We start from the raw sequence: 57671 nt of genomic DNA on the forward strand, positions 1-57671 counted from the left end.
GAATCCAATCAAGCCGATGGCTAAGAACCTTTTCCGCGTATCCATGCCGCACCTCCCTGCAGGTTCATAGAGTCGTAAAAAGCCATAACGGTATGGGACCCCATACCGCATGGCTTCACCAGTATTTAGAATATCACAATGTCCGGCGGACGTGTAGTTATTCCTTGTTTTCCTCGCGGGCCGCGGACGGGTTCATTTTCGCTTTCAGCGCTTCAAGCTGCGCATCCACTTTCAACTGCTTCTCGGCATCCGCCGGGCTGATGTACGTGGAAGGCGAGGTTCCCCGATAGACAACGCCGGCCACTTCGGCTTCCGCTTCCATCTGCATGATCTTCTCTTCCATCCGATGGAAACCAAGCGAAGCATTGCCGCTTTCGATCGTATGCAGGCTGCTGATTTGCGACATTTGCTTTCTGGCCTTCGCCATTTGCGCACGGCTTACCAGCTCGTTCCGTTTGTTACGCAGCTTGTAGAATTCGTCTTTCATCTCGTGCAGTTGCTGTTTGAGTTCGGCTGCCTGAGCTTCCGACTGAGCATGCAGCTCGGCGAATTCCGTTTGCTTTTGATCGTAATGGATTTTCTCTTCCAGCATTTTACGGGCTACTTCTTCCTGACCATTGCGAAGTGCAATTTCGGCTTGAGCTTCACGCTGCGCGGAAATGCGAGCCGCTTCGTCCAGACGCTGCTTCATCCGGCGCTCGTTGGCCATTTGCTTGGCCACCGTCACCTCGGCGTCGCGAATTTCAGCCTCCATATCACGCAGGTACTGGTTGAGCATGACAATCGGGTCTTCCACCTTATCCAGCAAATCGTTTACAGACGCTTTCGTAATATCCTTAATTCTTTTGAATACTCCCATGTTTTACACTTCTCCCTTCTCGTAGTCGGAGAGCTTCTTCCGCAGCTCTTCCAGTTCTTTTTTCATGGCTTTCTTTTCGATATCTTCCATCATGGAATCCAGGTTGGAAGCACCCGGGGCCGCTTGAAAACCGGGTCCCGGAGCGCCCGCGCCATATTGCGGCGGCTGGGTTCCGTAAGTATTTCCGTTTGGAGCTCCGTAGGGCGGGCGGGCACCGAAGCGGGGATCCTCGTAGAAGTCCCGGCGTTTCGGGTCATAACCCGGCTGAGGACCGGCGCCCGGCCATCCGCCGTTATAATACGGATCGTGAGGCGGATACGGCTCCTTGGAGATGACCAAGGTTGCGATACAGTAGATGAATATCGTCATTCCGCCGGTGAAGAAAATGCTGAGAATAGCGATCAGCCGGAGCATGCCGACGTTAATGCCGAAATATTCGCCCAGCCCGCCGATCAAACCGCTAATCCAGCGATCCCGTCTGGAACGGTACAAAGGTCTTCCCATCGATCTTACTCCTCTCCCTGGTTATTCAGCTTCTGCTTCAAGCGGGAGAGCTCCTGTTCCAGAGTCGATTGGATGGCGGAGCCGGCTTGGTTCAAGAATTCCGAACCCGCTCTCCGCAAATCGCGCAGGCTGCGGGCTTCCCATTCCATATCGGACACCCGATCCTCCAAGCGATGGAACATCTTCGGCACGTCCTGCACGCCGTAACCGCTCATCCGCTGGTTCATCCGCTGCTGTAAACGAAGCGTCTCCATTCTTGCGTAGTAGTACTGACGTTTGCTGTAAACGACCTGATATTCGGTCTTCAGTTCATTCAGTTGGGCTTCCAATTCCTGCAGCGATTCCAAGCTTTGCGAGTACAATTCGGTGTATTGCTCAACCTTTTCCTCGTACAGCATCTTCTCCTGCAGGGCCAGCTTCGCCAAGTGCTCCTCGCCCGCTTTCAAGGCGAGCAACGCTTGTTCCTCGCGTTTGTCGCGCATCACCTTGGCCTGATCCACTTGCTGCTTCATCTGCTTCGCGTGGCCGCTGTATTGATGATGCAGCTTCTCGGCTTCGGCGATTTCCTGCCGCGTTTCGATCAAGAACTGGTCGATCAATCTGACCGGGTCCTGGGACTGCTCCAATTTCTCGTTCAAAGTCGCTACCGTAATATCTCGTACCCGACGAAATACGCTCATGACACCCTTCCCTCCTAACCTTTCGGTCCTCATTTCATGTTATTCTGCTTGTATACAATCAAATCAGTAACTCCGTCTTCCTCTTAAGGAAGAGATACCGTATACGATTAATCCGATACCCACCAGCGGAACGATCAGCCAAGCCAGCTTGGAGATCAGAGAAATGACCCCGAAAATCAGCACCAGCCATCCGAAGAAGGCGTTCCCCCGGCGTATCCCGTAATAACCGAGACCGATCATGACGATCGCGATCACCAGTCCGAACAGGCTGCCCAGGAAAGGAGTCAATTTGCCGAGCAGAATCAGGGCGCCCAGGGCAATTAGTACAATAGCGAATACATTCGGTCGATTTGTTCTCATCGATATATCACCGCCTCTCATTTGATCAACCTTATGTCTCTATTCTAGGTGGATTACGGGTTTTCCAAAACGGACCCCGGACGGTTTTTGAACCTAGACCTAAGTCGAGGATGCGCTCGGCCTGAGGGTTCACAGGCCGGAGGGCCTCATATCGAAGATGACGCGGCTTACGAACGGAGCCCGACACCGTGTGTTCACGGAGGTATGGAGCAGTGCAGAAGCCCCTGCCGCCTCGCTGCAAGATGAAGCCACGCGGGCGACGTTTCAACGCGCCATGCCGCTGATCGCCGGCGTGGAGTAGTCGATTCCGCTCCGCCCCGTTGGCGGGAAAGGCATCAAGTAGGCCGCTCCCGGCCTTCCCCGCTTTCCGCTTGGTGGAGGGAGTGGACGGCAGCGGCTCACACGAAATGCAAAAGTGCAGCTCTTTTTCGCCAGTGGGCGCCAATTCGGCCGATCAAATGCAAAAGTGCAGACGATTTTCGGCAAATCGCCTCTTCTCCCAGATTCATCCCCAAATCAAATGCACTTTTGCACTTCACCCGCTATGAAAGCGAAATCTGCGGAAAATCACCTGCACTTCTGCAGTTGGCTTGGCACCGACTGGGAAGGAGCAGACCGCTCCCCCGGATTCGTTCCCGAATGCAGAAAACCATTCCCGTTCTCGAGAAATATCCGTTTCAGTACCGTATTCTCCATATCCTTACCTTATCAAATTTCTGAAATAGGGTAGTAATTTTATACTTTTTTATATGTTGAAAATCATAACCACCCGTCCAACGGGTGGTTTGCTCTTGGGGTATAACCCCCTGTTGCCAAACTGCGCCTAAAGACGCTAGCCTGACAATAAAATTGTTCAGGCTCAGTGTATTTTGTCACCTTCACTTACCAGTTAAACTGGTTTACTTCTTCTTGCCACCGTTACTGCTGAACGGATCTTCATATTCTTTTACACTCAGCTTATCCATCGCCTGGTCGTGTACTTCTTGTTCACGAATATACTTTGCTACGGTAGCTTCATTCAGTCCCACTGTACTCACATAATATCCCTCCGCCCAAAATTTTCGGTTCCCGTATTTATACTTTAATTGGGCATGTTTCTCAAAGATCATGAGGGAACTTTTTCCCTTCAGATATCCCATGAAAGATGACACGGATATCTTTGGTGGAATGGCTACCAACATGTGTACATGATCCGGCATCATATGACCTTCTAGAATCTCCACGCCTTTATACTTACATAGACGTTTGAAAATTTCGATCAAGTCTTTCCTCACTTGATTATAGATTTCTTTCCGTCTATACTTCGGGGTGAACACAATATGGTATTTGCACATCCACTTTGTGTGAGCAAGACTGTAGTTCTTGTTTGCCATCTAAGACCATTCCTTTCATTGAGCCTGAACATCTCAATTTTATCGGGATGGTCTTGTTGGTCAAACCCTCGTTCCCTCCACCCGCATAGCGGGTGGTTTTTTGTTTCGCACGCTTCGCGTACTCAACTGGCTAAAGCCTAAATAAACTGACACCGGTCAGTACCGGTGCCAGTCCATTCCTTTCATTTTGGCGCTGAGCTTTGGCGGTCAAACTCCTTCTTCAGGTCGTCCCGAACGCTTTGCTCCCATAAGGGGACTCCGCTGCGATAAGCAGCCCTGCCGTTCAAATGCCCGGCAACAGGAGCAGTAACAAACACAAACACAATGCCAAGAAGCAGCTTGGCGCTTGCATCGGCATAATCCAAATAAATCAAGAAGTAAAAGAAGGCCGCACCCAGAATAAACAATATACCCAGCGTCGTGCTTTTCGTGGCCGCATGCGAGCGTAAGTAAGTGTCAGGAAGACGCAGAAGTCCAAAGGTGCTAAGTGCACTAAGAAGCGCACCGAGTAGCACGATAATCCCAATCAAAACTTCACCTATTTTCGTGATCTCCATCTTCGAAGACGATCCCCCTTTCGATAAATCTAGCCAATGAGGCCGTACCGATAAATGTAAGAATGCCAATTAGCAAAATGATATCGATATAAGCCTTCGTTTGCTGGAGCATGGAAAAAACAGCGATCATCGCCAGCAAATTGATTCCGATGGAATCCAGACTCATAATCCGATCGGGCAGCGACGGCCCCTTAAGCAACCGAAATAAGCAACCGAAAATGGACAAGGACAGGATAACGAGAGCTAGATACAGAAAAGTCGACATCACTTGCGCGTCACCTCCATAATCGCCCGTTCAAACGAGCCGCGGATCTGATTAACCAGGAGCTCCGCATCTGCTACATCCATGGCATGAATATATAATGTGTTCGTATTCCCCTCCGATGAAACCTCGAGCGTGAGCGTCCCCGGAGTCAGCGTAATTAGGCAGGACAACAACGTGAGCTCCCAGTTGCTCCGTAGCTCGGTTGAATAAGCGAGGATTCCCGGGCGGATGTTCAACCTCGGACGAACGATTTGCCGAATCACCGTAATACTGGAAATAACCAATTCTTTATTAAACAACATCAACAGCTTCAGAATTGCCCAAACCTTTTTCACATAAAAGTCGTTAGGCCATATCCGTCTGAATAAGCCGATTAACACCAGTCCGATCACAAAACCGACCAGAAATCCTGAAGCGGACCAGCTGCTATTCAAGAACATCCAGATGACGGCAATTAGAAGGTTAAGCAATATTTGCAGAAACATACCATCTACTCCTTATTCAAAATATCGGTCGGGCCACTAATTTTACCTCTTTAGTACGGCTTCCACATATAAATCAGGAGTTACGAGGATATGCCCTGCTTGCGATACGAATGTATTGACCGCTTCGGCACCTAGACCGATCCCGACGAGCAGCACAAGCAAGCCGGAGGTAATAGCCAATAAGCCTTTAAAACTCTCCTCGCCGGTTTCGCTGCGCTTTTCTTTCCCAAAAAAAGCCCCGATAAACACTCGAATTAAGGAATATAAAACCAACAGGCTTGAAAGGACCGCTACTGCGGTCAACAGATAATTTCCGGATTCCAGGCCTCCGCGGAGCATCAGCATTTTTCCCGGAAAACCGCTGAGTGGCGGTACTCCGACGAGTGCCAACGTCACGATGAAGAACAACCATCCGAGCAATGGATAACGCTTGATCAGACCGCCCATTTCCCTTAAATCATCCGTCCCGGCCGCTTTGATCAGCATGCCGCCAAGCAGGAACAATAGCGCTTTGGCCAACATATCGTGCAGCAGGTAAAAAATCACCCCATCCATCGAGGCTTTATTTCCGACGGCGATCCCAAAGCCGATAAAACCGATACCCAGGATCACGTTATAGTTAATGATCTTGTGAATATTGGTGTAAGCAACGGCGCCGATTCCGCCGAGAACCATCGTCACCATCGCCATCAAGCCGATCCCGTCACGTATGAGGTCCGGTTGATAGGGGAAGAGGAGCGTTACCGTCCTTACGATGGCATATAACCCTACTTTGGTAAGCAAAGCGGCGAAAACCGCTCTAACCGCGGTAGGAGGCGCACTATACGAACCGGGAAGCCAAAAGAACAGCAGTAGACCTGCCTTCAGCGCGAACACAGTCAATAACATAACGGCAATCACCGTCAAGATCCCCGCTTGTTCGAGCTCCGCAATTCGTACGGACAGGTGAGCCATATTCAGCGTCCCCGTTACGGAGTACAAGTAAGCTACGGCAGCGACGAATAGCGTGGAAGAGACAATATTGATCAAAATATACTTTAGGGTTTCCCGCAGTTGGCGTTTGGTCCCACCGAGTACAATCAGAGCATAGGAGGCGATAAGCATCACTTCAAAACAAACAAACAGATTGAACAAATCCCCTGTCAGAAACGACCCGCAAACGCCCACGATCAAGAACTGAAAGAAGGGATAGAAATAATAGCGCTCCCGATCCTGGCCGATCGTCCGAAAGGCATATAACAAGCAGGCCAAGCTGACAACAGAAGTGGACAGCACTAGCAGAGCAGCGAACATGTCCGCTACAAATATAATCCCGTAGGGTGGAAGCCACCCCCCCATATACAGGGTTTGAATCCCATCAAGATGCACCTGGCGCACGATCAAACAAGATACCACGAGATGGGCCAGCGAACCGACCAAACTTATCCAACGCTGAAGCATAATCCGGTTATGGCCAAAAATCAACGCCACCGCGGTGAGCAAAGGAATGATCAGCGGAAACACAAGCAGATTATTCATCCTCTTCCCCCCTTAGCTCCTCCATATCATCTGTCCCCAGCTTCTGATAGGCCTTATAAGCCAAAACGAGAAAAAACGAAGTAACTCCAAAGCTAATGACGATCGATGTTAATATGAGTGCCTGAGGAACAGGATCAACATAGGATGAAGCGTTCTCCCCGAGAAGTGGAGCCGCTCCGTTTTTCAACCGAGCCATCGTAAGCAGAAGCAGATGAACGCCATGCGTTAGCAAAGACGTCCCCAAGATGATTCGAAGCAGGTTTTTGGATAGGATGAGATACACCCCGACCATAAACAAAATGCCTACGGTCAAAGACATGATCAATTCCATGACTTTTTGTCCCCTCCTATCGATAATATGATCGTCATGGTTACGCCCACTACCGTCAAATAGACACCAAGGTCGAACAAGACAGCCGTTGCCAATTCAACATCGCCCAGAATCGGCAAATGGAAGTGATCAAAGGCGTGAGTCAAGAACGGCACATCAAACAAAAGTGAACCCAGGCCGGTAAGATAGGCGATTAGCAGCCCTATAGCGATCATTTTGCGAAAATCAACCGTAACAATATTGCCCATTGTCCCCTTCCCAAAAGAGAGCGCCAGCAATACCAGTGACGACGCCGTCATCAGTCCGCCTATAAACCCGCCGCCGGGATTGTTGTGTCCGGCCAAGAACAAAAATAGGGAGAAGATCAAGATAAGAAAAACAGTTACCCTAGAAGTTGTTTTAAAAATCACGTCATTGCTTTTGCGGACTGGCCTTGGTTCAAGGTTCCCATACGAAAGCTTAACTCCCGGGTGGTCAGATGCAAGACTAAGACGGATCATTGAAAAGATGGCCAGTGCGGCAATTCCTAATACAGTAATCTCCAGCATTGTATCAAACCCGCGGAAATCCACGAGAATCACGTTAACCACATTATTACCGCCGCCCAATTCATAACTATTCTCCAGGAAATAATCTGCGATCGATGCAAATGGCTTGACGCCCCCCGCACTAAGAGCGATCAGCGTCATCATGACACCAACCCCCAGTGAAATCATAAATCGAGTCAGTTGAAATCTCTGGCTGTTTTTCTCCTTCTTCAGTTTGGGCAAGTGATAGAAACAGAGCAAAAACAACGTTACGGATACGGTCTCGACGATCATTTGAGTTAACGCCAAATCGGGGGCCCGGAAAATGACAAATAGCAACGTCACCATATAACCAACGGCACCCGTCATGATGATTGCGGCAATCCGCGAGGAAGCAAACGGGACGGACAAGGCGGAAATCGCCAGTACGGCCACGATAACCATCTCATACAGGGTTACCGAAGAGTAATTCTCCATATTCAGCGAAAAGCTCTGCGTTGCAATCATGGTCCCCCCAAGAGAGGCGATGAGGAATACAAAAATATACATCAGATAACGCCGGACCGAACCGTTCATGTAACGGTCTGTCAATCGGCGCGACGATCGCTCCATTCCGCTTAATCCCAGGTCATAAACCCGATTTAACGTAAACGAACGCCCCCAAGTCTCTCTGATTGAACGGAACTTTCCATATCCGACATAAAGCAGTACGCCAGCTACGATGACACCGAGGGTCATAAACACTTCCGGCGTCCAACCGTGCCACATGCTGATGTGAACCTCAAAGTGCTCACCGGCTGCAAGCAGTCCTGGATGCACCGCAGCGACTGCAGGAGCGATTAAGGTGTGCGAAAGAAAGTTAGGGTACAAACCAATCGTGACCGCCAATGCAACCAGGATCACGGGAGAAATCAGCATGCCTAGCGGGGCTTCATGCGGTTTTTTCTCAAGCTGGTCCGGTTTGAATTTTCCCGTAAACGTCTTGAATACGAGCACCATGCTGTACCCGAACGTAAATACGCTTCCGATCCAAGCAATGACCGGGAACAGGATGCGGAAAGTTTGAACATTCCAGATATCCAAACTCAAAACGTTCAACATTCCGGTGAAGAACATTTCCTTGCTCAAAAATCCATTAAACGGTGGAATACCTGCCATGGAAAATGCGCCGATTACTGCGATCGTAAACGTAATCGGCATCAGCGACATCAAGCCTCCGAGCCTGCGTATATCGCGGGTACCCGTCTCGTGATCCACAATCCCAACAACCATAAACAATGAGCCCTTAAAGATCGCGTGGTTAATGATGTGAAAAATAGCGGCGGTCGTAGCGGCGGTATATAGCATGCTGTTGCCGGCTACCGCACCGCCCGCTGAACCAACGCCCAGCAAAGACATGATGAGCCCCAATTGACTTATGGTAGAAAAAGCAAGCATCCCTTTTAGATCATGCTGTTTAATCGCTCGAAACGAGGCGAAAATCATCGTGAACAAGCCCACGGCAGACACCAGCCAAAACCATGTGCCGCTCGCCCCAAAAACAGGCGTTAACCGAGCAACCAAATAAATCCCTGCCTTGACCATCGTGGCTGAATGCAAGTAGGCACTGACCGGGGTCGGTGCTTCCATAGCATCCGGTAGCCAGATGTGGAAGGGGAATTGCGCCGACTTTGTGAATGCACCGAGCAGTACGAGGACGAGAGCAAGAACAAATAACGGATGGTCAAAAACCACCCCATGCTGTGCAATGATTCCTCGAATACTAAAGGTTCCCGTCATCACGTAAAGCATAAGGAAGCCGGTCAACATGGCCAGCCCCCCGAATACGGTGATCAGCATCGATTTTAACGCCCCGTAACGCGACCCTTCTCTCACATGCCAGAAAGAGATCAACAGAAACGAAGAGATGCTGGTTAACTCCCAGAAACCATACAAGACCATGAGGTTGTCGGAGATGACCACACCGAGCATGGCCCCCATGAACATAAACAAGAAGATGTAAAAGCGATGAACCGCTTCTTTTTCTTTATCCATATAATAAATGGAATACAACACGACAAGAGCGCCCACACCGGTAATCAATAAAGCGAACAGCAGGGCCAAACCGTCCAGGTAGACCGAAAAATCGATGCCGAGCGACGGCATCCAAATCATCGTGGCAGAATAAGGCTGTCCCTCGCTGATCCCGGGAATATGGGAGAGAAAGTACACAAACAACAAAACCGGCAGCCACAAAACAAACCATCCGGTATGGATACGGCTCATCTTTTTCATGCGGATGAATGGGATTAATGCGGCAGCCAAAAATGGCGCCATGATAACAGCATGAAGCAGCGACAAAAGAATACCCTCCAGTCCTCACAGATGTTCTTGATCTTTAAGTGTTCCCAAATTTCGCTATCAAATTACTTCATTACCGTACCTCCAATATTCCTAAAAATAGATAAAAGGAGCCCCAAGTGGCAGGCTCCTCCGGTTAACCCTTAATTAAATTTTCGCAAATTTCCTGTAATTAATATAACGGCTTTCCATTCCCTTGTAAAGATCTATCCAGAAGAGTTTGTATACCTTCTGCGCTTATAGGGGATCACTTAATTATCGAAAGGAGTGATCCCATGCTAAGGAAAGCGTTCGTTTGCTGCTTCATTTTTCTCATTGTTTTAGCAGCAGGCAATTGGTTGGCGCGTAGTGTTCGGTCTTCGCATGCGGAGTTCAGGGTTCATGAAGCTCCAAATCGTCCGTTTCGCATGCAGGTCGAGCCAGTGTACCCATTTTTTCCAAGAGAATATATACGAATCTCTGAATCGGAACGAATACAACGAGAAATCCTACCCTTTCACTTTGAGAAATAAGGTTGCGTATGCTATCCTTAAATAAGTTACGATGCCTTTTCGGGAGGGATGAGCCATGAAGAAGCATAACCGGTACGTAAGCCTTACAGCCACCGTTTTGCTTGCCTTCTTCATGGCAATTTTCTTTTCTGCATCTTTTCCTTTTCCCTCGCATGCAGAAACCGGGGATAGAGACTTCCACAAGCCGGATTTTCACAAATCCTATAAAGTCCCGTCACGACTACACAAGATTTCATCGCACGGCAAACGGTTTGCGGACAGAATGACCCCTCTCCCGGATCCGGTCTACGCATGGGTCTGCCTTATGCTGTATATTACCCAGGTGCGTTTTCGTCCATTTTATGGTTGGCTTTTAAAGAAGCTGCTGCTGTTGCCGCTAAAATTCACCAGCAAGTTTGTGGCGCATCACGTGGCTTGCTCCGTTTTTGACGAACCGGTGCGATCTTACAGACCCAACATGCTAACATGAACCTATTTATATTGGAGGCTAGAACAGATGAACCTCAAAGAAGACCATTTGCCGGGAATCGGAAAAAAATTCTCATTTGAAACGCGAAGCGGAGATCACTTAACCATCATCCTCTATGATGACGGAAGACGCGAGATTCATCATGCTGAACGAGATCATCCGGAGAATAGCATCTCTAAGGTGACTCTGGACGAGGATGAAGCCAAATACGTATCCGCGGTTGTTGGAGGCGTAACTTATAAACCGACCGCATTGGACAATATCGAAGTGGCGCTCGGCGATTTGGCGATCGAATGGTACAAACTTGATCCAAATTATAAGGCGATCGGAAAAACGATCGGGGATTTGCGGATTCGTCAACGTTCAGGAGCGACGATTATAGCGGTCATCGAGAAAAACCATACCAAACATATCAATCCTGGGCCGAATTTGTTGCTAACGGCCGACGCCATAGTAGTCGTACTTGGCGAACGGCTCCATCAACAGCAAATCAGGCAAATCCTGTTGAGTGGAAAATAGGAAAACCGCCTGCCCCTGATTATGGGTTTCCGTTAAAGGAGGGGTCGGTTTGAAACACCAAATAAGAGTCCGTACCTCCCAGCGTTTCCGTGGCGGCAGCAGGCGGTTTCTTCCGCCGTTGGGCCGTGCTGCCGGCATTATTGCCGGCGCATTGCTGGCTTCCGTCGGCTTGGAGTTGTTCCTGATGCCCCACAGCATCGTTGTCGGAGGAATGACCGGTTTATCCGCATTGCTGGCGTTAAAGACGGAAATGCGGCTTGGATTGTTCCTGTTCTTGCTGAACCTGCCGTTATTATTTCTCTACCGCAAAAATATACATTGGTCCTACGGGATCTTCACCGTGATCGGGGTATTGGTATTTTCACTGGGGACGCTTGTGCTCCATCCATACTCCTCCCTAATCGGCGAGCCGCTGCTGGCGGCGCTGATCGGGGGAACGTCCCTGGGACTCGGGCTTGGCTTAGCCTTACGTTTTGGAGGGGCGCTGGACATTGCGGAGAAAGCGGTGAGACAATTCCAATATGGCAGACTGTCCCCGGAACGGGTTCTGCTGCTGCTGAACTGCCTGATCTTGATCGGTGCGGGCTTTCATTTCGGCTTTCTGCAGGCCCTCTATTCGGTCATCGCCTATCTGTCCGCCTTCGAAGCCGTCAAGCTTCCGGTACAAGGCGGCCTCTTCACCCAAACGGTGCGGATTAAGAGCCGGCATTGCCCCGACATCCAGAGGGAGCTGCTGCGGTATCTGAACCGTTCGGCCGTCTACCGACAGGAGCCTGGGGAGGCCGGGAACGGGATGGGCATTCTGGAATGCCGATGCCACCGGCTGGAAAGGTCCCGCTTGATTTCCGTCGTGCAGCAATGCGACCGCGAAAGCGAAATCACGGTTCATTCAAGGAAATAACCGAGCGAGCCCAGGGTTAAGTTAAGCCTTGCGGCTCGTTTGATTTAGGGGACTTTTTTTAGCTCCCCGGCACCGTTCTGAAATCCGCCGGTTCAAATAACCGGGAAGATCCGACTGCCGCAGCTCACCGCTGGATTCTCGCGGGTAACGCTGCGCCGGGGCAGGACCGCAAGAAGGAAAGGATGCGGCACCAGCTTCCCGGGGATTGACGCAAAGCGGCCGGATGGAATAGGTGAATATTCCCCTTTCCATCCGGTTTTTTTGCTTGTAGGTAGGGCAGTGGCGTGATGTAGGTACTGAAATACCGTGAGCATGGCGAAAGACTGAAGCAAACATAAATTCGGAAGAAATCGAAAGAAAATGGCCAAGCTAATTGGAAATCCTCCACTTCAATCTGACCCATTTAGACGATCGGCAGATACTAAGTGGATTTTCTACACCTAAATTGTGGGGATTTGTTCGAAAACCGCTATAAATGGGCAAAATAAGTGGAGGATTTCCAACTAATTCCCTCGAAATTTCACTTTTTGCTCGAAATAGATGTGCTTTTTCCACTTCCTCTTGCCTCCCATGCCATGTGATGGGACGCTACTTCCCTCCTCCACCCTACCTCATGCCATGCCCCCAGTCCTCTCACTCTATCCACACTATTTTTTACACGCTATTTTCGAACGTTATTTTCCGGATCGTTTCTACTATTGATGCCATCGACCAAGCGGAAGGGGTGCTGTACGACTTCTCGTACAACATTCCGGCATGAAGCCGTTCGCCGGGCAGGCCTTACTTTAAAATTCCTCGTAAACCGCCGGATCCTGGTTTCTTAACCGTCCGTCCGGGCGGGTTAATCCGGAGATCCGGCCCATTTCTCCTTCGTCCAGCGTAAAGTCGAAGATCGAGAGGTTCTCCAACTGGCGAACGGCGGAGGCCGATTTCGGGATGGACACGGCCCCCAACTGATAATGCCAGCGCAGAATAATCTGGGACACCGTCTTCCCGCAATGGTCGGCGATTTGCCGGATGGCCTCGTGATTCAAGACGTCGTTGCCGTGGGCCAGCGGGCTCCATGACTCCGTAACAATTCCGTTCGCTTCGTGGTATTTGCGCAGCTCGGCTTGATTAAAGAACGGATGCAGCTCAATCTGGTTTACGCTTGGCGCCACACCGGTTTCCCGAACCAGCCGGTCCAGGTGGTCGGGCAAGAAATTGCTGACCCCGATCGAGCGGACGAGCCCCCATTTTTTCGCGTCGATCAACGCCTGCCAAGCCTCGACATAATGCCCCTGAATCGGATTGGGCCAATGGATCAGATACAGATCGTAGAAATCCAACCGCGCCCGATAAAGCGATTCCTGAATCGCCTTCACCGCTTTGTCGTACGTGTGGTAGCGCCCGGGGAGCTTGGACGCGATGACGAGCTCTTCTCTCGGTACTGCGGAACGCCTTACGGCTTCGCCGACGGTCCCTTCGTTCTCATAGTTATACGCGGAATCGAGCAGGCGGTAGCCCGACCGGATGGCGTTGACGATCGACTGCACGCCTTCGCTGCCGCGAAGCCCGTAGGTGCCCAAGCCGACCACGGGCAGCTTCACGCCGTCGTTCAGCGTAATTTCCGGAATAATTTGACCCAACATGAACACTCCTTTCGGATAGGTACTCTCAGGTTATCATATCCCGTCCCGAATTTCATATCGAGGGGGAGAGGCCGGTAGAACGGTATACGAAAAAACGAACAGAAATCGCCAAAAGCGGTGATTTCTGCGCAATGTGTATGAATTATCGTACAGATCAAGGAGAGCTGAATCTGAATTACACGATATCATCGAAATAACTGCGTAGATGCAGTTATTTCCTCACATCCTGATCTAAACGGCTAAATAGCAGCGTAGATGCAGTTATTTTTCATGATTTTGAGAAAATCGGCCTTTTCCTTGGGAATACCTGCATTCTCGCAGCTATTTCAGGAAAAACCCGACAATCGGCGAAAATAGCTGCACTCCTGCAGTTATTAATCTGTCAGCTTTCCGGACGGGACGAACCGTGATACGGGCGAGCTTTATCCGTTAAGACTGTCGGATCGTTAAGCTAAGCTCGGCCCAACCCGCGATCCTTCAATAGCTGGATAAACAAGCCGCCAACCACGGTTCGGTGCTGGAATCCGATCTGCGCCGACGTCTTCGTGTCGTACCAATCCGTGAACGGTACGCGGTCCCGCGTTTCGTTCAGGAAATCCCAGAGCGGTTCGATGATCCGCCGGAAATCGTCGCGACGTTCCGCCAGCGCTCCGGCCCATACCAACCAATCGGCCTTCGTGTACGCCGCCCGATTGTCCAGCGGTGTCCCGTACCGCTCCTGCTTCTCCAGATACCAGTCGACCTCGCGGCGGATCATCTCCTCCCCGAACAAACCGGTCCCGAAGATGCCATCCCAGACTAGGTTGTATTTTAAGCTCCAGGTACCCGGCTGACCGAAGGCCAACACGGTATGGCTGCCGTCGCTCGGATCGGCGGCCAGCCCTTCCCACTTGCGGGCCATGTCCGAAGCGGCCCGGCGATAACGCTCCGCCTGCTCCTCTTCGCCCAGCATCCCGCATAACAGTCCGTAGCTGGCAACGCCCATGACCGCTTTCGCCGACAGGTTGGCGTTACGGGCCAAATGCCCGGCAAAATCGTCGGTGCACAGCTGATGCTCCGGATCGAGCCCATGCTCCACTAAGTAATCGGCCCACCTTGCGAGCAACCCGCGATGCTCCCGCACGAAGTCGATGTTCCCGTCCGCTTGCGTGACCGCGGCCGCCATAACAAGCATGTTGCCGCATTCCTCCACCGGCATCTGTGCCTCCAACTTGTTATCGCCGTAAACTTGACCGTTGGCGAGCGGGTATTGGCCGACATCATGCGGCGCAAATTCGAACGTCCAGGCGTCGCTGGCGGCGTATTTGAAGATCGGCCGCATCATGCCGCGAACCAGCTCGGGCTGGTACAGCAGGAACATCGGGATCGACGGGTAGCTCACATCCACCGTGGCCATACAGCCGTTGCTGAAGCACTCCTTCGACATGAACAACACCTGCCCGTCGGGATCGCGGACCAGTTTATGCGCCGCCATCGCCTGCCGGTACGACAGGGACAGGATATCGGCGTATTTCTCCCCGCCGGCACGGTTCGCGTCTTCGCGCAGCTTCGCATCAAACGCGTCGCAGCGCGCCATAAGGTCCCGGTGGTCCCGGAACGCTTCATCCAGCAGAGCCGGGAAGGTTTTTCCGTCCTTTTTCCAATACGCCTCCAGCGGCCGGCCAAAATACTCGATGGCGTACACGTCGTCATAAGCCAGCACGATCAATTGGGATTTCTCGTCCGTTCCGGCTACTTCTCCGACCTCCCACACGCAAGCCATGACCAGCTCGGCATCCCGAACCGGCAGCGGCGGAGCGATCGGCGCCGTACCTTCGCTCGGCCGGATTTCGCCTTCCCGGACGAACTGCTTGCGGACCTGTGCCCGATCCAGATAAGTCCGCACGTCCGGCGCCTGCTTGACGGCCAGCATGAAGGTGCCCCAATCGATGCGCCGGTCGTCGCCCGAGGCATGGAGCGGATTCTGCTCGGCATGGCGGACCTGCAGCACGGCAAGGTCTCCCTGCACCTCTTGCTGCCAGACGATCGCCTGGTCGGTCTCGTTCACGCACCACTCCCCGGTTGCGTCCGCATAGAGCCGCACCTGGTGAGGCTGCCCGTCAAGGGATCGCACGCGAAAAGAGACATAGGATACCGGCCGCGATAGCAGCTCCAGATCGTCCGGCAGCAGCGGACTCGTGAAAGTCACGTCCAGCCCAACGCCCCCCGCCTCGAACCGGTAGCGGGTGGAGAGCGGCGTAACTTCGAGTCCGGTTTGGTTCATCGCCTCCGGCTCCGTATAGTAGCGCTCTGGATTGGGCTCGACGCGCCCGGCAAACCGCCAGGTCACGCCGTCGATGCGAATCAGGCCGGTGAACGCCTGCCTACGGCCGGTCCAATGGCGGGTGAAGTCGTCGGTCAGACGATCCGCCATTGACCAGACGCTGAAATAAGGATCGATGGTTACCAAAGGTACTGCGGGTGGACGTAATTTCGTATTCATCGGTTATCTGCCTCCCATGCGGATCTCGCGATCCTATCGTTATTCCTTCGTTACCTACTTCGTCACCGTGATGCGAGTTCCCCCGTCTCCATGCTCGTAGCGGATCAGCAGGGTGCGCGACTTCGCATCCCATTCGAATGGGAGCGGCGCGGCACTAGCCGGAGCGAAGCGATCCCCCTTGCCGGGGGCGACCACGCCCGTCACCACTGCGGGTCTTGCTTCGCAGCGGATCCGCGCCACGGCTTGCAGCGGGCGGGGCCCCTTGGCGGTAAACGAGATGTCGCGTTCATCCTCACGGAAATCCTCGATCCGCGAGGAGGCGGCGATCACGCCGGTGTCGGAACCAAGGCGGCCGGGCCCGGCGTATGCCAAGTCATAAAGCAAGGCTTGGCGGCCCGGTTGGACGATGATCCGTTCTCTGACGGGCAAGCCGGCCTCAAGCAGGTCGACGAATAAGCCTTCCAGCTCGAGCGGCGTTTCGCTGACCGACTCGGTCATGACGGAGGCGATCACGTACGGACCGCGGCGAAGGCGGAAATGGTTCCGCGGTTCCCAGCGGAGCGCGTCCGCCGCCGCAACCGGCTCTCGCGAAAGGGCGTGAGGGGCTGCCTGCGGCGTGGAGCGGCCCGCATTCGCCGAGCCCTCCTCGCTTCCCAGCAGCTCCATCGCTTCCCGTACCGCGGTACGGAATCGTTCCGCCGCTTCCGCGCTCTGCGCGATCCGCTCCGGCCGCATCGGCAAGAAGCCGACCAGGCCAGCGCCAACCCGGGTGAGGCCTCCCGTCTCTACCGTCCCCGCCTCGGCCCCGCACGGTAACCCGAGACATTCGAACAGATGGGCCCGCGGCGAAACGTAGCGCCGCCGTCCCTGATTCCACCACTCCCGGACCCCATGATACGGATCGCTATCGTCCCCGACGTAAATGAGCGCCCCGCCTTCCCGCACCCATTGGGCCAAGGAACCGTGCAAATCCGGCGATTCCGGCTTCATGAATTCATAGCTTAAGACCAGCACGCGGTAATCGTCCAAATATCCGGGGAACCGCCGAACGTTATCGAGCTGCACCGGCCGGACCGGCAGCCCGTGCTTGACGAGCGGCAGCGTCAGCCCGTAAAAAGCCGAGAAATTCAGCAGCTCCACCGCCTCATCATCCGTCAGCTTCACCTCGTTCGTCCCGTCGTATTTCATCATGAAGCCGGACGTCACCGTCCCGATCCGCTTCCGCTGGAACATCGCCGAGTCGGCCAGGAGCACGCCGGTAACGGCGGCATTGCCGTACATCCGGACCTCCTCCTGCTCCAGGTTCCCCAACGTATGCATCACGTTCAGCAGCATCGTCGCGTATTCGGCCGGAATCCCCTCTTTGCCGCTGCCGTCCTCGGACGGATACCGTCCCTCGAAGATCCGCCGGGGCCAGGGGGCCACCTCATAACGGGAAACCGCCGGATGCAGCAGCGAGGCGATCAGCGTCTTGACGTAGTTCTCGCGGTAATCGGCCCACGTCCGCTTCGGATCGTCTTCGATCGGATCGTGCAGGAACCACATGCGGCGCTGCGTCCCGCGCACCAGCTCCTGCATGATCCCGTATTCCAGGAACGCCGTCTCGAACGTCCGCTCCGCGCGTTTGCCTTCGTATACGTTGGCCGTGCGCGACGTCCCGGTCCAAATTTGGGCGATGTAGCCGTCAACCGTCGGCACGTCGAGCAGCCGGGATTCCGGACTGACGATCCGCCATTGGGTGTAGTTGATCAAGCTGTGCGTCGGCACGAAAAAACGCAGGGGCCGGTTGTATTTAACCAGCGAATATTCCTTTAACGCCGAGCAAATCCGGTCCAGACAGCGCGTATACAGGTAGGCCTTCAGCTTGGAGGCGCGGTATTGCGCGTCCTCCGAGGCATGGGGCGGCTGCCATGGCTCGTTGTAGTAATTTTGCCACTCGCGCCGGAACGCTTCGGAGTAGCCGCCCTCCACCCAAAATTCCGGTTCCTCCAGATGAATGGCTTCCACGCCAGCATCGACAGCCGGACGAATCCGTTCCACCAGAAAATCGGCATAACTGACAGTGGGCACCATATAGGGAATATCCTCCGAGGTCCCGTGGATAATCGTCTCGCCGTCCTGATATTTCTGGGCTTCGTCCCAATGGGAGCGGCCGTCCGTATGTCCGTTCAGATAGTCCTGATAACCGCCCCAGGACACCCCGGTCATCAGATGCACATGGTAGCCCCGCTCCGCCCATTCGCGGATGCGCCGGGGCATCGATTCGCCGATGCCGTACACCATCACAAAATCCGCCTGCACATCGTAAGAAGCGCCAAAACCGCTGCCTTCCTGAAATCCGGTTCGCTCTTCCGCCCTTGCTCTTCCCGTCATGCTGAAGCCCTCCCCTAAAACCTAGAAGTTTGATTGAAGCCGACATCCAGACCACTTCAAGCCAACATCAAGCCAACACAACACTAGGCCAACACTAGGTCAACTGTATGCGAATCGTTTTGATCTCAAACGGTGTAAAACATAAGCGGACCCGATCCGTATCTTCCGCCAACAGCCTCATGGGTTCCTCCAGCAAGTTCGCCTCTTCGATGGTCCGGCAAGCCGGCCCGAAGCAAAGCTCGCTATCCGCCCCGGCTCCGGCCGTCTCGTACAGCCGCACGATAAGATGATCGCTGTCCTCGGCTTTCTTGACGGCTTCCACCATCACGTTCGGATGGTCGAGCGATACGAGGGGCTCCGAGGGTAAAGGACTGCCGTCAGCCGCCCCGCCGCCCTGGTCTTCCGCAGGGATCGACTGCGCCGAAGCGAGCGGAATATTTAGTTCATACCCTTTGCGGTACACGCCCGCCTGGATAAAGTCGCCGGCATGCGGATACAAGGCGTAGGTGAAGCGGTGCTCCGCCCGATCGGCCTGCGGATCCGGATACCCTGGGCTGCGCAGCAGATTCAGGTCCAGCACGCCGCGTTCCGCGCGGTGCCCGTATTTGCTGTCGTTCAGCAACGCCACCCCGTAATCCGGCTGCGACAGGTCGAGATAATGGTGGGCGCAGATTTCGTCCCGGGCAAACTCGATCGCGTTGTTCCGGGTTGTCGGCCGCTTTAATACGCCAAACTGAATTTCACAGTTCACCTGGTCGCTGACGACGGACACCGGAAAAGCGACCCGCAGCATTTTCCCCGTCTCCCGCCAATCCGCTTCCGTATCGAAGCGCAGCAGACCATCGCCTTGCAGCAGACGGATCGTTTGCTTCAACGTCGACTCTCCGTAGCGGTAAACCTGCTCGACGACCGCCTGCGGCCCCGACACGTAAGCGCGCCGGCTTTCCAGCGTCAGCGTTCCGGCGATCGTGTCGCGATAGTCGCGCGGAAAGTCCCAGGCATCGCCATCGTCATGGTAGACCGTAAATACGTTAGCCTCCGCCCCCGTCCGGATCGCTTCCCGTCCGGCGGCTTTGTCGTACAACGACACGATGCTGCCGTTCTCGGCAAACCGAACCTCCAGACGTTCGTTCTCCAGCCGGAGCTCCTCGGCGATCAACACTCTTTCCGGCACCAGCGTCTCTACCGAAGCCCGCTTCAGCTCGCGCCAGCCCATTGCCGGCACATGCACATACTGCCAGTTGCCGCCGATGTCCACCCATTCCCGCCGGTCCCACGGCAAGGAATTAAACAGGACGGTCTCGCCGGCGGCAACGCCGAAGCGCCCGGCCGCACGCCCGTAAGCTTCGGCGGTCATCGCCCGGACATCGCCAAGCAGCTTGGCGTAGCGTTCCAGCGACTCGTCGTACACGCGCGTGATCGAAGATCCCGGCAAAATATCATGGAATTGGTACAACAGCACTTCCTTCCAAATCTCCTCCAGCCGGGCGGTCGGGTATCCCGCCGGGCTATCCCCGAGCGCGAGCTGCAGCGAAGCGGCGAATTCCAGCTCGCGCAGCGCTTTTTCCAGCTTGCGGTTATACCATTTGTTGCGCGCCTGCGTGGTCAACGTCCCCTGATGCTTCTCGAGATACAGCTCGCCGCGGTAGGTTTGGAAACGGGAAGCCTCCTGCTCCAACCGCTCGAAGAAGGTGATCGACGGCTCCTGGACGACCGGCGGCAATCCCAGCAGGTTGTGCTCCCGTTCGAGCCGCTCCAGGTGTTCTTCCCCGGGGCCGCCGCCGCCGTCGCCGATCCCGAACAGCATCAGCGCATGCTCCGAAACGTTGCGGTCGAGGTAGGCCTGCTCGATTTTGGCCAGCGACCGCGGAGCTGCCGGGCTGTTGTAGGTATCCTCCGGCGGCAGGTGCGTCAGCACCTTCGTGCCGTCGATGCCTTCCCAGAGGAAGCTGTGGTGCGGATGCGTGTTGTAGGTGCTCCATGAGAGCTTCTGCGTCATCATATAGTCGACACCGGACTTCTTGAGCAACTGCGGCAAGCTGCCCGTATAACCGAACACGTCCGGCAGCCATAACACCTTCATGTCTTTGCCGAACTCCTCCCGGAAAAACCGCTTGCCGTACAGGATCTGCCGCACCAACGCCTCGCCGCCGGAGATATTCGTATCCGGTTCGACCCACATCGCGCCTTGCGCTTCCCAGCGGCCCTCGCGAATGCGTTCCTTCACTTCGGCATATAGCTGCGGATAATACTCCTTCATCCACTGATACAATTGCGGCTGGCTGGCGCCGAACACGTAATTCGGATACTTCTCCATGTTCCGCAGCGCCGTCGAGAAGGTACGGGCCCCTTTGCGGATCGTCTCGCGGATCGGCCACAGCCAGGCCAAATCGATGTGCGCATGCCCGATGGCGCTGACCGTCAGGACGGAATCGCCGCCTTTTTTCTGCAGTTCGCGGGCCACCCGCGCTTTCGCCAACCGCACCGACTCGTCATTGACCTCCGCCAGCAGATGAGCCGCCTCGTAGACGGACTGCAGGACCTGAGCTTTTCTGGCGCTCGTATCCGGCAGCTGCTCGGCCAGCTCGATCAACACCTCCAGGTCGTAGGCCAGTTGCCGGGCTTCCTCGCGGCAAACGGCAATTGCCGCTTCCTTCAGCGTGCCGCTGCGATAGCGGCCAAACAAGTCATTGCATCCGCCGTCTCCCCAGAGATCGATGGTCTCCCCGCCCCGGACGGCGGCGCTGACGTCCACCACCCGCTTGCCGGGCCGCCCCAGGCTGTAATCGAACTCGGAGCTCACATTCGTTAAGCCTTGACGCGGGGAGCCCGCTTCGTCCACAAGGCACAGTTCTCCGTTAATGTCGATCAGCAGAACGATTTTTTGGCCGGCGGCCGTGTCCGGTACGGTTCCTTGAAAATGAAACCAGGCGCAATCCCACAGCTCTCCCCATTTATCCCCGGGCTGAAGCCGGGCGTGCCGGCCGCTCCTCCGTTCGGCATAAGGGACCGGCTCCTTCGTCACCCAAGCTTCCACCTCAAGCCCGGCGATCGGGCGGTAAATGTACTCCTGCAATTTGGCAAGCCTTTGCTTCGCCTTTTGGGTCATGATGTGATTGGATTCATAAGGCATGCTGCATCACTCTTTCAATGTAGTTTACTTCTTCGTAATGGCCTCCGCTCTCTTTTGCGCATCGTCCAAAATGGTCTTGATGTCCTCTTTGGTCATCAGCGCTTTGGTAACGGCTTCGCCGAAGATTTGCCAAATCTTCGAATCTTCCTTGGCAAACGTCGGCAACCCCTGCACATTGCCGGCCATTGCCAGATAGTGCTGGTACATTTCCGGATGCGCGGCCTTATAAGCGTCGGTCTCGGCGACCGTTTTCAATACCGGCGACCGGACGCCCGTGTCGGCGATCAGCTGCTGGACTTCTTCGCTGTACATCGTGCGGATGTACTCGAAAGCGGCTTCCTTGTTTTTCGCATCCTTCGGCACCGCATGGAACGCTGCGCCGATCGTGATATTGCCGGCTTTGCCGTTCGAGGGCAGCGGAATTTGCGACATCCCGTACTCGATGCCGATTTGCGAGCTTTCGATCGCGCGCCACGGCCCGTCGATCAGATAAGCGATTTGTTCTTTTTTGAAGGCGTCGAAATACGTTCCTTCATTCGTGTTCGCCATCAATCCGGCAGGATGGTTCGTGTTGAGCTCTTTCAGGAACTGCACCGTTTCCACGTTGGCGTCGGAGTTGAAGACAGGCTGGCCTTGATCGTCGGCGAAGCCTCCGCCATTGACTACTAGTAGTGTACCATACCGTAAGTACCCGCCGGCATTCGGCCCGGCGTATACCCCGCCGCCGTAGAATTTCCCGCCGCCGGCTTCGGTTACCTTCTGCACGTTAACCAACAGTTCGTCCCAGGTCGCCGGCGCCTTATCGGGGTCAAGACCTGCCTCCTGCACCAGCTTCTTGTTCCAGAACAAGCTGCTGACGCCGGGCTGCGAGGCAAAACCGTAAATCTTGCCGTCATACTCCATCGGCTTCCAGGCGGCCGGCGCTACATTGTCGCGAATTTCCTGCGCCATGTCGTCCGGGAACGGCTCAAGCAATCCTTGCTGGGCGAACCCGGGCATTTGCGTTTCCCCGACGATGATGTCGGGTACGTTTTTGGCCAGGAATCCCGCCGTTTGCTTCTGGATCAGCGGCTCGCCCCAGCCCCAGTCTTCGGTTTTGACCGTAATGTTTTTGCTTTGCAATTGCTCGTTCATGATCGATTGATAATAGTACGGGAATACGCCCGCTTTTTGCAGCGGCTGACCGGGCGTATAATTGAAGTCCTCCTCCGTGATCCGCGGGTCCAACGTCTCATCGGCGATCATCTGCTGCTTCTTCTTCTCCAGCAGATCGCCAAGAACCCCGACGCCAACCGCCACGGCTCCCTCGTTCAGCACGGTAATGGTCGCGCCTTCCGTCGACGACTTCCCGTCATTGCCGGACGGCTGATTCTGGCTGGTTCCCGGGTCATTGGCGGCCGGATGATCGCCGGCAGTATTTCCTCCCCCCGATCCGCAAGCGGCTAACAAGGTAATGAGCAGCAGTGATAAAAACATGACGTGCATTTTTTTCAACAACATGCTTGAACCCCTCCAAAAATCTGTTTTTTTCATTCCGAGTGTTCATCAAGTTAAGTTTTCAGCACTGATGTTTATCCTTCCGATCCGGACGAACCCCGCACCGTTTCTGCCCTACCCTTTGATGCCCGTGTTGGCTAAGCCCTGCACAATGTACTTCTGGAAGAAGGCAAAGATCAGCAGCGCCGGAATCGTAATCCCTAGGCTTAACGTAATGATCATTGGATAATTGATCACTGCGCCGGGGCTGGCTCCAACGGAAGAAATCCGCGTGATGGCGGCCGGAAGCGTTTGCAAATTGTCGTTAGTCGTATAGAAGAACGGGGTGATAAAATCGTTCCACGTCCCCAGTGCCGTCGTGATCGCGATAAACGCCATGATCGGCAACTGCAGCGGGAACAGGATCCGGAAGATCAACCGAATCGTCCCGGCCCCGTCCACAATGGCGGCTTCGTCGATTTCCAGCGGCACCTTCTCCAGCGACTGCTTCACGAGAAACGTTCCCATAATGTTGATGCTGGGGCCGCCGATCAAGTAGACCCACCAGGAGTTGAGAATTCCGGTCCCGCCGGTGAATACGTGATTGCCCCCGGCGAACGGAAAGCGAGCGAATTCAAGGTACGTCGGAATAATGGCCAGCGTGCCGGGAATCATTTGCGTGGCAAGCAGGATCAGAAAGAGTGTGTCCCGTCCCTTAAACCGCAGCCGCGCGAACACGTATCCGGCCAAAAATGAGGTCAAAATCGCCCAAAACGTATTGTAGGCCGTACGAATAAGCGAGTTTTTCATATACGTGGCCACTGCCGTGTCCGCGGACCCGGCGATCAGCGCCTTGAAGTTCTCCAGCGTCGGCGCTTTGGGGATCGGGAGTATGCCCAGCACCGTCGAGGAGAATTCCGTCTTGGTAAAAAAACCGGCAAGCACCATGAAAATCAACGGGTACAGCAAGATGAGCCCAACGCCAAGCAACACGAGATGTCCCAGCAAATGAACGGGCTTAAACTGCTTACTAACTTTGGCGCTTAGTGGACTGGGCATGCGGGAGCGCCTCCTTTCTCGCAGGTTTGACGGGTTTCAGCGGAATGGTCGTCTGTCTGTCGGATTTCGTGGACCAGTTATAGTACAGCACGGTCACGACGATGACGATCAAGGCCATAATGAGCGAAGAAGCGCCGGCCATCCCCAAATTAAAGTCCCAGAAACCATCGCGGTAAATGCGGAACACCAGCACCTCGGTTTGCCCGTAAGGTCCGCCGTTGGTGATGAACAGCACCTGCTCGTAAATCTGGATCGCCGCGATCAGATTCGTGATGACGATATAGGTCGCGATCGGTTTTAACCCCGGCAACGTGACGTATCGCAGCTTATTCCATCGCCCCGCACCGTCGATTTCCGCCGCCTCGTACAAGGATAAATCCACGGATTGCAGACCGGCCAGCCAAATTAACGCCGCCCCGCCCACCCCTTTCCAGACGGAGTAGACCACGATCCAGAAGATGCCCCATCCGACGGAGTACTGCCATACGATGGGTTCCTTGCCCATAGCCTTCAATAAGTTGTTAATGACTCCATTGTTTGAATCCAGAAAAATGTTGAATACCTGCGTTGTCGCGACCGTCGCTGTAATGGCGGGAATATACCAAATCGAACGGTAAAAGCCTTTGCCGAACAGCGGCATGTTCATCAGCAGCGCGGCAAAGAAACCGGCCCCGAGCGTAATGACCGTGACCAGTCCGCCCAGCCAAATCGATCTCCACAACGCATCCGTGTACACCGGGTTTTGAAAGAAGCTGATAAAGTTATCGAACCAGATGAAGTTGGGCGTATCCGCCAGCCCCACCCATTCGAAGAAACCCAACACGAACCCGAACATCGTGGGAAAACCCGAAACCACAAGCCAAACCAGAAACATCGGTACTAGGATAACGGCGGCGATCCAAGCATCTTTGTGCCTTCCAAACCTGCGCTGCAGCGGTATTTTCCGCTCCCGTAATCCCGCATTTTCCATCGTCCAACCAACCCTCCTTACTGTGAAGTGCACTGATAAAGCAATGGTTGTTAACTGCTAATCCATTTGTAATATTAACTATATTCCTATATGTCATTTATGTCAAGATATTGGATATATCATTTATCGCTATTTTTTTGCAAAAAAAGACACCCGCTTACAAGCAAAGCGGATGTCCTGTCGATCGTTTCAATCTACATGGTCCGTTTTCGGAGCGGTCCGGTCGATTGGCTTTCGATCAATTTCGGCTCGAGGATCACTTTGGTATATCCCGGTTCCTTGGCGTCGGGCTTTTGGAAGATGTCCAGCAGGATGCGGGCGGCCGCTTCCCCCATCTCCACCTCCGATTGGGAGATATGCGAGAAGTAACCCCATTCATGCAGCCCCGGCGAAGGATCGTCGAACGTGAGGATCGAGACGTCCTCCGGCACCTTGAGTCCCAATTCCTTGCAAATCGAATAAATGTGCAGGCCCAGTCGCCCGTTTAAAGTAATATAAGCGGTGGCGATCTGGTTCTTGATGAACCGATACAACGGATGCTTCTTGTCGATTTCGCGGTAATCCACATTGAAGTCGGTTAAGATCAGCGCCGGATTAATCATCGCTTCCTTCTGCTTGAGCGCCTCCATGTATCCGTTGATCCGTTCTTCCACCGTGATCGTGGGCAGCGGCGAATCGGAGCAGATCGCGATCTCGCGGTGCCCCAGGCCCCACAAATAATCGACGGCGAGCTGTCCGCCGATCAAACCGTCGCTGCGCGACAAGTTCGTAGCCACTCCGGGCAAATACCTGTCGATCAGGACAAACGGGTAGCCGCGCATCTTGAGGGACAGAATTTCCTCGTTGTACGTTTCCGCGTCGCACGGGAAAATAATCAACCCGGCCGCCCCTTTGCGGATCAAGTCGTTGATCGCTTCCTTCTCCCGATCTATGGAATTGTACGTCAACACGATCTGGAGGCTGTAAGAACTGTCGGCGATAATATTATTGATTCCTTGAAGCAGCCGGATGGCAAAATAATCGACCAGCATCGGCATCACCAGCCCGATTGTGGTACGTCCCGGAGCCTGGGATGCAAATTCGCCGCCTCCCGGCAGAGGCTCGCCAGAACCGGCGCTATACGGTGCGGCGTTGTTCGCCAAGCCCCCCGGGTTTCCGTCAAGCGTCGTCCAAGACGCAGCGTCCGGCGGCGGCGAGCCTTGATGATGGCGATGCAGCAGTTCGCCGATCTCTTCGCTGACGAAGCTGCCCCTCCCGGGGATCCGGTAGATCCAACCGTCCTTCGCCAGTTGCATCAGCGCGTTGGCTACCGTAATCCGGCTGACGTCGAACTGTTCCATCAACTCTTTTTCCGAGGGAATCTTATCGTTCTCCCGCAACCTGCCCTGGAGGATCATATCCTTGAAGTACTGTTGAATCTGCATATATAACGGTTTTCGTTCGTTTTGCATAAGACTTCTCCTATCTTCATACTCTCCATATATTTACACTATATCATTTATAGCATTTAGTCAATCTATTTCATGTCTTGCTCTTGCTTGATAATCATTATTGGATATATTAAACATATTATACAGGCTATATCGTTTATTCTTGTACGAATCGGGCAATAAAGGAGGGAGTTAGCGCCTGGCTTTAATTTGGGAGTTCAAATCCAACGATGGCCCTAAATTCGAGGATACGAGATGAATGAGCTTGATTTGAAGAATCACCCGATCATCGCCGGACCGTCCGGGGCCGGATATTTCTATCCGGCGGATTACTTAGTGGACGAACCATAATCCGTGATCGTAAACTTGATATCGAAGGTGACTGGCGTTTGGCTGAAAACGTCGTCCCAATGATCCTTCACCTTTTTCCAGTATTTAGGTTGAACGATGCTCAACCGATTGCCGAAACCTGCCACATCGGCTTTATATTTCGTCTGCATTTTATGCATTACCGTCTCGAGCATTTGGTTCAGCCTTTTTTCGAAGATCCTCTCTACCTTCTCCAAAAATTCGGTTTTGGACGGATCTTCCCGGACATCCCAATTTTCGATCAACCGCCCTTCCGATTCGATGTTTACATGAAACGAAAGCCGATCTTCCCGAATCCGGGGGGTTATTTTGGTTTTTACTTCTTCAATCTCATAGGTGATCGGTTCGTTTCGCCAATCGTAGCTTTTGATGGCCCCGCCTTCGACATCGCCTTTAATCCAGGCAATGCTCTCCACGTCCGTTTGATCCAGCGAACCGATCCATCTGCCGGTTTCCCCCTTGATAATCCCCGCTCCCGAAAATTTCGTCTCGTTATCGCCAGCGGCAACCTCCTGCAGGAGAAAGCTCTGCTTGGAGCCCAGCATCTCATCCAGCTCGGTCAGAGTAACCTCCTTCATGATTTTGCCGGTTCTAAAGCGGCCGCGGAGCATGTCCCTCAGCCTGAAGGCTGGGGTTTCTCCAGGATGCGCCGTTTCCAGCGTGTTCCGCGCTGGCCCTCTGCTCAAAAGCAGGATGCAACTGGGGCGTATATCGTTATCGCGAAGCACGAAATCCGTCAGTTTATCGATACTTTGCTTTCGAGCCAGTTCGGTGGATACGATGAGTACCTTCAAATGGTGGCCGATGACCGCCCGTTCCCGCCGAAGCGAATACTGCCGCATGATTTCAAGCAAGGAATCCCCCGTTTCCGACGTATTCAGAAATTCGATCGCCTTTCCTTTATCCGATTGTTGATTGTCGCCTGCCGTTCTCATCGGAACGATCTGGATGGTTGCCGTAATCAGATTTCGTTTGGGATAGTCCCCTCCTCGTTTCTCCAGCTCCCGTTCAACGGACGTCGGCTCCCCCTCGTCCAAAGCTAATCCGACATACATGCTTAAATCTTCGATTTCCTTACTGCTCCAACAGCCCGTTTGCACCGCAAGCAATCCGGCAGCAAAGAACAGGAGCAAAATACGGTGTCTACGCATGCTGTTTGAGTCCTTTCTTCCGAATGAGATAAATGACGGATAACGGCACCGTCACCAAGATGAACAAAAAAACGCCGATGTTTCCGACGGCGCCGCCAAGCGCAAATACGTCGTTCATGGTTTTGGGGATCAGGGCAACGATAAAAACCACCGGCATTAACGCAAATAGCGCGGCAGGAAATTTGATGCGAAAAATCTTCGATACGCCCAAGGTCGTGGTAAAAAAATAGATGGTGAAATTGCAAAACATCTGCATCATCCAGATCACCAAAAACGGAAACTCCAAACGCTCAAAAAATAAACCGGTGACTTCAAAGCTTCGCAAAAGATCAAGCGTCGGCCAGGTGCTTCTTAATACGGCGTCGACCGACATGCTTCCGATCACGATCACGGTGGTGCAAAAATACAGCATAAACGGAATGCTTATTCCGGCCAATATCGCTTTGACCGCTTGCTTGGGATGCTGCATATGGCCAACCAAAAACAGGACGACTTCACTGCCCGTAAAGATGAGCAGCGACGATTTCAAGCCTTTGAACACGGGAGGCAAGCCTTCGCCGAGGAAAGGGCGCAAATGGTTGATATCAAACATCCTCATACTGAAAACCAGGCTGAGCAGCAGGATCAAGATGCTCACGGGGAAAATGATTTGAAACAAGCGGGCAATGCAGTTGATGCCTCCGGATGTCAAATAGGCTGCCGTCCAGATGAATGGAATAATAACGGCCCATATAGGTGTGCCCTCCAGCAAAAAAAAGATGTTGACCTCCGCCAAGGCGCGGATCTCAAATCCGGCCAACACCAGAAAATAAAAAATCAGCAGCAGAGACATGACGCTGCCCGGCACCTTCCCGGCAATTTTGGAGGAGAACTCAAAGATCGTGCTCTCCGGAAATTGCTGGCTCAATTTGACCATGAGCAGCACCGCAAGCATCACGACGCCGCCGCCCAGCAAGATGGACAGCCAGGCATCCGGGGTTTGCGTTTGTTCGGCAACGTCCCGGGGCAGCGTCAGAATACCGGCCCCAAGGACGCTGTCGGTTATAAAGATGACCGCTTGCGTTGAGGTGATTTTGTCGTTAGTGCGGATAAACAATTGAGCCCCTCCCGGGTTTCCAGTTTAGGATCTGCGTTGTTTGCGAATCGGCTTCAGCATTTCGGGCCTGCGTTTCATTAGCGTCAGAGGCGCACGGACGAACAAGTCCTTCCAGTCGCGGATGCGGATCGGCGAGATGGGTGTGACATAAGGCACCCCGAAGCTTTCCAGCTTGGTCAGATGGCTGCAAATCAGCAGAAAGAACAGGATCGTTCCGAATATTCCCAGCGCTGCGGCAAAAAACATCCCTATGAACCGCAACATACGCAACGTAATCCCTGCGCTGTACATCGGGATCGAAAAAGAGGCGATAGCGGTTACCGAAACGACAATGACCAGAAACGTGCTGACAATGCCTGCCTGTACGGCCGCCTCCCCGATGATCAGGCCGCCGACGATGCCCATCGCGGAGCCGATCGGCCTGGGCAGCCGGACCCCCGCTTCCCGCAAAATCTCGATCGAGATTTCCAGAATCAAAATTTCGATAAACGCCGGAAACGGAACCCGTTGACGTGCCTCGATAATCGTGATGGCCAGTTCGGTCGGAATCAACCCGGGATGAAAAGAAATAAATGATATATACATGGAAGGGATCATCAGGGACATAAACGCGGCGACAAAACGCAGCATCCGCAATAACGAACCGGCCATCCAGCGTTCATAATAGTCTTCCGGAGATTGCAGCAGCATGCTGAAGGTCACCGGAACGATCAGCGCAAACGGCGTCCCGTCCAGGAGGAGCGCGATTCTCCCTTCCATCAGGGCGCTCATGACCCGATCCGGCCGTTCGGTATTTTGCACCTGTTGAAAAGGACTGAGCATGTCGTCTTCGATGAGTTGTTCCACATAACCGGATTCGGCGACATAATCCAGGTTGATTTTGGCGATCCGCTTCTCCACCTCCTGCAGCAAATCAGGATTTACAATGTTTTTCATATAAACGATCGCCAGGTCTTTTTTTACGGTGCTGCCGACGACGTATTTTTTGATTTCCAGCTGTTCCGTACGGCCCTGGCGCCGGAGCATCGACGTATTTTCGCTCAACACTTCGGTGAACCCCAGCCTTGGACCGCGCAGCAGCGCTTCCGAGGCGGGCTCCATAATGGATCTGGTTTTCCCGTGAGGCGCATCCACCAGCAGCGCATGCGGCATGCCCTCAACCAGCAAAGCCGTATATCCCGCCAGGATCGCCTCATTGAGATGGGCGGTTCCGGAGACTTCGGTCATTTCGGTAACCGGCAGCATTTTTTGCTTCAAGTACGAGGCAAGCTCCTCCGCGGAAGGACGTTTGGCCGCTTGCTCCGCATCGCAGGCGGCGTTAGGCATCAGCACCTGCATGACCTGGGTATCGATCAATTGTTTCTCTGGCATGCCGTCGATATAAATCAGAGCCGCACGCGCGCCCAACTCCGCAATTGCATACTCCCGAAAATGGACGTCGTCATTGCCGCCGATCGCTTGTTTCACGGCTCCAAGATCCGCTTCATAGTCGCCGGACAAGGGCGGGCCGGAGTTTTCCCGAGTTGCTTGCGGATCATCGGCGGAAGCCCCTCCATTCCTATTGCCGGAATGTCTTTGTCCATCCGTAATGACCGAGCGAAGCCGGCGGTGCAAGAAATAGACGGCTATAGGTATCAGCAAAGTGAACCCCGCCAGCATGAAGGTCGTCCAGTCAGGGGTATAAGCTGCAATTTTAGACCACACGAAAACCATTCCCTAAAATGTATTGTTTTTAATCTCTCCCAAAATTTGAAATTAGATGCGAAACAGCCCTTTCGCTTCGCATGAACCGTGAAGCGAAAGGGCTGTTTTCATTTATCATTTACCGGGCCTTAACCGGGAGAATCGGTGATGATTTGCCGTTCGATTCCGAATTTATCGAAGACCTGACCAGTAGCCATCGCTGAAAATCACTTTGGAGCAAGAGCGAACTGCGCTTCCTTCACTTCGAATCGAAACCAGTGAAACGGTCCCGTTCGCAGGTTCCAGCAAATCTCACCTTGCGAAGGAATGAGTATCCCCTGAAAGGGTTTGTAGGTTCCCATACGAACCTCCCACTCCTCCAAAGTGCAGGTTCCTCCAGCTTCTTTATATCGTTGTGCCACAAAACGAACGGGCTCGCCCGTTTTTTGAAAATAAAAGGTGCCTGACGCGTTGATGCCTCCATAGGAGATATTGGCTCGCGCCATATCGTCATCGATCGCTTCCCAAGCAATATACGGCGACAAAGCCGCTGTGGGATACCAGACCATTTCAGCCAGATAGCGTACCAGCGATCCCTGGTCAATCTCGCGGCCATGGGCATGCCCCACTTTAAACACGCCCATAAGCTTGATGAGCATATCGGCTCGACCGTTCAGGTACAAGTCTCTGCCATAAATCGCAACCCCCGGGGCCGCCCGAATTCTCGCCTTCCAGATGAAAGATGGCTGGTCAAGCAAGGAGTACTGCTTGGCGCTGAACGGCATCCATCCTCCCTCGGGCTTCGTGCGCAGCATCCCTTCCTGCCTAATCCTAACGGATCGAATCGGCTTCCCTGTATCCAATGAACGAGTGAGACGCAACCACCTCAACACCGGCGGCGGCAACTGCTGCAACCTATCTTCATGGATTTGGATAACGGGCTCATGAGAGCATACTTGCAGGAGGAGAGACGTTTCCTTTTTTACGCTTCGCCGAAAAGTGAAATTTTTAACAAACGCAGCGATGAGTAATCCTGATCCGACTATGACAATCATGACTAAAGTCTGAAGCCCATGCATGCGCCGCCTCCTCTACGATTTATCAGTGAAACAAAGTGGCTGCTCACAATATTTGCTCATACAACTCAGCCAGCCGTTACGTATTGGCTTCATCCTCGCACTCAATTTCCGTAAGCAACCGATATTGGATCGAAGCGCATCCCCGCTCAAGCAAAACTTTGGTCAAATCCTCCTTAAACAGACGGGCCTGCTCGATCAGGTTCGAACTCATTTTCGTTTCCTGCTAAATTGTCTGTAAATCAAGTACGGAACAGGAGTGAACAGCAAGATAAAGTATTTGCTTCCATACCACCCCGCCTCCCCTTCGAAATCAAAGTGAAACGGAATTTGACTTGGCAGAAACAAGGTGGCGATGCACAACACCAGAAACGTCCCCAATAATAAACCCATCGATATTTTCGTCTGCTTGTTCATTTGATTTCCTCCTTGACTAAGGTATTTGGGCTCGATTTCGCTCTTGACGCCTGCACACCATGATCATCCCTTGAATTGCCGCGGCAGAGAGGAGCGAAACGGACACCGCAATGCCGGCCAGGATGAGCTTCTCATTCCAGTTGTTCGAAAGAGCGAAGTTTAACCAAAGAGAATAGAGCCCGATGACCAGTGCATTCAGCAGAATCGCGAGGATGACGTTGATATTTTGCTTGACCGCTTCCGAACGATTCACCCAGTCCAGCTTCGGATGCAGGACGTCGATCAGCACGCCTAAAGCAGACCAGGCTAAACAAAATAACAAGCCGATGATCCCAATGATCAGGATTTGGTGCAGCCGATAACCGAAATAGAGCATGAAAATAAAGCAGTTAAGCAATAGTCCGATCCCGCTTGCAACCGTGGCGAAGGCGGTCTTAGTCAAAATTTGCTTCTCGTAAGGAAGCGGAATCAGGCGGCATAACCAAAAATGACTGCCCTCTCTTGATACGCTGCTGGAGGCGACCACATTAAATCCGGATGTGATGACCACAATCGCCAATGCCAGGACGGTCGCCATAAAAGAAAACCGCTCCTGAACAACCATACTCCTGATCCCTTCAAGTTCACTTCCCGAAGCGCTGAATCGAAAAGCCAAAGGCAGCAGGAACGGGGGGAGAACAACGCCAAACATCCCGTTCAGCACGTAGATCGGTTCACGGAAGAACAGCCTCCATTCCTTGTAAAAGCAACTGAGGAGCGGGTGTCGCTTAGCAAACATTCTCTGCGGATTTTTTGCCGGCTTGGTGCGCCCTTCCTGGACGAACAACGTCAGACCATCCGGGAACAAGCGGCGTCCCATGTGCCAAAACAGATATAAAGCAGCCCCCGACAGACCAAAGTAAAGCAAGAACATCAGCCCATAATGATGGGCCTCCAGGCGACTTAGCAGTGCCAAACCGTTTTCCGGTGTTGTTCCGCCAAGCAGGCGCCCCGTCATCCATCCTGTGAACGCCAGCAGCAACAGATAGCCGGCCGCCGCCATCCACCCCGGATTCTTCTTCCAGACCGCGGACCACTTCAAGGCCAACAAAGCAATCCCGCCCAGAACGGTAAGCGGCATAATCGGACTGAGCAAAATAAGGACGAAGGCCGCCGCCAGAAGCCCTGCCGAAAAATGATCCAACGCATAGAGGATGAACGGAGGAACAAGCAATAGGAAGGCAAGCACATATCCGAGCAGAATCGCCACCAGCAGTTTGCTGAAGAGCAAGACCTCGGACCTGAGAGGTAAATAAAATAAGCCGATACTGTCTCTTGAGAAACAAAACAGATGCAGGATAAAAAAAGAACCCACCAGTAACAAAAAAACATTAAACATCCAGAACACGGCACCCCCAAAAAGGGGTTCCATTCCCATGTCCTGAAAATACCGATACAGATTACCGATGCTCCGGGTATAGAAGGACATTAATAATCCACCGATGGACGTAACGATCATCAGGAACACCATTGTATCCACATTCAGCCGATCCTTTTTCAGTCTGTGCCGGAAGCGCAGGAAGCTGAAGTTGATAAGCACAATCGCCTTCGTCAGCCTCCGGACTTGGTCAAGCGTGCTGATGTTTCACCACCTCCAGATAAAGCTGCTCCAACGACTTTTCGCCTTCGGCACGGTTCTTTACAGCGGCCGTGTGCCGGCATTCCCCTTGATGAATAATGGCAATGGTGTCGCAAAGCTGCTCACAGATCTCCAAAAGATGAGAGGAGAATATTACCGTGCATCCCTTCTCCCGATGTTCGCGAATCCGCCGCTTTAACACAGAGGAGGCTTCAATATCCAGCCCGGTCATCGGCTCATCCAAAATCCACAGCGGCGGATCATGAACAAGAGAAGCCATGATCGAGAACTTCTGCCGCGTTCCATGCGAATAGCTTTTGATCGGACGGTTCAAGTACGTTTTTACCTGAAATTCCTCAATAAGCGGTTCGTAGACAGCGACTCTTCTTGCCGCACTTACCTCGTACATATCGGCCATGAAATTCAGAAACTCCTGCCCGGTCAAGCTATCATAGATCGAATGACTGTCCGAGACATAGCCTACACCCTTTTTATACTCGACAGGATCATCCGCTAACGTCCGCCCCTGAATCGAGATCATGCCTTTGTCCGCTCTCAACAAGCCCAAGATCAATTGAATCGTCGTCGTTTTCCCCGCCCCATTGGGTCCTAACAAGCCGCAAATGCTCCCGGCGGCTACTTCCAAGGACAGGTTGTTGATGATTGGCTCCGCTTGTCTGTCATACCGAAAAAGGACATCCTTTACTTTGAGCACACGACATCACCGCCTAAAATAAATCAATACTATTAAGATGAAGAACGTGCTTCCAGCTTCACGATGTTCGATATGAATTGGTCAATCAGGGCTGTGAAGTGCCGGAGATCATCAGCCGAGAAACCGTCGAACAAATCGTGTAAGAAGGCCAACTCCCGATCTTCTCTCCCCGCAAAATACTCCTGACATCTCGCAGTAAGGCTGATTCGTTTGAAACGGCGATCGGAGTTATCGATGGAAATTTGAACAAAGCCCTTTTTATCAAGACTCCGGACCATTTGCATGACGTTCTGGTGAGAGACGCCTATGATGCCGGCAATTTCTTTCACAGAGAGTATGTGCGGCTGACTTTTGTACATAATGGCAACCAACAGCCACTGCTTCACCGTTACTTCGGGATCCAGCCGATCCCCCAGCACCTGCAGTCGATTGGCGATAATGAATAGCGATGCGAAAATCTTCCCTTTATGCTCATCCACAGTCATCACTCCTGCTGGTAGATGCCAAGTAAATAGGTAATATATTATATATCTAGCATGAGGATATTCCCCCTGTCAAGGATATATGCTTTATTCCGGATGATCACTGCGAGGCAGTTGAACGGTAACCGACGTACCTTGACCTACTTTGCTTTTGACATCAAGGGTTCCTTGATGCGCCGTGACGATCTGCTTCACAATTGCCATTCCCAGTCCGGTGCTGCCCACGGGGGTATCCGTTGAAGTCCCCCGATAATACCTGTCGAACAGGCGGGCGACGCTTTGTTCATCCATTCCCTTTCCATTGTCCGCAATCCGTATTTGGACATGAGAGTCAGTGCCTTGGACGTGCACCGTTACGGCTGTCCCTGCCGGGTTGTGAACAACCGCATTGACTAACAGGTTTGACAAGGCTCTGCCCAGCAACCCGGCATCTCCCCGCACATAAAGGGGTTCTCCCTCTCCCTGTATTTCAAAGTGATTTGTCGCGGAAAGAGGCATATTCACCGCTTCCGCAACCGTTCTGCGAAGGAACTCCGTCAACTCGATCGTTTGCGAAGACAGCTTGAACAAAGCGGACCGATCCATCCGGAAAGCAATGCCAAGGTCGTGAATCAGTTCTTCCATATAGGCGGACTTATCCCGAATCAATTGCAAAAACTCTTTCTTCTCATCCGGGCTCCATTCATGTTCATCCGATAAAAGCATGTCCGTATAACCGGAGATATAAGATAAAGGGGTCTTCAGGTCATGGGTGACACCTGCCGCCCAATCCTGTCTCAATTGTTCAAATTCCTGCCGTTTACGTTCATTTTCCTGCAAGGTCAGGGAAAGGGATTCAAGATTGGCGTATACCTCGCGGTACAGGCGGCCGGAAAAGGAGCGGAAGCGTTTTGGGTTAACGGGAACCAAATATTCGCCGTTTGACAACCTCTTGATTTTCACCAATATATCCGCCATCGGCCGGGCTACATAATAGCCGTAGAATAAACAATACAACAAGTAAACCGCCATGATGATGCCCGTTGTCAGGTTGACGACAAAGAGTTTCTCCGGTTGCTTCAGCACGACAATATAGAAAACCGCCGGCAACGAGCAGGCGAAGAACAGCAAGAGTTGATGTACGATAAAATTCAATGTAAAGCGGACGATCAATTTACCATTCGCAAAATTCACTTTCATCCCCAGTCCCCCTGTTTGGGAGGGACAAACTTGTAGCCAATCCCCCTTAGCGTAACGATCAAAGCGGGTTGTTTGGCGTCTTGCTCGATTTTTTTGCGCAGGCGCATGATATGAATGGCAACCGTCTTCTCGTCTCCCATGCTGTCATAGCCCCATACGTGCTCATACAACTGCCCTGCAGTAAATACCTGGTTGGGATGGTCGGCCAGGAACCGCAGAAGCTCGAATTCTTTGGCCGGGCATGGAATCTCCTCTCCATTCACCCATAATTGAGCGGCTTTCTTATCGATCACGACGCGACCCACACGATAAATCTCCGTTGTCTGCGCAATGGCCTGATACTGTTCCAGTCTCCGAAACTGCACATGGATACGCGCGGCTACTTCCAAGGGATTAAAGGGCTTCGTAATATAGTCGTCCCCCCCGATCCCAAGGCCGGTCAATTTATCCAAATCGCTTGAACGGGCCGTAAGAAACAGGATGGGGGCGACAGTAAATTGACGGATTTTTTGGCACAGATGGAATCCGTCCGTATCGGGCAGCATAACATCCAATACAATCAGATCATATGGATGACGGCTTATCTTTTCCAAGGCTTCCTGGCCCGTAAAGGCGCTGCCGATGAAGGTATACCCTTCCTTGTGCAGAATGGTTTCCAGCATTTTGACAATGCCGGGTTCGTCGTCAATAATGAGTATTTTTTTTGAGCGCACCCTGCCTTCCTCCTATCTGGATCGGGATCCCCTCTATTATCTAACAAAACGGATGGCCGGAACCACTAAATCGATACATCGCGTTTCTTGAATACGATCCAGCTTAGCAGGGTCAGTGCGAAGATGTATCCAATCAACACGGCAATGGAAAAGTTCAGCGTCATTTCCGGTCTGGCCGGAAGCTGGAAAATGTACAGGCTGATGTCGCTGTTGGCAAAAGGAAGATACTTCAACCATTCGATCCTGGCTGTCGCTTCAATCATGGAATTGCCCACGATCATAAGAAACAGCGAGATACCGAGCGCCAAGGCGCTGTTGCGCAGCACCGTCGATACCGCGAAAGCGAGGGTGACATAACCCATGACCGGAAAAATGCTTAAACCGTACATTTTGATGACCTGCAACCAAACGCTCTGCTCCACAACTTGACCCTGCCGGTTCAAAAATAAATCCGTCGTGCGAATGCTGCCTAATCCATACAACAAAGCATTCGCAGCATAGCCGCATGCCACCAACAACACCAGCATAACGACAGCAACCAGAGATACCGCGATATATTTGGAAAACAGAATTTTCGTTCGGCTATGCGGACGAATCAACAACAGCTTCATCGTTCCGGTTGTATATTCCCCGGCTACCGCATCCGCGGCAAGGATGATTGCAAACACGATCACCATTTCGATCAAGCCGGAAGAAGTGAGCAAAGCGGACCACGGATTATTGGAGGGTACAGGGAAGTCGTTTTCTAGGCGATGCTTCGCTATCTTTAGCTTGTTTTCAGCATCGGCGCGCAGCGTAGGAGACAGCTCCGTAATTTTCAAACGTTCTTCATACTGCCGGACGAGCCGTGTTGTTTCTCCCCGCCAATCTTGGGGATCCGTGGTGTTGATTTTACCTAAGATCGCAGAACCTATCGTGACGGCAAAAAGGAACAATAGAAGAATCCAGGTCAATTTCCGGCAGGATATTTTCATGGTTTCGTTGGCAATCAATCCGATCATTTCTTCTCCTCCGTGATCTCCAAAAATTGTTCTTCCAAGGTCCGCTCTTGCACTTGAATGCTGTATACCTGAACGCCCGCTTGCATAAGGAGCTTATTGACGGCCGGTACTTCGTCTTTGTTCAACGGAATCAACAATTGCCCCGGCTGTTTCGCGGGCAGGGCTGCCTTGTCCAAGGTGGCAATCCATCGCTGGGCTTGTTCAACTTGAGAAGGTTCAACGGTAATGCATACATGAGAACATCCGCTATTACGAACGAAGTCTCTTATGCTTTGAATACGGACCAGCTTTCCATTGTGCATAACGCCTACTCGGTCACACATCAATTCCATTTCGGAAAGCAAATGGCTTGATACGAACACGGCGACCCCTTCTTCACGAGCAAGTCTTATCAAGTCGTTGCGCAACTCGTGAATTCCTGCGGGGTCCAGCCCGTTGGTCGGTTCATCCAAAATGAGCAGCGAAGGGCGGTGCAGAAGGGCTTGGGCAATCCCCAGCCTTTGCCTCATGCCAAGGGAATAGGTTTTTACTTTGTCATGAATTCTGCCTTTTAATCCAACGATTTCTGCCATTTCTTCAATGCGGGCTTGGGCAACGCCGGGGATCATCCGCGCGTAATGCTTCAAATTTTGATACCCCGTCAAATATTTGTATAAGTCCGGATTCTCGACAATAGCGCCTACATGCCGAATGGCCTTGTTGAAATCCCTGGTTATGCTGTGTCCCTTAATGAAAATATCGCCCCGGCTGATCTTGATTAGTCCCACCATCATGCGAATGGTGGTCGTTTTTCCCGCTCCGTTGGGGCCCAAGAAACCGAATATCTCTCCGGGCGGAATATCGAACGACAGATCGTCGACGATCGTTTTTCTTCCGATTTTTTTCGTGGCATGTTGGAACTGTACGACTGGCAATGGATTCATAGGTTCCTTTCCTTTCTATCGGGCTTAAAATGCCTTTCCGGCAATTCCAAGCCGATTATAGAAAGCGAAAGTAAACGGACGGTAAACGGGGAACAAACCTGCCGCAAACTTTGGCGCGGGTCATTGTGAGGGGAGTCGAAGCTGGTTCGAAGCTTACCATTGGGGCGGCGACAACCGGAGAGTTTTCCCAGCCCTTTGCGGTTTAATGAAAATGACGAGGCAAGGTAAACCTTGCCCCGTCAACTTATAACGATGATCTGGAAGTGCCTCTTAATTAAAGCTTAAGTTGAACATCCGAAAGCGCCCAGCCTTCGATGACCCTTGCCCCGATCGGATCAGGGTTGTCCTTAAAATGGACGAACTCCATCGTCATCTGTTCGATTTTCTCGCCAGTCTGCTTATTTGTGGTGTGAACTTTATAGCGTATTGCCGCCCAATCGTTTACAATGAGCATATTGTGAAATTCTCCTAATTCCATATCAAAAACTTCAAACAGTTTCCCCATGGCATCTTTATATTGCTGAAGAGTCCATCTCTGACCATAAACGTTATAATAGGCGTCCGGTTCATACAAGGTATTGCACCATTCCAGCCAGTTATCGTAGCCGCCATTCCAGTTTTTAAATCCGTTTTCAAGACGTTCTTTAATTTTATCTTGAAAATTCATACGGACATCTCCTTTCTTAATTGCCCTTAGGTATAACGTAATTAACGCGATATTCACAGAGGCATCGACAGACCGGCCTCTTTAAGCGTCCGAGCGAGTGCTTCCATGTACAGAGCGGCATTATCATCAAAGGGGCCATGCACGCCGATTGCGACATCGAGAAAGGCATTGTAATCCTCACTGACATGAGTTTCCCAGTGCTTGATCTCTCCCTTGTCGTTCGTCTTAACGAAACCATAGGAGAAAAAGCTCATTTCTATACCGTCTTTCGTATGCCCGGAGAATAAGGTTTTCATTACAAAGCCATTGTCGGATGGCCAGCATTCGAACTCTATTGGCCCCCAGTCAGGAAATTTGAGTGAATAGGCTTTGGCTTCCATGGTAGCGGAATTGGTAACGGAAATTGGATGTGTGCGTAAGTGTATAAGTCCTTTGCCAAAATAAGGCGACCAGTAGGTAGCGTCATCTGCAAATGTCCATTCTTCATAAGTCGCACCGTCTTTTACCGCTTTTTTGTCGTAGGCGCTATGATAGCTTTCAGCCATTCTACGATGCAAAGCAATTCGTTCCTCGAGAGTTAAATGGGTACTCATTTTGCCAACCTACCTTTCCAATTATTTGGTTTTCTGTTATTACTAAACTGTGATGTCAGTATAAATTCTTGAAGTAAACTCAACGTAAACAATAGAAGTAACATTATTTTATTGCTTAGAAGGAAGGTGCACCGTAAACGTGCTGCCTTCATTAATCGTGCTTTTTACTTCAATTTTGCCGTCGCATAAGTCTACAATCCTTTGGGCGATAGAAAGACCCAATCCCAGCCCTTTGTTGGAGCGAGAGGAATCACCTTGATAATATCTGACAAAGATACGAGTCTTTTCTTCTTCGCTCATACCTTTACCTGTATCGGATATTGCAACTATAATGAATTCATTTTCTTTCTTCAGCGTAACTTTAATTTCGCCGTGTTCCGGAGTAAATTTGATTGCATTCGATAGGAGATTGATCCAAACATGCCACATCAGATTGAAATTCCCATCATATATGGCCGGTTCTAACTCGGCTGAAAAATCAATTCCTTTTCTGTCCCATTCTTTGGAGAGTAGAATTGCGCATTGCTTAATCTGCTCGTCAAGCGAATAGGGCTTTTTATCAACTATAAACTGCTGGGATTCCAGTTTTGACAGCAGCAGAATATTACTGGACATGGCTGCAAGCCGTTCGGATTCGTCGGCGATGATGTGCAGATACTTCTGCTTGTCCTCCTCCGGAATGTTTTCGTCGAGCAGAAGTTCGGCAAAGCCGTTGATGGATGTAATAGGCGTTTTAAATTCGTGTGAGAAGTTATTAATGAATTCGCTGTGCACGATCTGTACACTTTGTAATTCTGCGCTCATTTTGTTGAAATTAATATACACGTCTTTCAATGTCCCTGCTTTTTCCGGGTCGAGGCGGATACCAAACTTCCCGTCCGCGATTTGATTAATTCCCTCGGTTAGTCTGGAAACAAATTGGTAGACCATTTTTGAACTGACATAAGATATTGCCCCGACAACTACACCTATTGGAAAAAACATGCCAATTGCGCGTATTGCATCATAATGCTTGTCTCCTCTGACAATATAATTGTCAACAAAATCGACCAAGGCATATATACACACAGATGAGATCATGACAATCAATGTTGGTATAATGATCCACCTGTTCATATTCAAGTTGGATTTTATCTTTTTACCTGACATCGTTCATACTCCCTATAATCTCCGCTTTATATCCCAGTCCCTTGATCGTAATGATTTTAAATTGATCGATATCCTGAAATTTGCTTCGCAGCCTGCTGATATGTGTCTTTACAGTATCTTCTCCGCTTTCGGAATCATAGCCCCAAATTTCATCAAGCAATTGATTTTTGGTGAAGATTTGACCGGGATAAGAGAGCAGCCGGTAGAGCAAGTCAAATTCTTTTTTAGGCAATTTAGTCGCTTGGTTTCCGTTCATTAAGACATACGTGGATGAATCCAGAACCACATTGCCAAGCGTAATTTTATTTTCGCTGGCAATGTGCGCACGTCGCAACAAGGCCTCAATCCGCCAAAGCAATTCCTCATAGTTTACTGGTTTTGTCATATAATCATCCGCTCCTGACGAAAAACCGATGCGTTTATCATCAAAAGACTGCTTGACAGTCAGCATTAAAACAGGCATTGTAAACCCATTCTTACGAATGGTTTGTACCAAACGGAAGCCGTCCATGCGCGGCATCATAATGTCAGCAATAAGCAGGTCAATTCTCTGAGATTCAATAATATCCAGAGCCTCCTGCCCGTCATTTGTGCAGACGACAGTATAATGTGGTTTTAGTCTTGCCTTAACGAGCAGTTGAATGTTTTTGTCATCTTCTGCAATCAGTATCGTAACCATGCGAACCCCTCCTAATACAAGATTATACCAGGATTGTTTGATTAAGGGATTGCCTGAAAGGGCATGTGTAAAAACTGCCCATTGGGACGATATTAGAAATTCCTTCATTGGGTAGGCTAAAGAGAAAATCCGAATAGGAAGAGAGGGGGCTGAAAATGGAGGGCGTACAGGCAGTTGCCGATGCCATCAATATAAGCGGCGGAACTGCCCTGGCCATAAAATCTAGCGTAGCGAATCCTAATTTACAGCTTGATCTAGCAGCGTTTGCGCTTCGGATTCTACGGTTGCTACTGCTTCATCAAGGGATTTTTGCCCTTTTTCCACAAGTTCCAGTTCTCGACTTAAGATCGCCGCAAAATCGTTGAAAAATGGATCAGGTAGCTTGTACCAATCGTCACTATGCCTTAGCCATTTTGATCTCAACTGATAGAACGGCTCCAAATCGGTTCCTTCATAGTCAGTCATATATCCTGATCGACTTAATAACCATTGCTGACCTAACAACAATTCATTGGATTGTGAGCTAACGCGAGCATAATCTTCACCGCACACATACTGAATAAATTCCCAGGCGGCATCTGGATTGGCGGATGCCTTATTAATGGCGAATATATCGCCTGGCGTTACAGCATAAGTGGATGCAGGATCAAGGGGATCAACGGGTCCGGCGGCAATACCGAGTTCAAAGGGGACATTATCTTTCAAATCATGCTTGAAATGATCAATAACTACCAGCGACAGTACGGATCCCATGTGCATTGCAGAACGTCCCATGAGAAACCGTTGGCTATCATAAAACTCCTCTTTCGTTCCATCGGTGAATAATTCATCCATGGAGTTAAAGATAGCTCCCGATTGGTCTGCCTCGATAGCGGTCCGAATCAATTTCTTCCACGCATCTGTATCAATGGTCATCTGCATCGTATTGGTATTCACGATTGACAATCCTTCTGCCCGGCTCATCTTGTCAATTAATGTTACTAAATCCATAGGGGCTTCATACACCTCCCCACCGGTATATCCATAAATTCGCGTCCGTTTATCTCCTTCCGTAGGAAAACGGCGGGCAAGCTCAATGATGTCGTACCAACTCATTCCATCGGATGGGAACTCTACACCATATCTCTTGAACAGATCTTTATTGTAAAATAAAGCACTGCCCTTGAACGTTGGGGCAAGGCCATACAACCTGCCATCGCCAATTTCCCTAAGTTGATCGACAAGACCGGGAACGAACCCATCCAGATTATAGTGATCTCTAGTACTAAGCGAATCAAGTTCGGTAAGCATCCCATCATTAATATGACTCTCAAACTCGGGAGCATCCAAAATAAAAATATCCGGCTGTTCTTCACGAATAAACTGCGCATACGCCTCTTCCTTCGTCTTGTCCCCCATATCCTTGTAAATGTCCGCATCACCGAGAACTTCCAATTGGATATGATCATGAAGCGCGGTGAACAAATCTCCATATTGCCGGCGGAATAATTCCGGATCCTGATGATAGAGGACCTTAAGCGCTGTCGTCTCTTGATTCTCCTTCGGTTCGGCCGGACCCTTAGATTCAGTTGCACAACCTGCCACTAACAGGCAACTAACAACAAACACCGTTACTACTTGCAGCCATGATCTGTTCATCATCGACTCCTCTCTCTGCTCAACATGCAGCATCGTCACTTAAAAGGCACTGTCTTGAATACATCCCATTGGATGGTCATATAGGTGGTCATGTCATCTTCCGGCTCTGAACTCCCGTTTTCTTCATGAACTTTCCCGGCACGGACTGCTTCATCAAGGGCAGCTTGCGCATCGCGTTGAATCGTCTGCAGCGCGTCTTCGAGGGATTTTCGCGATTCCTCTACTTGGGTCCATTCACGATATGTAATTTCCTCATATTTTTCTTTAAATTTATCCGTAATAATGCTACTTCCAGGATCATCATAGTAATTACTCAACGGCACGGAGGTTAAGTGATAGAACCCTTCCAGGTTAATCCCATAATAATCGCTTGATTGCCCCATGCGTGAGGGTATTCCGTTATCCGGTCTTCTCGCCAATTTGCCGGCAACCTTGTCCCCTTGCATAAACTTCAACAATTCCCATGCGGCATCTACATTGGAGGAATTGGCACGAATCGCATATACATAGTCATTATTCAAATTCAGATCTCTGGTTATTTCCCGGTTGGACGGATCCACCGGACCAACCACCATCCCTACTTTAAACGGTTTAACTCCTGATTTACCGCTTTTAATATAGTCAAGTACACTATAGGCCCAGCTAGGTTCATCATCGAGCAACATCGCTTGACGGCCTTTAGCAAAAAGTTGCTGTCCAGCGAAATCTTCATCCGCGTTAAATCCTCCCTTGTGGAGGGTATTCGTTGATAATGCCGCTTGAGCTTGTTCGTACGCTTGCTTCCAACCTTCTGTATCCATTGTAACTTGCATTGTATCAAGGTTAACTGCCTTTAATCCCATAGATAAACCGATCCGCGTACCTAGCTCACCCAGAGGGTTTTCTTGGTTTAACCCAAAACACGTGAATCCGCCGTATATTCTGGACTGCTCATCTCCATCGGTAGGAAATCGTGCTGCTAAGTCGAGCAGCTCTTGCCAAGTCATCCCGTCGTGTGGCGGCTCAATTCCATATTGCTCGAACAGGTCGATATTGTAAAAGATGACTTGTCGCTGGAACGTAGGCGCAAAACCATACAACTTTCCACCGCCTTGTTCCCGGAGAAAACGGGTGATTGAAGGATAAATCGTATCAACATCGTAATGATCCCGCGCCGCCAGCGGTTCAAGATCCAACAGGAACCCTGATGCCGATAACCGATGATAATCATCAATACTTAGGTAAAGAACATCCAGTTGTTCTTGTTCGATAGACTGCTCAAGAGCCTGCACATCGTTCGAAGCCGTCTTTTCAAGTTCCACACTTCCGGGCTTAACAAACTGAAGCTGAATCGCACCGTTCTTGGCTTTGAACTCATCACCGTAAAGAGCATTAAATTCTTGTTTGTCGTAAGTCATCACCTTCAACTTCGAAGTGTCAGGCGCCGGCAAGCTTGTACAACCTGCCAACCCAATCATAAGTAAACCTATAAGCAGCATGGATGTTAACTTGAACTTGCACAAATGGAATCCCCCTTTTTGAAAACTGATTCTACTTTCCGATAAGTCCTTGCCCGTTTATACCATCATTTTCTGTAAAGCTTTCACATAACGCGATCTCGCAATGATAAAGTAGACGGTCTGGGCGGCCAGAAAAGCCAGTGCTGCTGTAAAAGTAGCCGTATAGACATAGATATGCGAGATCCTCATATATCCCAGTACAGACTTCAAAACCACAAGCGATTGTATCGCGGATATCGGAATCGGAATAAAAAAGAGAAAAGCAATTTGCATCGTAGCCGCCGCGCTCATTTCTCTAATGCTCAATCCGATCTTGGACAGGGCATGGTACGTTCGGCTGTCGGCGGATAGCTCCGTATAAAGCTTGAAGTACAAAAAGCTGGCCGTCGAAATCGAGAAGATCAGGGCGATAAAAATCCCGATAAAGCTGAACACGGAGGTCGTATCTTTCGTGCTCCGGTATTGGTCGGAACGAACCGTCAAAAAATTATTGAGACAGTCTGCGACGCAGCCGTTCTTTTGCTGCTGATTCCATGCGTACAGCTCTTTGCCGATCTTGGATTGCTCATCTTGCAGCGAGGGAAGCTGTGTCCAGGATGGTACATGATAGAGATACGTCGGTCTGCTGGAAAAATCAGTTGTTAATTGGGTAAAGAAGGCATCTTCAACAATGAGCATAACCCCTGCATTACTAACGCCTCCCAGCTGGGGGATGCTGATTTCTTGCACAATCGTAATGCTGGACTCGGTTCCCTCAAACTTTAAGGGCTCCCTTGGTAAACGTTTTGCGTCCGGATAAACCGCCACAGCCCTTTGCCAAGGCGGATTCTCCAACGGCTCTACCTCCAGCAAAGCCGCCAGTTCATTAAACTGGCTTGCCCGGACAAACTCTACATCGCTACCTGTTGTTGGGTCGTGGGCATAATTCTGCAGCATAGCGCCAATCGAATCGATCCGATACCGCTCAAAAGCGATACCCGATTCCTGCATGGACCGCTCAATCGTGGCCAGCCCCGCATCGATCCCCTCTGGTTGATAAACGTCATACCTGAAAGCAAATTTATTGTTCAAAAACTGCTGCTTGCTGTCTTGATCAACGGCCAGTACGAAGCCTGCGCTTATGCAAGCGATCGAAGTAACAACCGTCACCAGAAACAGCATTCTGGCATGATCCTTCAGCTTATGGCTGATCTCGGAAATCCACAGCAAATTAGTGCCGCGCCATACACGCTTTCGATTTCGTTTGAGCAAACGAAGGAGGAGAATCGACAGCTGGGAGTAAAAGAGATAGGTGCTGGAAATGCCGGAAAAAGCGGCGAGCATCAGAACTTTCGGAGATAGCGTGTCCTTGCTAAGGACCACAAGACCAACAGTCATCAAAGTCACGCCCAATATGGAAAGCCAAATCGAAACCTTCGGCTCCCGCTTCGGCCGGCTGCCGCCCTCCAAAAGCTCCAGCACCCGGTTTTTGCGAATAAACAGCAGCGTAAATAACGATATCGCCATAAATAAAGCAACAAAGCAGCTCGCCGTCAGTACGATTGCCCTCACGGGCCAATAAAAAGCCAGCTCGTTCATATCGATGATTTTTGTACTTAACAGCAAAAACAGCTTGGCCAACAGCAGCCCGCCGGCGATTCCGGTGACAATGGAAACGGTGCCGATGATCATATTTTCCAAAAAAATCAGGCCATTAATTTGTCCCGGCTGTGCGCCCAGTATCATTAAAATCCCAAGCTCCTTATTGCGGGACTTCAAAAAAGCGCTGATCGAGTAGAGCACAAAAAAGATCGCAAAAATAAACACCACGTACGCGGCAACCTGCATGCAGATTAACGTCATTTTGCCCATCGGCGCCCGCTGAATTTCAGGATGATAAATGAAAACGGCATATGTAAAAAAAATCATCACCATAAATGAGCTGCTCAATAAGTAAGCCTTGTATGCACGGCCGTTGCGCTTGACATTATTAAAAGCGAACTGAGGAAAATTCACTCATCCTTCCCTCCCTTCACTCTTAATGTACCTGATCAACGGCTTGGAAACTATCGATTTACCTTAATTGCAGCTTACATTATGGTTAAGTTTATGTTCGCCTTTGCGTTCGGTAGCTTGTTCATGACCCGATATGACGAACGGGTGAGAACGATAATAGAACGCCAAAATGAACTTGACTTTGACACTAGTGTCATGCTTTATGATGTAATCAATAATTAAAGTAAAGGAGATGGAGCTTTGAAAATAAGTCAAATCGCTAAAGTGACCGGGATCAGCCCTCGATCCTTACGGCATTATGAGAAAAAAGGGTTGATAACTGTTTCTCGCCGCGACAATAATTATCGCGAGTTTGATGATTCGATTATCGAAACTATTAATACGATCCAACTATATCTTAGAAAAGCAAATATACTTAATGAAAGCAAACCGGGATGATGTACTGTAGAGGAGGATGAACAATGACAATTTTAGTAACAGGAGCAACAGGGAATGTCGGTCGTCATATAGTCAACCAACTTCTTGAGGCTGGCCAGCATGTACGCGCACTCACGCGCAACCCGTCAAGCGCAAAGCTGCCCGAAGGGGTGGAGGTAGTGTATGGCGACCTTACTGAGCCAAAGACTTTAGCGCCTGCGCTGAACGGCGTTACGGGTATACACTTGATCACCTTCAATAGTGACGGATACACCCCTCTGCAAACCGGACCTGAGATTGTTGAATTGGCTCAAAAGGCAGGGGTTCGGCGAGTCTCGGTTTTATGGAATGGCGAGAATGGACCCGTGGAGAGAGCCGTAGAAGCTAGCAACCTCGAATGGACCTTACTCCAGCCTGTTGAGTTTATGTCCAATGCGCTTGGGTGGGCAGAGTCTATTCGCATGGAAGGTGTTGTGCGGGAGCCATATGGTAACTCGCCCAGCGCTATGATTCACGTTGCCGACATCGCTGATGTAGCGGCAGCCGCATTAACCGGTGACGGTCACGCCGGAAAAACCTACACGCTGACTGGCCCAGAAGTACTGACAGTGTTCGATAAGGTTCGGATTATCGGTGCAACGATCGGCAGGGATATCCAGTTTATCGAGCTCAGCGAAGATCAGGCACGCGAACGAATGAAGGAGCAGGGAGCTCCAGAAGACGCCATCGATTTCGTCCTGGGGTGGTATGCCAACCCTCCAAAATCTGCTTATACCGTGGCTCCGATCGTCGAGCAGGTCACTGGTCACCCAGCTCGAACCTTCGCCCAATGGGTCTCAGAGAACGTACAATATTTTAAAAACCACAATTGAGACGATCCCAAGGAACAACTAAAGATTGAGCTAAAGGTTACGTTAGTTACAAAAAACAGCAGCAGTCTAGGACTATATTGTCACGTCCATGACTGCTGCTATTCGGTTTCAAGGGGGCCCTCTTAGCCTTTTCCATTGTGAAAACAATCGCAATCCGGTTTTCCCAAGCTGCTGCAATCTTTTGTGTTTGAATGCCGGGCTAAACATTTCTCCGATCGAACTATCGAGTTTTATGAAGAAAATAGGATCATGATGCAGAAGACTTTCGAAGAACAAAACCAGGACTGATTGTTATTCTAGCCATCATTTCAGCCATCTTCTCCTTAAATAAACAAAAAGCATCGACATTTCCATCATAGGTGAATGGTAAATAAAACTCCAAATAAAGGAAAGCCCGAGCGTTGAATGCGTTCGGGCTCCTCCGGCATTCTAAACTCTTGAAGAAGATTCGAGCTGCTCTGAATGCTGGCTCCGATAATCGATTAGCAGTTGCTGCATCTTATCCACCGTGCCATCCGGATGAGGAACATGAATGGAGACGGTCAAATTCGAATCGTTCAAGTAATGAAACGAAACCAGATCAAAATTCAAGATCCCGAGATTCGGACAATGCAGCGTCTTAGGTGCATCCATCGCATCGAGAACCTCATGGGAATCCCAAAATTCTCGAAACTCCCTGCTAGCCTGTGAAAGCAACTCGAACTGTTTGGACCACCAAGGATCGTCGACGTGACGCGCATACCCGGCATGGAAACGAGCAACGATTCGTCTGGCATGCAGTTCCCATTGGTCTCCCTTTAGATAGCGAAAACGGGGAGAGGTAAACGTCATCCAAACCAGATTCCGCTCCCTCTCCGACATCACCGTGAGATTCCCATTTAATGCGCAGTAGGCTTCATTCCAGGCAATGATGTTCATACGCGCATCCATGACATTCGCAGGGGAGAGGTTCTGGCTATCCAAGAAACGTTGAAGCTCCGGCGTTACCTTAGACGGTTGCTTCATACCGGTCAAGGGAAATTGCTTACGGGCAAGATGGTACAGATGCCTGCGTTCCGACTCATCTAACCGAAGCACCTTCGCGATTCGATCAAGGACCTCGGCGGATACGTTGATATGACGTCCTTGCTCCAAATAGGTGTACCAATCCAGCCCCACGTCTGCCAGCAGAGCTACCTCGCTGCGGCGAAGTCCGGGGGTTCGTCTGCGTCCGGAATCCGGCACGCCTGCTTGTTCTGGGCTTATACGTTCACGGCGTGAACGCAAAAAACGGGACAATTCCTCATAACGGTCCAATCTGTTCGCCATAATCTCTACATGCCTCCTATCTATACATGAACGTAGGATTCCCAATCCTACGATAACTAGATCTCTTCCTAGCCTCTTCGGGTCCATATAGACTAGTTTATGACCGACAATTTCGTGAAATGGATGAAAGAGCTCTCCCCATTGAAGCAGCTCCAAAGTCCAAAATAAACCGAAGCCTAGGAGGGAGTAAAATGTTTGAGCATATCGTGCTATTAAAATTCAAACCCGATGTTTCTATTGAAGTAACAGAAAGTGCCATAAAGCGCGCATATGACTTTAAAGGAAACATTCCGGGGATCGCGGAGCTTAGCGCCGGGATTAACGTTACGGAGGAAATAGAGCATATGCACGGGTTTACGCTCGGAATCAGAGTCACTTTCGAGGATCAACAGGCTTGCCGGGATTATATTCAGCACCCCCTGCATCAAGGATTATTGCAATCTATTGGCCCGTTTGTGGAAGGAATTGTCGTTATGGATTACCCGTTTGCTTCATGATCTTCCCTGACCCTGCATCATATTGCCGCTCCGTTCCCCTGTCGGGAAACGAGCGGCTTTCTCTTGACCTTACAAAAAGTTACTTACTTTAATTAAATTCCTTCTTAACAAAGTCAATAAGCTTGGACTTCAAGGCATCACCGTGCTCTCCCCTATGGTACATATCTGTTCCGTGATAACCACTCTCATCCACAATTAGCTCTTTATCCGTTGCTCCGGATGCTTGATATAATTTGCGCACTTCTTGTTCAATTGAGCCTCCATAATCGCCAGGTGAAAAAACAAACATGGACGGTGCTTTAATCTTCTCCACGCTCGGAATGGCATCAAGGGGCCCACATTGTGCAGGAGAAGAAAGAATAATCAGCCCCTCGATAGGCAGCGCCTGACGAACGCCTGCAATGATTGCTGTACTACCGCCACATGATGCTCCCGCCAAAAACACTCTTTTTGCACCCCATCGTTCAAGTTCACTTAAGGCAGCATCAGCATCACGATCTATATTCTGATTATCCTCCGGAAAATTCTGCGAAGCACCATGATTACGATATTCAGGAATAACCACCAGATACCCGCTGTCAGCCAGTTCAGTTCCCATGTCAAGAAAAGAGCAAATGCTATAGCCTTGCTCGTGTGCAAGCAGGACTCCTTTATCTCCGCTGCCAAGCACAAGTGCAGACAGATACACCCCATCACTGGTTGTTAAGGTAGTTGCTTTATCGCGCAGCTCATCCGGAACACAACTATTCACAAGATGCCCGTTAGAAGACTTCACCGACTGATCCGGCCACGCAGGATCATATTCAACCGGTTTGTTCGGGGGGATGTTCTTCACCTCGACAACTGGTGTTTCAGGTACAGCATTTTCTACAGGTTTCGTATCTTGAGGTTGATGAGATAGGGATTGATTTTCATTTGAAGATATCGGCATTGGGGTGGTGCATCCTGTAATCGTGACTAATAAAATGAGCAATCCAAATACCATTTTTGTTCCTTTAGAAAATACGTTCATTGATCTTCTACACCTCCAACTATTACTGAAATTATAAGTGATGATTGAGCTCACCTACAAATCGGTTTCGTGCTGAACCTATCCCAAACACAAATAGGAAGACAGAAGCACTCAGCAATATCAGGAGTGGCAGGGTCCAGTTCTTCGTTATGTCATGCAAAAAACCAATGAGGGACTTTCTTGATTGGATTCGGCATTTTTTCCTCCTGAATGTCATCTCATGATGAAGATGCGTTCTCTTTCGACGATACCTTCTTATCGTTCATTGAAATTTAGTAGACTTGTACAACCTCTTTAATATCATCAATTTCCTCAAGAATGGCGCGTTCAATAGCGGCCTTTAATGTGATCGTCGCACTTGGGCAACCGTGGCAGGCTCCCAAAAATCTTAATTTGGCTACACCGTTCTCAACCTCGACCAACTCTGCGTCTCCCCCGTCACGCAATAAGAAAGGACGTAGTTTGAGAAGCACTTCCGAAACTTCATCGAATAAAATTCTATTCTCCTCCATGATGCCACCCTCCTCTCATTGTTTTAACAACAGTCAATTTAGGCCCTGTTTCGTTCCGGATGTTCTGATTGATCCTTTGCCTTTTTTATTAGAGAGGCCTCTTGATCTGAAAGTTCCATTAAAATCTTATAAATGGGATCCGTAGGTATCATCACACCACAACTGGCACTCAGTCCTAGGAGCATATTCAGATAGAATTGAATTTTCTTTTTCTCGCGAGTAATTTGCTCTAATTCTGAGATGTCCGAGTTATTTTTCTTCATTAAAACACACCCCATGCCTCCTAATAAGTAAAACGCTTGATGGGTGAAAGGAATAAATCAACCGATGCTTCCTTCCATCTCAAATTGAATGAGCCGATTCATTTCAACGGCATATTCCATCGGCAGTTCTTTGGTAAACGGCTCAATGAAGCCCATGACAATCATTTGTGTGGCCTCTTGCTCCGTAAGCCCGCGGCTCATTAAGTAAAAGAGTTGCTCCTCGGACACTTTGGATACGGTTGCCTCGTGCTCCAAAGTAATCTGATCGTTTTTAATTTCATTGTACGGAATGGTATCTGAGGTTGAGAGATTGTCCAGAATCAACGTATCGCACTTAATATTGGACTTGGACCCTGCGGAATCGCGGCTGAAGCTGGACAACCCCCGGTAGTTGACTTTGCCGCCCTGTTTGCTGATAGACTTGGATATGATCGTAGAGGTTGTCTCGGGAGCAAGGTGAATGACCTTCGCGCCGGCATCCTGATGCTGATCTTTACCGGCTACGGCAATGGAAAGGATGGAACCCTTGGCTCCTCTTCCTTTCAAGATTACTGCCGGATACTTCATCGTTACCTTGGAGCCGATGTTGCCGTCCACCCATTCCATTGTGGCGTTTTCTTCTGCCACAGCCCTTTGGGTTACCAAGTTGTAGATATTAGGAGCCCAATTCTGAATGGTCGTGTAGCGGACACGGGAATCTTTCCGGCAAATAATTTCGATAACGCCGCTATGCAAAGAGCTGGTACTATAAATAGGTGCTGTACATCCTTCAACGTAATGGACGAAGCTCCCCTCTTCGGCAATAATTAAGGTCCGCTCGAATTGGCCCATATTTTCGGAATTGATACGGAAATACCCTTGTATCGGAACCTCACACTGAACGCCCTTCGGGATGTATACAAAGCTGCCGCCTGACCAAACCGCACTGTTAAGCGCCGCAAATTTATTGTCGGCGGGCGGGATGATCGTCCCGAAATATTGCTTGAACACTTCAGGATATTGCTTTAAGGCCGTATCCGTATCAAGGAAAATAACCCCCTGCTCCTCCAGCTCCTTCCGCATACTGTGATAGATGACTTCGGACTCGTATTGAGCGGATACGCCTGCCAGGAACTTTTGCTCCGCTTCAGGAATCCCCAGCTTATCAAAGGTGGCTTTGATCTCGGAAGGAACCTCCTCCCAGGTCTTCCCCTGTCTTTCAGAAGGACGAACGTAATATTGGATGTCGTCCAGATTTAGCCCAGTTAAATCCGCTCCCCACCCAGGCATCGGCATTTTGTAGAATTGTTTCAAAGCTTTCAGCCGAAAATCGAGCATCCATTCCGGTTCTTCCTTGATTCGGGATATTTCCCGGACAATCTCTTCAGTCAAGCCTTTTCCGGATTGAAAAATAGACTGGTGCCCGTCGCGAAACCCGTATTTATATTCGCCCATATCCGGCGCTTTTTTAGCCATTCGTAACACTCCTTCTAACTTTCCAGGACTTATTTGATGTGCTAGGATCTGCCGAGCTTGCTCTCCACCAAATCTTGCAGACGACCGCGAACTGCCTCCAGCGGAATTTCCGAAATGACCGGAGCGAGGAATCCGAAAATAACAAGATATTCGGCTTCGCTCCGTGATATCCCGCGCGACATCAGATAATAGATTTGCTCCGCATTGACCTGCCCCACGGATGCAGCATGGCCGGCGGTTACATCATCCTCATCCGTGTCGGATACCGAACCATTGCCTTGAAGCAAAGTCTTGGTATCGCTGGCGGTATAACCCTTGTTCATTTCGCCGATAATCCATTCCACAACCCCATCGGCAAGAACGACCGCCCGCCGCTCGGTGAAATCCGTTGTTGCTGCAGCAAGCTGATGAACCGAAGCGACTTGCACCTTAGAACCCGCTCCCGCAAACACTTCAACCGCACCGTTATGCAAAACCTTGACATCATCCCCGCTCGACAAACAATGATCCACATAAGTGACCTTGCTGTTGCTCCCCGCCACAATTAAGACGTGAGGGGCGAAACGCACCCCGCTTGTATCGTTAAGAAAGATCGCTTGAATCGGCGCTTCAACCTCGACACCGTCCGGGACATATAGGAAAACGCCGCCACTCCAGAAGGCGCTGTGTGCAGCAGATAAACGATGCTCTTCCGGCTTCACGGCCTGATAGAGATAACGTTGAACCAACTCCTCATGCTCTTTTGCCGCAGTATGCAGGTCCGTTAAAATGACTCCCTGGGCGGCTAAGCTCTCGGATAATTCCGTATACACTACATCCGAATTGAACTGAACGATCAGTCCGCCTTTCACTGGAGAACCAACCAAACCTCGAACAATCTCCGGCGCATCTTCCAAACTTGACCACGGATTCTCCGCTTTGTAATCTCCAGTTTCGTAGATACCCCATTTCTCAAGTTTCGTTTTCTCCACTTTAGGCAGTTCCAGCGCCTCTGCCAGTTTGAGTGCCTGAATCCGACGTTCAAGCAGCCAATGAGGCTCCCCTATAGCACTTGACCAAGTGCGTAAAGCGTTCGCATTCATTAAATTTATGGCTGGTGTCCCCACTTGCTTTTCCTCCTCAGCTTTTAAACTTCTTCTGCGACCATCTCATCCGTAATCCCAAGCTCCTCTTTTACCCAGTCGTACCCTTCAGCCTCCAAACGGTGGGCAAGCTCCGGGCCGCCGGATTTGACAATCCGGCCTTGCATCATGACATGCACAAAATCCGGGGTAATATAATTCAACAGGCGTTGATAGTGGGTGATGATTAAAAAACCTCGATCCGGGCTGCGCATCTCATTTACACCATTCGCCACAATACGCAGGGCATCAATATCAAGCCCGGAATCCACTTCGTCCAGAATCACAAACTTGGGTTCAAGCAGCATCATTTGCAAAATTTCATTCCGCTTTTTTTCGCCGCCGGAGAATCCCTCATTCAAATAACGATGCGCGAATTCCGGATTCATCTCCAGCCCTTTCATTTTGCTCTCCATTTCACGGATAAAACGGATTAGGGAGATCTCATCGCCTTCTTCACGCCGTGCATTGATGGCGCTTCTGAGAAAGTCCGAGTTCGTTACGCCGGCAATTTCACTAGGGTATTGCATCGCGAGAAACAAGCCCGCCCGGGCACGCTCATCCACCTCCATCTCCAGAAGGTCTTCATTGTCCAATGTCACCTTGCCGTCCGTAACTTCGTATTTGGGATGGCCCATTAAGGCCGAAGCCAACGTGCTTTTTCCCGTCCCATTAGGCCCCATGATCGCATGAATCTCGCCGCCATGAATCTCCAGTGTGAGCCCTTTTAAAATCTCTTTCCCTTCAATCTTGGATCCTAAATCCTCAATCTTTAAGGTCGTCATTCTCCCTAACTTCCCTTCCGTAGAGTTGTTCGGCGCGCGCCAGCAAATCACTCATAAATTTTCCGATCGTCTGTAACTCCGTCTCAGAATAGGATTCGATAAATCGGTAGAACCCCTCTTCTTTCTCTTGATGCAGCTTTTTATGCAAATGATAAACACGTCTACCTTTATCCGTTAAGCTAAAATAAATCTCCTTCCGATTGTTGTTCCGTTGACTTTTCATAATAAAGTCCGTTTCCAGCAGCTTTGAACAAATATTAGTAATGCTTGCTTTGGACAAATCCATTTTCTTCACAATTCCGGTATGGTTTATAGGTTCATAATCACCAATGCAATCGATAACGTGCACACTTGTAATATTGTTTGAAAGCATGTCGATTTGGTGCTCTTTGGCTTGTTGCCGAAACAGGTCAATTTCATGTTCCGTATATAACTCGTTCAGATGCAGCATTTTTATATACTGCTCGTAAAGATGACCCTTAAAGTCATTTTGAAACTCCAATTTCGCAATCCCCCTCTCTTGTTGTTAGCAGACCAAGTTCAGTGACCGCACCAGACTGCGATCCTTTTTTGTTCAGTACTGAACAAAATCAATCTTAGCATAACCGATAATGATAATCAATATCAATTGAAATTAAAAATTTATGTCCTCAGGACGGAAGGCGATCCGGATGAGGGGATGTCGTTCTATCTGATTTGGCCCCTAGAGTGTCCTATCCCAAATTACAGATAAAGGATTGGGCAGCATCATGCCGATCAATGATCATATCCATCGAGTCTTGATGATCGATATGGAGAGACGTAACATCTCTAAGGATGAGACCGTTACATTGGAAGAGTTTCGTTCATCGCTCATCCGTACGACCAGAAGCGATCTGGGATTGAACGATGTGAAGTGGATGTCCCGTTTCGGAAATGCGACGCGGCAAGCCGGACGCTATCGGAATGGTCGCTTGTTCTTGGCGGGAGATTCGGCGCACATTCATTTTCCCGCTGGTGGACAGGGAATGAACGTCGGCTTACAGGAAGCGATGAACTTAGGCTGGAAGCTTGCAGGAGCAATCAAAGGCTGGGCCACGGACTGGCTATTGGACAGTCATGCCGAACGTTTTCCATGGAATACGGCCTTGCTACGGAATACCGAGGTCCAGACCCTGCTTCTGGACGTGACTCCTCCCATCACGGAACTGCGAAGCATGCTGGCTAATCTGATTCAAATACCGGAGGCTAATTATCAAATCGCTGCACAGATTTCCGCCCTGGATGTACATTATGCACCCGACGCCGAAGCACCTTCCCATCCCTTGAACGGGAAACGATTCAAGGATCTCCGCTTAAAGCTGAAAGATGGACAATGGATGAACTCCTATCCGCTTCTGAACAAAGGTACTTTTCTCCTGTTACATCTCCATTCTGATGAACAGAATAGCGGTCAATGGGAAACGTATAGCAACCTTCAAGTTGTACATGTTTCTTTGGCTGAGGCTGACGCGGATTGGAACGACGTCCACACCGCGTTGATTCGGCCGGATGGACATATTGCCTGGGCGATTCCTCTATCCGATCCAGATCCAAGGCAAACCATAAATGAAGGAATCACTCGCTGGTGCGGAAATATTACGGATTATTAATTCGTTTAAGGTGTGCAACTGCCTTCCCATTAGGTGAACTTTCATTTGGGGTGTCTGAATGAACTAAAATCACGGTACGCTGCACTCAAAAAAAACGCAATGTTCCCGATGAGTATGAAAATACCGCTCAAGCGTTATTCAACAACACTTAGGCGGTATTTTCATTTCTGAGAAAGATATACGGATGCTGAAATTTCATAAAAATCTCTAAGAATTTATTCACTTGTTCCATCTCTGATTGTGACAGTTTGGACTGTAGGAGTCTAAGTCCCTCAACCATCCATTCCGAACATCTTGCACAAAACCAGTTACTAAGCCCAGTTCACTCAACATTTTGCCCTTGTTTTAAAGAAGCACAACATGCGACACATCCGTTTTCATGATCTTCGCCATAGCTGCGC

Annotated in this window: 57 protein-coding genes (1 of these 57 cut by a window edge); 9 read left to right on the forward strand and 48 right to left on the reverse strand. The window is 50.7% G+C overall.

The window, feature by feature from the left end:
* The 5 genes from liaF to ACZF99_RS21900 all read right to left on the reverse strand — a co-directional run.
* Positions 1 to 45 carry the start of a cell wall-active antibiotics response protein LiaF gene (gene liaF, locus ACZF99_RS21880; RefSeq protein ID WP_483607081.1) on the reverse strand. The gene continues 606 nt to the left of window position 1, outside the view, so only the first 45 of its 651 coding nucleotides appear in the window; it begins with the start codon at positions 43 to 45; the stop codon falls past the left edge of the window.
* Positions 46 to 157: 112 nt separating this feature from the next.
* Positions 158 to 859: a PspA/IM30 family protein gene (locus ACZF99_RS21885; RefSeq protein ID WP_483607082.1), complete on the reverse strand. Its 702-nt coding sequence runs from the start codon at positions 857 to 859 to the stop codon at positions 158 to 160.
* A 3-nt stretch (positions 860 to 862) separates the two neighbouring features.
* The gene (locus ACZF99_RS21890; RefSeq protein WP_483607083.1) at positions 863 to 1363 is read right to left on the reverse strand and encodes a PspC domain-containing protein; all 501 of its coding nucleotides are present in this window, start codon (positions 1361 to 1363) and stop codon (positions 863 to 865) included.
* Between the two features lie 5 nt (positions 1364 to 1368).
* Positions 1369 to 2043 (reverse strand): PspA/IM30 family protein, encoded by a 675-nt coding sequence (locus ACZF99_RS21895; protein ID WP_483607084.1) that lies wholly within the window; start codon positions 2041 to 2043, stop codon positions 1369 to 1371.
* Positions 2044 to 2106: 63 nt separating this feature from the next.
* Positions 2107 to 2403 (reverse strand): hypothetical protein, encoded by a 297-nt coding sequence (locus tag ACZF99_RS21900; protein WP_483607085.1) that lies wholly within the window; start codon positions 2401 to 2403, stop codon positions 2107 to 2109.
* Positions 2404 to 2560: 157 nt separating this feature from the next.
* Here ACZF99_RS21900 and ACZF99_RS21905 point away from each other — a divergent pair, with 157 nt between their 5' ends.
* Positions 2561 to 2704: a hypothetical protein gene (locus ACZF99_RS21905; protein ID WP_483607086.1), complete on the forward strand. Its 144-nt coding sequence runs from the start codon at positions 2561 to 2563 to the stop codon at positions 2702 to 2704.
* A 598-nt stretch (positions 2705 to 3302) separates the two neighbouring features.
* Here ACZF99_RS21905 and tnpA read toward each other — a convergent pair.
* From tnpA to ACZF99_RS21940, 7 genes are all read right to left on the reverse strand, one after another.
* Positions 3303 to 3776, reverse strand: a complete 474-nt coding sequence (gene tnpA / locus ACZF99_RS21910; RefSeq protein WP_240268557.1) for an IS200/IS605 family transposase — start codon at positions 3774 to 3776, stop codon at positions 3303 to 3305.
* A 182-nt stretch (positions 3777 to 3958) separates the two neighbouring features.
* Positions 3959 to 4333 carry a monovalent cation/H(+) antiporter subunit G gene (gene mnhG / locus ACZF99_RS21915; RefSeq protein WP_483607087.1) on the reverse strand — a complete coding sequence of 125 codons (375 nt, stop codon included), beginning with the start codon at positions 4331 to 4333 and terminating at the stop codon, positions 3959 to 3961.
* On the reverse strand, positions 4311 to 4598 hold the full coding sequence (locus ACZF99_RS21920; RefSeq protein ID WP_483612892.1) for a Na(+)/H(+) antiporter subunit F1: 288 nt from the start codon (positions 4596 to 4598) through the stop codon (positions 4311 to 4313). The genes mnhG and ACZF99_RS21920 overlap by 23 nt, the downstream gene beginning before the upstream one ends.
* Positions 4598 to 5083: a Na+/H+ antiporter subunit E gene (locus ACZF99_RS21925; RefSeq protein WP_483607088.1), complete on the reverse strand. Its 486-nt coding sequence runs from the start codon at positions 5081 to 5083 to the stop codon at positions 4598 to 4600. Before ACZF99_RS21925 ends, ACZF99_RS21920 begins: the two co-directional genes overlap by 1 nt.
* Before the next feature lie 42 nt (positions 5084 to 5125).
* Positions 5126 to 6601 (reverse strand): Na+/H+ antiporter subunit D, encoded by a 1476-nt coding sequence (locus ACZF99_RS21930; RefSeq protein WP_483607089.1) that lies wholly within the window; start codon positions 6599 to 6601, stop codon positions 5126 to 5128.
* Positions 6594 to 6932 (reverse strand): Na(+)/H(+) antiporter subunit C, encoded by a 339-nt coding sequence (locus ACZF99_RS21935; protein WP_483607090.1) that lies wholly within the window; start codon positions 6930 to 6932, stop codon positions 6594 to 6596. The genes ACZF99_RS21930 and ACZF99_RS21935 overlap by 8 nt, the downstream gene beginning before the upstream one ends.
* Positions 6923 to 9799: a Na+/H+ antiporter subunit A gene (locus ACZF99_RS21940; protein ID WP_483607091.1), complete on the reverse strand. Its 2877-nt coding sequence runs from the start codon at positions 9797 to 9799 to the stop codon at positions 6923 to 6925. Before ACZF99_RS21940 ends, ACZF99_RS21935 begins: the two co-directional genes overlap by 10 nt.
* A gap of 567 nt (positions 9800 to 10366) precedes the next feature.
* Here ACZF99_RS21940 and ACZF99_RS21945 point away from each other — a divergent pair.
* Genes ACZF99_RS21945 through ACZF99_RS21955 form a run of 3 tightly spaced genes read left to right on the forward strand, consistent with a single transcriptional unit; the run spans position 10367 to position 12200 of the window.
* On the forward strand, positions 10367 to 10780 hold the full coding sequence (locus ACZF99_RS21945) for a hypothetical protein (protein WP_483607092.1): 414 nt from the start codon (positions 10367 to 10369) through the stop codon (positions 10778 to 10780).
* Between the two features lie 27 nt (positions 10781 to 10807).
* The gene (locus ACZF99_RS21950) at positions 10808 to 11299 is read left to right on the forward strand and encodes a cation:proton antiporter regulatory subunit (RefSeq protein WP_483607093.1); all 492 of its coding nucleotides are present in this window, start codon (positions 10808 to 10810) and stop codon (positions 11297 to 11299) included.
* A gap of 49 nt (positions 11300 to 11348) precedes the next feature.
* Positions 11349 to 12200, forward strand: coding sequence for a YitT family protein (locus ACZF99_RS21955; protein ID WP_483607094.1), 852 nt, complete (start codon positions 11349 to 11351; stop codon positions 12198 to 12200).
* Positions 12201 to 12985: 785 nt separating this feature from the next.
* Here ACZF99_RS21955 and ACZF99_RS21960 read toward each other — a convergent pair.
* The 11 genes from ACZF99_RS21960 to ACZF99_RS22010 form a co-directional block, all read right to left on the reverse strand.
* Positions 12986 to 13828 (reverse strand): aldo/keto reductase, encoded by an 843-nt coding sequence (locus tag ACZF99_RS21960; protein WP_483607095.1) that lies wholly within the window; start codon positions 13826 to 13828, stop codon positions 12986 to 12988.
* 454 nt (positions 13829 to 14282) lie between these two features.
* Positions 14283 to 16313, reverse strand: coding sequence for a glutaminase family protein (locus ACZF99_RS21965; protein ID WP_483607096.1), 2031 nt, complete (start codon positions 16311 to 16313; stop codon positions 14283 to 14285).
* Positions 16314 to 16367: 54 nt separating this feature from the next.
* On the reverse strand, positions 16368 to 18686 hold the full coding sequence (locus ACZF99_RS21970; RefSeq protein WP_483607097.1) for a hypothetical protein: 2319 nt from the start codon (positions 18684 to 18686) through the stop codon (positions 16368 to 16370).
* A 94-nt stretch (positions 18687 to 18780) separates the two neighbouring features.
* Positions 18781 to 21819, reverse strand: coding sequence for an alpha-mannosidase (locus tag ACZF99_RS21975; RefSeq protein ID WP_483607098.1), 3039 nt, complete (start codon positions 21817 to 21819; stop codon positions 18781 to 18783).
* A 24-nt stretch (positions 21820 to 21843) separates the two neighbouring features.
* A complete protein-coding gene (locus tag ACZF99_RS21980; RefSeq protein ID WP_483607099.1) occupies positions 21844 to 23319 on the reverse strand; it encodes an extracellular solute-binding protein in 1476 nt (491 codons plus the stop codon).
* A 111-nt stretch (positions 23320 to 23430) separates the two neighbouring features.
* Positions 23431 to 24354, reverse strand: a complete 924-nt coding sequence (locus tag ACZF99_RS21985) for a carbohydrate ABC transporter permease (protein WP_483607100.1) — start codon at positions 24352 to 24354, stop codon at positions 23431 to 23433.
* Positions 24326 to 25324 (reverse strand): carbohydrate ABC transporter permease, encoded by a 999-nt coding sequence (locus tag ACZF99_RS21990; protein ID WP_483607101.1) that lies wholly within the window; start codon positions 25322 to 25324, stop codon positions 24326 to 24328. Before ACZF99_RS21990 ends, ACZF99_RS21985 begins: the two co-directional genes overlap by 29 nt.
* A gap of 194 nt (positions 25325 to 25518) precedes the next feature.
* Positions 25519 to 26775 carry a GntR family transcriptional regulator gene (locus tag ACZF99_RS21995; RefSeq protein ID WP_483607102.1) on the reverse strand — a complete coding sequence of 419 codons (1257 nt, stop codon included), beginning with the start codon at positions 26773 to 26775 and terminating at the stop codon, positions 25519 to 25521.
* A gap of 308 nt (positions 26776 to 27083) precedes the next feature.
* Entirely contained in the window at positions 27084 to 28274 is a 1191-nt protein-coding gene (locus tag ACZF99_RS22000; RefSeq protein WP_483607103.1) for a Ger(x)C family spore germination protein, read from the reverse strand.
* Positions 28267 to 29370, reverse strand: a complete 1104-nt coding sequence (locus ACZF99_RS22005; RefSeq protein WP_483607104.1) for a GerAB/ArcD/ProY family transporter — start codon at positions 29368 to 29370, stop codon at positions 28267 to 28269. Before ACZF99_RS22005 ends, ACZF99_RS22000 begins: the two co-directional genes overlap by 8 nt.
* Before the next feature lie 24 nt (positions 29371 to 29394).
* The gene (locus ACZF99_RS22010) at positions 29395 to 31074 is read right to left on the reverse strand and encodes a spore germination protein (protein ID WP_483607105.1); all 1680 of its coding nucleotides are present in this window, start codon (positions 31072 to 31074) and stop codon (positions 29395 to 29397) included.
* An 80-nt stretch (positions 31075 to 31154) separates the two neighbouring features.
* Between ACZF99_RS22010 and ACZF99_RS22015 the strand changes: the two genes are divergently transcribed.
* Entirely contained in the window at positions 31155 to 31277 is a 123-nt protein-coding gene (locus tag ACZF99_RS22015) for a hypothetical protein (RefSeq protein ID WP_483607106.1), read from the forward strand.
* Positions 31278 to 31280: 3 nt separating this feature from the next.
* On the opposite strand, the gene ACZF99_RS22020 is transcribed toward ACZF99_RS22015, so the two are convergent.
* From ACZF99_RS22020 to ACZF99_RS22100, 17 genes are all read right to left on the reverse strand, one after another.
* Entirely contained in the window at positions 31281 to 32108 is an 828-nt protein-coding gene (locus tag ACZF99_RS22020) for a DUF6544 family protein (protein WP_483607107.1), read from the reverse strand.
* Positions 32109 to 32208: 100 nt separating this feature from the next.
* Positions 32209 to 32343 (reverse strand): hypothetical protein, encoded by a 135-nt coding sequence (locus ACZF99_RS22025; protein WP_483607108.1) that lies wholly within the window; start codon positions 32341 to 32343, stop codon positions 32209 to 32211.
* A complete protein-coding gene (locus tag ACZF99_RS22030; RefSeq protein WP_483607109.1) occupies positions 32340 to 32546 on the reverse strand; it encodes a DUF1648 domain-containing protein in 207 nt (68 codons plus the stop codon). The genes ACZF99_RS22025 and ACZF99_RS22030 overlap by 4 nt, the downstream gene beginning before the upstream one ends.
* 16 nt (positions 32547 to 32562) lie before the next feature.
* Entirely contained in the window at positions 32563 to 34065 is a 1503-nt protein-coding gene (locus ACZF99_RS22035; RefSeq protein WP_483607110.1) for a hypothetical protein, read from the reverse strand.
* Positions 34066 to 34153: 88 nt separating this feature from the next.
* Positions 34154 to 34879, reverse strand: a complete 726-nt coding sequence (locus ACZF99_RS22040) for an ABC transporter ATP-binding protein (protein WP_483607111.1) — start codon at positions 34877 to 34879, stop codon at positions 34154 to 34156.
* Between the two features lie 32 nt (positions 34880 to 34911).
* A complete protein-coding gene (locus tag ACZF99_RS22045) occupies positions 34912 to 35364 on the reverse strand; it encodes a MarR family winged helix-turn-helix transcriptional regulator (RefSeq protein WP_483607112.1) in 453 nt (150 codons plus the stop codon).
* An 84-nt stretch (positions 35365 to 35448) separates the two neighbouring features.
* Positions 35449 to 36540, reverse strand: coding sequence for a sensor histidine kinase (locus ACZF99_RS22050; RefSeq protein ID WP_483607113.1), 1092 nt, complete (start codon positions 36538 to 36540; stop codon positions 35449 to 35451).
* Positions 36537 to 37253 carry a response regulator transcription factor gene (locus ACZF99_RS22055; protein ID WP_483607114.1) on the reverse strand — a complete coding sequence of 239 codons (717 nt, stop codon included), beginning with the start codon at positions 37251 to 37253 and terminating at the stop codon, positions 36537 to 36539. Before ACZF99_RS22055 ends, ACZF99_RS22050 begins: the two co-directional genes overlap by 4 nt.
* A gap of 65 nt (positions 37254 to 37318) precedes the next feature.
* Positions 37319 to 38254 (reverse strand): ABC transporter permease, encoded by a 936-nt coding sequence (locus ACZF99_RS22060; RefSeq protein ID WP_483607115.1) that lies wholly within the window; start codon positions 38252 to 38254, stop codon positions 37319 to 37321.
* The gene (locus ACZF99_RS22065; RefSeq protein WP_483607116.1) at positions 38251 to 39177 is read right to left on the reverse strand and encodes an ABC transporter ATP-binding protein; all 927 of its coding nucleotides are present in this window, start codon (positions 39175 to 39177) and stop codon (positions 38251 to 38253) included. The genes ACZF99_RS22060 and ACZF99_RS22065 overlap by 4 nt, the downstream gene beginning before the upstream one ends.
* A gap of 274 nt (positions 39178 to 39451) precedes the next feature.
* Positions 39452 to 39844, reverse strand: a complete 393-nt coding sequence (locus ACZF99_RS22070; protein ID WP_483607117.1) for a hypothetical protein — start codon at positions 39842 to 39844, stop codon at positions 39452 to 39454.
* Positions 39845 to 39897: 53 nt separating this feature from the next.
* Positions 39898 to 40389, reverse strand: coding sequence for a hypothetical protein (locus ACZF99_RS22075; RefSeq protein ID WP_483607118.1), 492 nt, complete (start codon positions 40387 to 40389; stop codon positions 39898 to 39900).
* Positions 40390 to 40545: 156 nt separating this feature from the next.
* Positions 40546 to 41586: a sensor histidine kinase gene (locus ACZF99_RS22080; protein ID WP_483607119.1), complete on the reverse strand. Its 1041-nt coding sequence runs from the start codon at positions 41584 to 41586 to the stop codon at positions 40546 to 40548.
* Positions 41576 to 42265 (reverse strand): response regulator transcription factor, encoded by a 690-nt coding sequence (locus ACZF99_RS22085; RefSeq protein WP_483607120.1) that lies wholly within the window; start codon positions 42263 to 42265, stop codon positions 41576 to 41578. Before ACZF99_RS22085 ends, ACZF99_RS22080 begins: the two co-directional genes overlap by 11 nt.
* A 237-nt stretch (positions 42266 to 42502) precedes the next feature.
* The gene (locus ACZF99_RS22090) at positions 42503 to 43936 is read right to left on the reverse strand and encodes an ABC transporter substrate-binding protein (protein WP_483612894.1); all 1434 of its coding nucleotides are present in this window, start codon (positions 43934 to 43936) and stop codon (positions 42503 to 42505) included.
* A gap of 2 nt (positions 43937 to 43938) precedes the next feature.
* Positions 43939 to 45381, reverse strand: coding sequence for an ABC transporter substrate-binding protein (locus ACZF99_RS22095; protein WP_483607121.1), 1443 nt, complete (start codon positions 45379 to 45381; stop codon positions 43939 to 43941).
* A 78-nt stretch (positions 45382 to 45459) separates the two neighbouring features.
* The gene (locus tag ACZF99_RS22100) at positions 45460 to 47397 is read right to left on the reverse strand and encodes an FtsX-like permease family protein (RefSeq protein ID WP_483607122.1); all 1938 of its coding nucleotides are present in this window, start codon (positions 47395 to 47397) and stop codon (positions 45460 to 45462) included.
* A 264-nt stretch (positions 47398 to 47661) separates the two neighbouring features.
* Between ACZF99_RS22100 and ACZF99_RS22105 the strand changes: the two genes are divergently transcribed.
* Both ACZF99_RS22105 and ACZF99_RS22110 read left to right on the forward strand, forming a co-directional pair.
* Complete coding sequence (locus tag ACZF99_RS22105; RefSeq protein WP_483612896.1) at positions 47662 to 47835, forward strand: MerR family DNA-binding transcriptional regulator; 174 nt, start codon at positions 47662 to 47664, stop codon at positions 47833 to 47835.
* 23 nt (positions 47836 to 47858) lie between these two features.
* Positions 47859 to 48686: an NAD(P)H-binding protein gene (locus ACZF99_RS22110; protein ID WP_483607123.1), complete on the forward strand. Its 828-nt coding sequence runs from the start codon at positions 47859 to 47861 to the stop codon at positions 48684 to 48686.
* Between the two features lie 429 nt (positions 48687 to 49115).
* On the opposite strand, the gene ACZF99_RS22115 is transcribed toward ACZF99_RS22110, so the two are convergent.
* Positions 49116 to 49994 carry a helix-turn-helix transcriptional regulator gene (locus ACZF99_RS22115; RefSeq protein WP_483607124.1) on the reverse strand — a complete coding sequence of 293 codons (879 nt, stop codon included), beginning with the start codon at positions 49992 to 49994 and terminating at the stop codon, positions 49116 to 49118.
* Positions 49995 to 50185: 191 nt separating this feature from the next.
* On the opposite strand from ACZF99_RS22115, the gene ACZF99_RS22120 reads away from it, so the two are divergent.
* Positions 50186 to 50491, forward strand: coding sequence for a Dabb family protein (locus tag ACZF99_RS22120; protein ID WP_483607125.1), 306 nt, complete (start codon positions 50186 to 50188; stop codon positions 50489 to 50491).
* Positions 50492 to 50579: 88 nt separating this feature from the next.
* Here ACZF99_RS22120 and ACZF99_RS22125 read toward each other — a convergent pair whose 3' ends face one another.
* The 7 genes from ACZF99_RS22125 to ACZF99_RS22155 form a co-directional block, all read right to left on the reverse strand.
* A complete protein-coding gene (locus tag ACZF99_RS22125; RefSeq protein WP_483607126.1) occupies positions 50580 to 51503 on the reverse strand; it encodes an alpha/beta hydrolase in 924 nt (307 codons plus the stop codon).
* Between the two features lie 272 nt (positions 51504 to 51775).
* Entirely contained in the window at positions 51776 to 52015 is a 240-nt protein-coding gene (locus ACZF99_RS22130; protein ID WP_483607127.1) for a NifU family protein, read from the reverse strand.
* A 38-nt stretch (positions 52016 to 52053) separates the two neighbouring features.
* Positions 52054 to 52278: a hypothetical protein gene (locus ACZF99_RS22135; RefSeq protein ID WP_483607128.1), complete on the reverse strand. Its 225-nt coding sequence runs from the start codon at positions 52276 to 52278 to the stop codon at positions 52054 to 52056.
* Between the two features lie 57 nt (positions 52279 to 52335).
* Positions 52336 to 53733, reverse strand: a complete 1398-nt coding sequence (gene sufB, locus ACZF99_RS22140) for a Fe-S cluster assembly protein SufB (RefSeq protein WP_483607129.1) — start codon at positions 53731 to 53733, stop codon at positions 52336 to 52338.
* Between the two features lie 41 nt (positions 53734 to 53774).
* The gene (locus ACZF99_RS22145) at positions 53775 to 54815 is read right to left on the reverse strand and encodes a SufB/SufD family protein (protein WP_483612898.1); all 1041 of its coding nucleotides are present in this window, start codon (positions 54813 to 54815) and stop codon (positions 53775 to 53777) included.
* Between the two features lie 44 nt (positions 54816 to 54859).
* Positions 54860 to 55639 carry a Fe-S cluster assembly ATPase SufC gene (gene sufC / locus ACZF99_RS22150; RefSeq protein WP_483607130.1) on the reverse strand — a complete coding sequence of 260 codons (780 nt, stop codon included), beginning with the start codon at positions 55637 to 55639 and terminating at the stop codon, positions 54860 to 54862.
* The gene (locus ACZF99_RS22155; protein ID WP_483607131.1) at positions 55620 to 56141 is read right to left on the reverse strand and encodes a MarR family transcriptional regulator; all 522 of its coding nucleotides are present in this window, start codon (positions 56139 to 56141) and stop codon (positions 55620 to 55622) included. The genes sufC and ACZF99_RS22155 overlap by 20 nt, the downstream gene beginning before the upstream one ends.
* 247 nt (positions 56142 to 56388) lie before the next feature.
* Here ACZF99_RS22155 and ACZF99_RS22160 point away from each other — a divergent pair, with 247 nt between their 5' ends.
* On the forward strand, positions 56389 to 57270 hold the full coding sequence (locus ACZF99_RS22160; RefSeq protein WP_483607132.1) for an FAD-dependent monooxygenase: 882 nt from the start codon (positions 56389 to 56391) through the stop codon (positions 57268 to 57270).
* Positions 57271 to 57671 lie beyond the last annotated feature (401 nt).

This window comes from Paenibacillus sp. JL3B1040 (assembly GCF_057063165.1).

Excerpts from the sequence above, each read along its gene's own strand:
- ACZF99_RS22080 (WP_483607119.1), bottom strand. The coding sequence starts at position 41,586 with ATGTCAGGTAAAAAGATAAAATCCAACTTGAATATGAACAGGTGGATC.
- ACZF99_RS22060 (WP_483607115.1), bottom strand. The coding sequence starts at position 38,254 with ATGATCGGATTGATTGCCAACGAAACCATGAAAATATCCTGCCGGAAA.
- ACZF99_RS21945 (WP_483607092.1), top strand. The coding sequence starts at position 10,367 with ATGAAGAAGCATAACCGGTACGTAAGCCTTACAGCCACCGTTTTGCTT.
- ACZF99_RS21965 (WP_483607096.1), bottom strand. The coding sequence starts at position 16,313 with ATGAATACGAAATTACGTCCACCCGCAGTACCTTTGGTAACCATCGAT.
- ACZF99_RS21900 (WP_483607085.1), bottom strand. The coding sequence starts at position 2,403 with ATGAGAACAAATCGACCGAATGTATTCGCTATTGTACTAATTGCCCTG.
- ACZF99_RS21990 (WP_483607101.1), bottom strand. The coding sequence starts at position 25,324 with ATGGAAAATGCGGGATTACGGGAGCGGAAAATACCGCTGCAGCGCAGG.
- ACZF99_RS22145 (WP_483612898.1), bottom strand. The coding sequence starts at position 54,815 with ATGAATGCGAACGCTTTACGCACTTGGTCAAGTGCTATAGGGGAGCCT.
- ACZF99_RS22075 (WP_483607118.1), bottom strand. The coding sequence starts at position 40,389 with ATGGCTGAAAGCTATCATAGCGCCTACGACAAAAAAGCGGTAAAAGAC.
- ACZF99_RS22070 (WP_483607117.1), bottom strand. The coding sequence starts at position 39,844 with ATGAATTTTCAAGATAAAATTAAAGAACGTCTTGAAAACGGATTTAAA.
- ACZF99_RS21905 (WP_483607086.1), top strand. The coding sequence starts at position 2,561 with ATGACGCGGCTTACGAACGGAGCCCGACACCGTGTGTTCACGGAGGTA.
- ACZF99_RS21950 (WP_483607093.1), top strand. The coding sequence starts at position 10,808 with ATGAACCTCAAAGAAGACCATTTGCCGGGAATCGGAAAAAAATTCTCA.
- ACZF99_RS22130 (WP_483607127.1), bottom strand. The coding sequence starts at position 52,015 with ATGGAGGAGAATAGAATTTTATTCGATGAAGTTTCGGAAGTGCTTCTC.
- tnpA (WP_240268557.1), bottom strand. The coding sequence starts at position 3,776 with ATGGCAAACAAGAACTACAGTCTTGCTCACACAAAGTGGATGTGCAAA.
- ACZF99_RS21970 (WP_483607097.1), bottom strand. The coding sequence starts at position 18,686 with ATGACGGGAAGAGCAAGGGCGGAAGAGCGAACCGGATTTCAGGAAGGC.
- sufB (WP_483607129.1), bottom strand. The coding sequence starts at position 53,733 with ATGGCTAAAAAAGCGCCGGATATGGGCGAATATAAATACGGGTTTCGC.
- ACZF99_RS21895 (WP_483607084.1), bottom strand. The coding sequence starts at position 2,043 with ATGAGCGTATTTCGTCGGGTACGAGATATTACGGTAGCGACTTTGAAC.
- ACZF99_RS21980 (WP_483607099.1), bottom strand. The coding sequence starts at position 23,319 with ATGTTGTTGAAAAAAATGCACGTCATGTTTTTATCACTGCTGCTCATT.
- ACZF99_RS22125 (WP_483607126.1), bottom strand. The coding sequence starts at position 51,503 with ATGAACGTATTTTCTAAAGGAACAAAAATGGTATTTGGATTGCTCATT.
- ACZF99_RS22030 (WP_483607109.1), bottom strand. The coding sequence starts at position 32,546 with ATGAACAAGCAGACGAAAATATCGATGGGTTTATTATTGGGGACGTTT.
- ACZF99_RS21935 (WP_483607090.1), bottom strand. The coding sequence starts at position 6,932 with ATGGAATTGATCATGTCTTTGACCGTAGGCATTTTGTTTATGGTCGGG.
- ACZF99_RS21925 (WP_483607088.1), bottom strand. The coding sequence starts at position 5,083 with ATGTTTCTGCAAATATTGCTTAACCTTCTAATTGCCGTCATCTGGATG.
- ACZF99_RS21985 (WP_483607100.1), bottom strand. The coding sequence starts at position 24,354 with ATGCCCAGTCCACTAAGCGCCAAAGTTAGTAAGCAGTTTAAGCCCGTT.
- ACZF99_RS22110 (WP_483607123.1), top strand. The coding sequence starts at position 47,859 with ATGACAATTTTAGTAACAGGAGCAACAGGGAATGTCGGTCGTCATATA.
- ACZF99_RS22120 (WP_483607125.1), top strand. The coding sequence starts at position 50,186 with ATGTTTGAGCATATCGTGCTATTAAAATTCAAACCCGATGTTTCTATT.
- ACZF99_RS21995 (WP_483607102.1), bottom strand. The coding sequence starts at position 26,775 with ATGCAAAACGAACGAAAACCGTTATATATGCAGATTCAACAGTACTTC.
- ACZF99_RS22095 (WP_483607121.1), bottom strand. The coding sequence starts at position 45,381 with ATGCTGCTTATAGGTTTACTTATGATTGGGTTGGCAGGTTGTACAAGC.
- ACZF99_RS22000 (WP_483607103.1), bottom strand. The coding sequence starts at position 28,274 with ATGCGTAGACACCGTATTTTGCTCCTGTTCTTTGCTGCCGGATTGCTT.
- ACZF99_RS22025 (WP_483607108.1), bottom strand. The coding sequence starts at position 32,343 with ATGAGTTCGAACCTGATCGAGCAGGCCCGTCTGTTTAAGGAGGATTTG.
- ACZF99_RS22135 (WP_483607128.1), bottom strand. The coding sequence starts at position 52,278 with ATGAAGAAAAATAACTCGGACATCTCAGAATTAGAGCAAATTACTCGC.
- ACZF99_RS21930 (WP_483607089.1), bottom strand. The coding sequence starts at position 6,601 with ATGAATAATCTGCTTGTGTTTCCGCTGATCATTCCTTTGCTCACCGCG.
- ACZF99_RS22085 (WP_483607120.1), bottom strand. The coding sequence starts at position 42,265 with ATGGTTACGATACTGATTGCAGAAGATGACAAAAACATTCAACTGCTC.
- ACZF99_RS21975 (WP_483607098.1), bottom strand. The coding sequence starts at position 21,819 with ATGCCTTATGAATCCAATCACATCATGACCCAAAAGGCGAAGCAAAGG.
- ACZF99_RS22050 (WP_483607113.1), bottom strand. The coding sequence starts at position 36,540 with ATGAAAGTGAATTTTGCGAATGGTAAATTGATCGTCCGCTTTACATTG.
- ACZF99_RS21890 (WP_483607083.1), bottom strand. The coding sequence starts at position 1,363 with ATGGGAAGACCTTTGTACCGTTCCAGACGGGATCGCTGGATTAGCGGT.
- ACZF99_RS22090 (WP_483612894.1), bottom strand. The coding sequence starts at position 43,936 with ATGCTGCATGTTGAGCAGAGAGAGGAGTCGATGATGAACAGATCATGG.
- ACZF99_RS22045 (WP_483607112.1), bottom strand. The coding sequence starts at position 35,364 with ATGACTGTGGATGAGCATAAAGGGAAGATTTTCGCATCGCTATTCATT.
- ACZF99_RS21885 (WP_483607082.1), bottom strand. The coding sequence starts at position 859 with ATGGGAGTATTCAAAAGAATTAAGGATATTACGAAAGCGTCTGTAAAC.
- ACZF99_RS22015 (WP_483607106.1), top strand. The coding sequence starts at position 31,155 with ATGAACCGTGAAGCGAAAGGGCTGTTTTCATTTATCATTTACCGGGCC.
- ACZF99_RS22065 (WP_483607116.1), bottom strand. The coding sequence starts at position 39,177 with ATGAATCCATTGCCAGTCGTACAGTTCCAACATGCCACGAAAAAAATC.
- mnhG (WP_483607087.1), bottom strand. The coding sequence starts at position 4,333 with ATGGAGATCACGAAAATAGGTGAAGTTTTGATTGGGATTATCGTGCTA.
- ACZF99_RS22115 (WP_483607124.1), bottom strand. The coding sequence starts at position 49,994 with ATGGCGAACAGATTGGACCGTTATGAGGAATTGTCCCGTTTTTTGCGT.
- sufC (WP_483607130.1), bottom strand. The coding sequence starts at position 55,639 with ATGACGACCTTAAAGATTGAGGATTTAGGATCCAAGATTGAAGGGAAA.
- ACZF99_RS22020 (WP_483607107.1), bottom strand. The coding sequence starts at position 32,108 with ATGATTGTCATAGTCGGATCAGGATTACTCATCGCTGCGTTTGTTAAA.
- ACZF99_RS21920 (WP_483612892.1), bottom strand. The coding sequence starts at position 4,598 with ATGTCGACTTTTCTGTATCTAGCTCTCGTTATCCTGTCCTTGTCCATT.
- ACZF99_RS22160 (WP_483607132.1), top strand. The coding sequence starts at position 56,389 with ATGCCGATCAATGATCATATCCATCGAGTCTTGATGATCGATATGGAG.